This is a genomic window from Streptomyces sp. NPDC088730 (assembly GCF_044751215.1).
Taxonomy (GTDB): domain Bacteria; phylum Actinomycetota; class Actinomycetes; order Streptomycetales; family Streptomycetaceae; genus Streptomyces.
This window is the reverse complement of record NZ_JBIVLK010000011.1, coordinates 113,547-170,698: the sequence shown is the minus strand read 5'-3', so window position 1 is coordinate 170,698 and position 57,152 is coordinate 113,547. Positions and strand designations below refer to the sequence as shown.

51 protein-coding genes (2 of these 51 cut by a window edge) are annotated in these 57,152 nt (G+C 71.6%); 29 read left to right on the top strand and 22 right to left on the bottom strand.

Annotated features, from left to right (window positions below; translation table 11 throughout):
• From ACIP89_RS27990 to ACIP89_RS27965, 6 genes are all read right to left on the bottom strand, one after another.
• A protein-coding gene (locus tag ACIP89_RS27990; protein WP_402117364.1) for a Gfo/Idh/MocA family protein crosses the window boundary here: on the bottom strand, nt 1-235 show its 5' portion. It extends 689 nt beyond the left edge of the window; only the first 235 of its 924 coding nucleotides appear in the window; its start codon is at nt 233-235; its stop codon lies beyond the left edge, outside the window.
• Nucleotides 232-1,080, bottom strand: a complete 849-nt coding sequence (locus ACIP89_RS27985) for a carbohydrate ABC transporter permease (protein ID WP_402117363.1) — start codon at nt 1,078-1,080, stop codon at nt 232-234. Before ACIP89_RS27985 ends, ACIP89_RS27990 begins: the two co-directional genes overlap by 4 nt.
• Nucleotides 1,077-1,928: a carbohydrate ABC transporter permease gene (locus ACIP89_RS27980; RefSeq protein WP_401925359.1), complete on the bottom strand. Its 852-nt coding sequence runs from the start codon at nt 1,926-1,928 to the stop codon at nt 1,077-1,079. The genes ACIP89_RS27985 and ACIP89_RS27980 overlap by 4 nt, the downstream gene beginning before the upstream one ends.
• A gap of 212 nt (nt 1,929-2,140) precedes the next feature.
• Entirely contained in the window at nt 2,141-3,394 is a 1,254-nt protein-coding gene (locus tag ACIP89_RS27975) for an extracellular solute-binding protein (RefSeq protein ID WP_402117362.1), read from the bottom strand.
• Complete coding sequence (locus tag ACIP89_RS27970; RefSeq protein WP_402117360.1) at nt 3,391-4,761, bottom strand: sulfatase; 1,371 nt, start codon at nt 4,759-4,761, stop codon at nt 3,391-3,393. Before ACIP89_RS27970 ends, ACIP89_RS27975 begins: the two co-directional genes overlap by 4 nt.
• Nucleotides 4,758-5,801 (bottom strand): hydroxyacid dehydrogenase, encoded by a 1,044-nt coding sequence (locus ACIP89_RS27965; protein WP_401925352.1) that lies wholly within the window; start codon nt 5,799-5,801, stop codon nt 4,758-4,760. The genes ACIP89_RS27970 and ACIP89_RS27965 overlap by 4 nt, the downstream gene beginning before the upstream one ends.
• 118 nt (nt 5,802-5,919) lie before the next feature.
• Between ACIP89_RS27965 and ACIP89_RS27960 the strand changes: the two genes are divergently transcribed.
• The gene (locus ACIP89_RS27960) at nt 5,920-7,092 is read left to right on the top strand and encodes an ROK family protein (RefSeq protein ID WP_402117358.1); all 1,173 of its coding nucleotides are present in this window, start codon (nt 5,920-5,922) and stop codon (nt 7,090-7,092) included.
• 54 nt (nt 7,093-7,146) lie between these two features.
• Here ACIP89_RS27960 and ACIP89_RS27955 read toward each other — a convergent pair whose 3' ends face one another.
• Together ACIP89_RS27955 and ACIP89_RS27950 are read right to left on the bottom strand one after the other, a co-directional pair.
• A complete protein-coding gene (locus ACIP89_RS27955; protein ID WP_402117356.1) occupies nt 7,147-8,031 on the bottom strand; it encodes an oxygenase MpaB family protein in 885 nt (294 codons plus the stop codon).
• Nucleotides 8,032-8,333: 302 nt separating this feature from the next.
• Nucleotides 8,334-9,371: a LacI family DNA-binding transcriptional regulator gene (locus ACIP89_RS27950; protein ID WP_401925347.1), complete on the bottom strand. Its 1,038-nt coding sequence runs from the start codon at nt 9,369-9,371 to the stop codon at nt 8,334-8,336.
• A 263-nt stretch (nt 9,372-9,634) separates the two neighbouring features.
• Between ACIP89_RS27950 and ACIP89_RS27945 the strand changes: the two genes are divergently transcribed.
• Both ACIP89_RS27945 and ACIP89_RS27940 read left to right on the top strand, forming a co-directional pair.
• A complete protein-coding gene (locus tag ACIP89_RS27945; protein ID WP_402117354.1) occupies nt 9,635-10,972 on the top strand; it encodes a M14 family metallocarboxypeptidase in 1,338 nt (445 codons plus the stop codon).
• Nucleotides 10,973-11,046: 74 nt separating this feature from the next.
• A complete protein-coding gene (locus tag ACIP89_RS27940) occupies nt 11,047-12,795 on the top strand; it encodes a BCCT family transporter (RefSeq protein ID WP_401925344.1) in 1,749 nt (582 codons plus the stop codon).
• A 35-nt stretch (nt 12,796-12,830) separates the two neighbouring features.
• On the opposite strand, the gene ACIP89_RS27935 is transcribed toward ACIP89_RS27940, so the two are convergent.
• Entirely contained in the window at nt 12,831-13,754 is a 924-nt protein-coding gene (locus tag ACIP89_RS27935) for an FAD-dependent oxidoreductase (protein WP_401925342.1), read from the bottom strand.
• Nucleotides 13,755-13,881: 127 nt separating this feature from the next.
• Between ACIP89_RS27935 and ACIP89_RS27930 the strand changes: the two genes are divergently transcribed.
• The 4 genes from ACIP89_RS27930 to ACIP89_RS27915 all read left to right on the top strand — a co-directional run bounded on the left by ACIP89_RS27930 (nt 13,882) and on the right by ACIP89_RS27915 (nt 19,184).
• Nucleotides 13,882-15,519, top strand: a complete 1,638-nt coding sequence (locus ACIP89_RS27930) for an ABC-F family ATP-binding cassette domain-containing protein (protein WP_401925340.1) — start codon at nt 13,882-13,884, stop codon at nt 15,517-15,519.
• 220 nt (nt 15,520-15,739) lie between these two features.
• Nucleotides 15,740-17,218 (top strand): chlorohydrolase family protein, encoded by a 1,479-nt coding sequence (locus ACIP89_RS27925; RefSeq protein WP_402117352.1) that lies wholly within the window; start codon nt 15,740-15,742, stop codon nt 17,216-17,218.
• Nucleotides 17,215-17,889 carry a GntR family transcriptional regulator gene (locus ACIP89_RS27920; protein ID WP_401925335.1) on the top strand — a complete coding sequence of 225 codons (675 nt, stop codon included), beginning with the start codon at nt 17,215-17,217 and terminating at the stop codon, nt 17,887-17,889. Before ACIP89_RS27925 ends, ACIP89_RS27920 begins: the two co-directional genes overlap by 4 nt.
• A gap of 83 nt (nt 17,890-17,972) precedes the next feature.
• Complete coding sequence (locus ACIP89_RS27915) at nt 17,973-19,184, top strand: amidohydrolase family protein (RefSeq protein ID WP_401925333.1); 1,212 nt, start codon at nt 17,973-17,975, stop codon at nt 19,182-19,184.
• Nucleotides 19,185-19,259: 75 nt separating this feature from the next.
• Here the strand turns inward: ACIP89_RS27915 and ACIP89_RS27910 are convergent, their stop codons facing one another.
• From ACIP89_RS27910 to ACIP89_RS27880, 7 genes are all read right to left on the bottom strand, one after another.
• Nucleotides 19,260-20,309: an ABC transporter ATP-binding protein gene (locus ACIP89_RS27910; RefSeq protein ID WP_402117350.1), complete on the bottom strand. Its 1,050-nt coding sequence runs from the start codon at nt 20,307-20,309 to the stop codon at nt 19,260-19,262.
• On the bottom strand, nt 20,306-21,376 hold the full coding sequence (locus tag ACIP89_RS27905) for an ABC transporter ATP-binding protein (protein WP_402117348.1): 1,071 nt from the start codon (nt 21,374-21,376) through the stop codon (nt 20,306-20,308). Before ACIP89_RS27905 ends, ACIP89_RS27910 begins: the two co-directional genes overlap by 4 nt.
• A complete protein-coding gene (locus tag ACIP89_RS27900; protein ID WP_401925326.1) occupies nt 21,373-22,293 on the bottom strand; it encodes an ABC transporter permease in 921 nt (306 codons plus the stop codon). Before ACIP89_RS27900 ends, ACIP89_RS27905 begins: the two co-directional genes overlap by 4 nt.
• Nucleotides 22,290-23,264, bottom strand: a complete 975-nt coding sequence (locus ACIP89_RS27895; protein WP_402117346.1) for an ABC transporter permease — start codon at nt 23,262-23,264, stop codon at nt 22,290-22,292. The genes ACIP89_RS27900 and ACIP89_RS27895 overlap by 4 nt, the downstream gene beginning before the upstream one ends.
• Nucleotides 23,261-24,871 (bottom strand): ABC transporter substrate-binding protein, encoded by a 1,611-nt coding sequence (locus ACIP89_RS27890; RefSeq protein ID WP_402117345.1) that lies wholly within the window; start codon nt 24,869-24,871, stop codon nt 23,261-23,263. The genes ACIP89_RS27895 and ACIP89_RS27890 overlap by 4 nt, the downstream gene beginning before the upstream one ends.
• A 415-nt stretch (nt 24,872-25,286) precedes the next feature.
• Nucleotides 25,287-27,743 (bottom strand): Tex family protein, encoded by a 2,457-nt coding sequence (locus ACIP89_RS27885; protein ID WP_402117344.1) that lies wholly within the window; start codon nt 27,741-27,743, stop codon nt 25,287-25,289.
• 156 nt (nt 27,744-27,899) lie between these two features.
• Nucleotides 27,900-28,757: a hypothetical protein gene (locus ACIP89_RS27880; RefSeq protein WP_402117343.1), complete on the bottom strand. Its 858-nt coding sequence runs from the start codon at nt 28,755-28,757 to the stop codon at nt 27,900-27,902.
• Nucleotides 28,758-28,891: 134 nt separating this feature from the next.
• Between ACIP89_RS27880 and ACIP89_RS27875 the strand changes: the two genes are divergently transcribed.
• On the top strand, nt 28,892-29,881 hold the full coding sequence (locus ACIP89_RS27875) for a GlxA family transcriptional regulator (protein ID WP_401925318.1): 990 nt from the start codon (nt 28,892-28,894) through the stop codon (nt 29,879-29,881).
• A gap of 19 nt (nt 29,882-29,900) precedes the next feature.
• The gene (locus ACIP89_RS27870) at nt 29,901-30,536 is read left to right on the top strand and encodes a DJ-1/PfpI family protein (protein WP_402117341.1); all 636 of its coding nucleotides are present in this window, start codon (nt 29,901-29,903) and stop codon (nt 30,534-30,536) included.
• A 24-nt stretch (nt 30,537-30,560) separates the two neighbouring features.
• On the opposite strand, the gene ACIP89_RS27865 is transcribed toward ACIP89_RS27870, so the two are convergent.
• Entirely contained in the window at nt 30,561-31,319 is a 759-nt protein-coding gene (locus tag ACIP89_RS27865; RefSeq protein WP_401925314.1) for an enoyl-CoA hydratase/isomerase family protein, read from the bottom strand.
• Nucleotides 31,320-31,399: 80 nt separating this feature from the next.
• On the opposite strand from ACIP89_RS27865, the gene ACIP89_RS27860 reads away from it, so the two are divergent.
• Nucleotides 31,400-32,026 (top strand): HdeD family acid-resistance protein, encoded by a 627-nt coding sequence (locus tag ACIP89_RS27860; RefSeq protein ID WP_401927686.1) that lies wholly within the window; start codon nt 31,400-31,402, stop codon nt 32,024-32,026.
• Between the two features lie 134 nt (nt 32,027-32,160).
• The gene (locus tag ACIP89_RS27855) at nt 32,161-32,616 is read left to right on the top strand and encodes an ATP-binding protein (RefSeq protein WP_401925310.1); all 456 of its coding nucleotides are present in this window, start codon (nt 32,161-32,163) and stop codon (nt 32,614-32,616) included.
• Nucleotides 32,617-32,658: 42 nt separating this feature from the next.
• On the opposite strand, the gene idi is transcribed toward ACIP89_RS27855, so the two are convergent.
• The 4 genes from idi to galE all read right to left on the bottom strand — a co-directional run bounded on the left by idi (nt 32,659) and on the right by galE (nt 36,105).
• Nucleotides 32,659-33,252, bottom strand: a complete 594-nt coding sequence (gene idi, locus ACIP89_RS27850) for an isopentenyl-diphosphate Delta-isomerase (protein WP_401925308.1) — start codon at nt 33,250-33,252, stop codon at nt 32,659-32,661.
• Nucleotides 33,253-33,382: 130 nt separating this feature from the next.
• The gene (locus tag ACIP89_RS27845; protein WP_402117339.1) at nt 33,383-33,910 is read right to left on the bottom strand and encodes a GNAT family N-acetyltransferase; all 528 of its coding nucleotides are present in this window, start codon (nt 33,908-33,910) and stop codon (nt 33,383-33,385) included.
• A 100-nt stretch (nt 33,911-34,010) separates the two neighbouring features.
• A complete protein-coding gene (locus tag ACIP89_RS27840) occupies nt 34,011-34,952 on the bottom strand; it encodes a cation diffusion facilitator family transporter (protein WP_401925303.1) in 942 nt (313 codons plus the stop codon).
• Nucleotides 34,953-35,121: 169 nt separating this feature from the next.
• Nucleotides 35,122-36,105 carry a UDP-glucose 4-epimerase GalE gene (gene galE, locus ACIP89_RS27835; protein ID WP_402117337.1) on the bottom strand — a complete coding sequence of 328 codons (984 nt, stop codon included), beginning with the start codon at nt 36,103-36,105 and terminating at the stop codon, nt 35,122-35,124.
• 262 nt (nt 36,106-36,367) lie between these two features.
• Here galE and ACIP89_RS27830 point away from each other — a divergent pair, with 262 nt between their 5' ends.
• The 18 genes from ACIP89_RS27830 to ACIP89_RS27745 all read left to right on the top strand — a co-directional run bounded on the left by ACIP89_RS27830 (nt 36,368) and on the right by ACIP89_RS27745 (nt 56,597).
• Nucleotides 36,368-38,200, top strand: a complete 1,833-nt coding sequence (locus ACIP89_RS27830) for a DUF5941 domain-containing protein (protein WP_402117427.1) — start codon at nt 36,368-36,370, stop codon at nt 38,198-38,200.
• A complete protein-coding gene (locus tag ACIP89_RS27825) occupies nt 38,197-38,934 on the top strand; it encodes a sugar phosphate nucleotidyltransferase (protein ID WP_402117336.1) in 738 nt (245 codons plus the stop codon). Before ACIP89_RS27830 ends, ACIP89_RS27825 begins: the two co-directional genes overlap by 4 nt.
• Nucleotides 38,922-39,983: an iron-containing alcohol dehydrogenase family protein gene (locus ACIP89_RS27820; RefSeq protein WP_401925297.1), complete on the top strand. Its 1,062-nt coding sequence runs from the start codon at nt 38,922-38,924 to the stop codon at nt 39,981-39,983. Before ACIP89_RS27825 ends, ACIP89_RS27820 begins: the two co-directional genes overlap by 13 nt.
• Nucleotides 39,961-40,740: a CDP-alcohol phosphatidyltransferase family protein gene (locus ACIP89_RS27815; RefSeq protein WP_401927692.1), complete on the top strand. Its 780-nt coding sequence runs from the start codon at nt 39,961-39,963 to the stop codon at nt 40,738-40,740. The genes ACIP89_RS27820 and ACIP89_RS27815 overlap by 23 nt, the downstream gene beginning before the upstream one ends.
• Nucleotides 40,741-40,748: 8 nt before the next feature.
• Nucleotides 40,749-41,621, top strand: coding sequence for a glycosyltransferase family 2 protein (locus tag ACIP89_RS27810; RefSeq protein ID WP_037777467.1), 873 nt, complete (start codon nt 40,749-40,751; stop codon nt 41,619-41,621).
• 106 nt (nt 41,622-41,727) lie between these two features.
• Entirely contained in the window at nt 41,728-42,657 is a 930-nt protein-coding gene (locus ACIP89_RS27805; RefSeq protein WP_401925292.1) for an ABC transporter permease, read from the top strand.
• Entirely contained in the window at nt 42,650-43,435 is a 786-nt protein-coding gene (locus ACIP89_RS27800; RefSeq protein ID WP_123530546.1) for an ABC transporter ATP-binding protein, read from the top strand. Before ACIP89_RS27805 ends, ACIP89_RS27800 begins: the two co-directional genes overlap by 8 nt.
• A gap of 445 nt (nt 43,436-43,880) precedes the next feature.
• On the top strand, nt 43,881-44,801 hold the full coding sequence (gene hpnC, locus ACIP89_RS27795) for a squalene synthase HpnC (protein WP_402117334.1): 921 nt from the start codon (nt 43,881-43,883) through the stop codon (nt 44,799-44,801).
• 29 nt (nt 44,802-44,830) lie between these two features.
• Entirely contained in the window at nt 44,831-45,751 is a 921-nt protein-coding gene (gene hpnD, locus ACIP89_RS27790; protein ID WP_401927698.1) for a presqualene diphosphate synthase HpnD, read from the top strand.
• 119 nt (nt 45,752-45,870) lie between these two features.
• The gene (gene hpnE, locus ACIP89_RS27785; RefSeq protein WP_401925283.1) at nt 45,871-47,259 is read left to right on the top strand and encodes a hydroxysqualene dehydroxylase HpnE; all 1,389 of its coding nucleotides are present in this window, start codon (nt 45,871-45,873) and stop codon (nt 47,257-47,259) included.
• Entirely contained in the window at nt 47,256-48,359 is a 1,104-nt protein-coding gene (locus tag ACIP89_RS27780) for a polyprenyl synthetase family protein (protein WP_401927703.1), read from the top strand. Before hpnE ends, ACIP89_RS27780 begins: the two co-directional genes overlap by 4 nt.
• Before the next feature lie 107 nt (nt 48,360-48,466).
• On the top strand, nt 48,467-50,470 hold the full coding sequence (gene shc, locus ACIP89_RS27775) for a squalene--hopene cyclase (protein ID WP_401925279.1): 2,004 nt from the start codon (nt 48,467-48,469) through the stop codon (nt 50,468-50,470).
• Nucleotides 50,470-51,129 carry a 1-hydroxy-2-methyl-2-butenyl 4-diphosphate reductase gene (locus ACIP89_RS27770; RefSeq protein ID WP_402117333.1) on the top strand — a complete coding sequence of 220 codons (660 nt, stop codon included), beginning with the start codon at nt 50,470-50,472 and terminating at the stop codon, nt 51,127-51,129. The genes shc and ACIP89_RS27770 overlap by 1 nt, the downstream gene beginning before the upstream one ends.
• Nucleotides 51,130-51,134: 5 nt before the next feature.
• Nucleotides 51,135-52,154: an adenosyl-hopene transferase HpnH gene (gene hpnH, locus ACIP89_RS27765; protein WP_327340083.1), complete on the top strand. Its 1,020-nt coding sequence runs from the start codon at nt 51,135-51,137 to the stop codon at nt 52,152-52,154.
• Between the two features lie 218 nt (nt 52,155-52,372).
• Nucleotides 52,373-54,310 carry a 1-deoxy-D-xylulose-5-phosphate synthase gene (gene dxs / locus ACIP89_RS27760; RefSeq protein WP_402117332.1) on the top strand — a complete coding sequence of 646 codons (1,938 nt, stop codon included), beginning with the start codon at nt 52,373-52,375 and terminating at the stop codon, nt 54,308-54,310.
• Nucleotides 54,307-55,701, top strand: a complete 1,395-nt coding sequence (locus tag ACIP89_RS27755) for an aspartate aminotransferase family protein (protein WP_402117330.1) — start codon at nt 54,307-54,309, stop codon at nt 55,699-55,701. The genes dxs and ACIP89_RS27755 overlap by 4 nt, the downstream gene beginning before the upstream one ends.
• A gap of 67 nt (nt 55,702-55,768) precedes the next feature.
• Nucleotides 55,769-56,377: a helix-turn-helix domain-containing protein gene (locus tag ACIP89_RS27750; RefSeq protein ID WP_401925270.1), complete on the top strand. Its 609-nt coding sequence runs from the start codon at nt 55,769-55,771 to the stop codon at nt 56,375-56,377.
• Between the two features lie 43 nt (nt 56,378-56,420).
• The gene (locus ACIP89_RS27745; protein WP_401925268.1) at nt 56,421-56,597 is read left to right on the top strand and encodes a DUF6126 family protein; all 177 of its coding nucleotides are present in this window, start codon (nt 56,421-56,423) and stop codon (nt 56,595-56,597) included.
• Between the two features lie 25 nt (nt 56,598-56,622).
• Here the strand turns inward: ACIP89_RS27745 and ACIP89_RS27740 are convergent, their stop codons facing one another.
• A protein-coding gene (locus ACIP89_RS27740) for a tyrosine-protein phosphatase (RefSeq protein WP_402117328.1) crosses the window boundary here: on the bottom strand, nt 56,623-57,152 show its 3' portion. Its footprint extends 283 nt past the window's final position; only the last 530 of its 813 coding nucleotides appear in the window; the start codon falls outside the window, past its right edge; it ends in the stop codon at nt 56,623-56,625.

The window sequence follows — 57,152 nt, the reverse complement described above, 5'->3', positions numbered from 1 at the left end:
GGCTGGAGCACAGCGGAACTCCCAGCTCCGTCACCTCGCGGGCCAGGGCGTCGACGCGGTCCCGGCCGAGCGGGAAGTCCGCGGCCGGCACGCCCTTCCACGCCGCCGTCACGGTGGCGCCGGGCACGGTGCCGGTGACCCCGTCCCCGAACAGCCGGGTGAAGGACGGTGCGTGCGGCGAGTCGACGCCGATGAGCCCGAGCCGCAGGGGCGCGGGCGCCGGTGCGGGCGTCATCCCTTCACCCCGGAGGAGACGACACCGGCGACGATGTGCCGCTGGAGCACGACGAAGATCACCAGGCAGGGAAGGAAGCTGATGCACGCGGCGGACATGATGCCCGCCGTCGACACCGTCTCGGTGTGCAGGGTGGCGAGTCCGACGGTCAGGGTGCGTGCCTCGTCGGTCTGGCCCACGACCAACGGCCACAGCAGGTCGTTCCAGTGCCACAGGAAGACGAAGATGGCGAGCGTCGCGAGCACGGGCCGGATCAGCGGCAGCACGATCCGGCTGAAGGTGCGCCACTCGCCCGCCCCGTCGATGCGCGCCGCGTCGAACAGCTCGTCGGGCAGGTCGCGGACGAACTGCCGGATGAGGAAGACGGCCTGCGCGTTGGCCAGGGTGGGCATGATCAGTCCCCAGAGCGTGTTCACCCCGTCCAGGCGCGCGACGAGGATGAACGTCGGGATGAGGGTGGCCTGCATCGGCACCATCAGGGTGGCGACGATCGCCCACAGCAGGGCGTTGCGTCCGGGGAACCGCTTGCGCACCAGGGCGTAGGCGGCCATGGAGGACGTGAGCAGGATGACCACGACCGAGACGGCGGAGTAGGCGAGGGAGTTGAGCAGCCAGCGGGGGAAGTCGCCCACCTCGAAGACGCGGGTGATGTTGTCGAACGTCAGCGAGTCGGGGAACGCCTGCGGAAGGGTGGGGGCGTCCTCCGGCGACAGCGCGAGGACGATCACGGCGAGCAGGGGGCCGACGGTGAACAGCGAGATCAGGGTGAGCGCGAGGGCCGGCAGCCACCTGCGGGGCGGGCGGGCGTCCGGGCGCAGGCCGAGCGCGGTGGACGGCGTGGTCACGTGGTCTCCTTTTCGTCGATGAACCGTCGCTGCACGAGGGACAGGACGAGCACGATGGCGAAGAGGACCATGCCGATCGCCGAGGCGTAGCCGAAGTCGAGGAACTTGAAGCCCTCGTCGTAGAGGAAGTAGATGAGGCTGCTGCTGGCCCGGTTGGGGCCGCCGCCGGTCATCACGTAGATGGTGTCGAACACCTGGAAGCCGGTGATCGTCTCGATCACGAGGACGAAGAACAGCACCGGCCTGAGCAGCGGCAGCGTCACGTACCGGAACGCCTGCCGGCTGTTCGCCCCGTCCAGGCGCGCCGCCTCGTGCACCTCGGCGGGCAGCGCCTTGAGCCCGGCGAGGAAGACGAGCATCGAGTAGCCGAACCCCTTCCACACCGAGACCAGGGCGAGGCAGGACAGCACGAGCAGTTGGTCACCGGAGAGGAACGGTACCGGCCCGATTCCCCCGAGTCCGCCGAGGGCCGCGTTGAGCGGCCCGTCACTGGCGAAGATCCAGGACCAGATGATGCCGGCCATCACGAACGAGCTCAGATACGGCAGGAAGAGCAGGGCTCGGAACGTCCCCTGGAAGCGCACCAGTTTGTTCAGGAGCAGTGCGCCAGCCAGGGAGACCACGATGATGAGCGGGACGAAGATCAGCACATAGGTCGCCGTCACCCCGAGGCTCTTCCAGAAGAGCGGATCCGAGGACAGCCGGGTGTAGTTCTCGGCCCCGAGCCACGACACGTCCCCGTTGAGGCGGTAGCGCGTGAGGCTCATGGCGCCGGCGCCCGCGATGGGCAGGAATTTGAACACGGCGAAGATGACGACGGTCGGCAGGACGAACAGGAGGCCCGTCATCGCCTCCCGGCGCTTGAGCCGGCGGCGGGCCGCATGGCCGCCCGGAGACGGAGACGGAGACGGAGACGGGGCCGGGGGTGTCGGGGGAGGTATCGTGCCGCTCTTCGGGACATGGCTCGGGGTGTGCACGGACATGGCGACCTATCGGTGTGGAGAGACGGACCGGGGGAGTCCGGTACCGGGCGGGGACCGGACTCGCTGCGCTGGCTGCGTCAGGACCGGGAGAGCAGCTCCCGCGCTTCCTTCGCTGCCTTGTCCAGGGCCTCCTCCGGCGAGAGATCACCGCCGAGCGCGGCCTGGATGCCGGGTGCCAGGGACGCCATCACCTGGCGCGCGGCGGGCGAGGACTCACCGGGGTTGGCGAACCGGAGCGCTTCGTTCAGTACCTGGTAGTCGGGTCCCGTGCTCGGCGCCTCGACGTCGGTGCGGGTGGGGAAGCTGCCCGCGGCGGCGTTGAGCGACTTCTGCGTGGCGGGCGAGCTCAGGTAGGCGAGCACGTCGTAGGCGGCGTCCCGGTTCTCGTCCTTGCTGATGGAGGTCAGGGAGAGCAGGCCCGGGTTGCCATAGGTCGCGCGGACCTTGCCCTGGAGGGGCAGGCCGAGCGACACGTTCTTCGCGCCCAGTGCCGCCCGCATCTGGTCGAGTTCCGGCAGGGACGTGACGGGCCGCATGGCGACCTTGGAGGCGGCGATGGGGGCGCCCTGCACGGCGGGGCCCTCGGTGGCGGCGTCGGCCGGCAGGCCGCCCGCCTTCTTCAGGTCGACGAGGAACTGGAGGGCGGAGACGCCCGCCGCGGAGTCGAAGGCGACATCCTTGCCGTCACCGCTGAAGACCCGGCCGCCGGCCTGCCAGAGCAGCGGGTAGAAGGAGAGGTTCAGCGTCTGCTCCGGGCTGCCGGCGTAATCCATCACGGCGACGCCCTTCTTGGCGAGCACCGGTGCGGCCTTGCGCACGTCGTCCCAGGTCTTCGGGAGTCCGAGCCCGGCGTCGGCGAATATCTTCGTGTTGTACGCGGTGCTGTTGATGTTCTGGAAGATCGGTACGCCGTACAGCTCGCCGTCGATGGTGGCGGCCTTGAGGGTCGCGGGGAAGAAGGCCTTGCGCTCCTTGGCGACGGCGTCGTCGACGGGCAGCAGCCCCCGCACCTTGTTGTAGGTGGCGGCCTGGTCGGGCGTGATCAGCACGATGTCCGGACCGGTCCCGGCGGCGAGCGCGGCGGAGATCTGTGCGTCGCGCTTGTCGAAGGTCTGGAGTTCGATGTTCAGATCGATGCCGGGGTGCGTCTTCTCGAACGCGGACTCCGTCCGTTCCCAGAACTTCTTGCTCGCGGCCTCGTCCTTGATGACCGGGTACATCCACACCGTGACGTGCGACTTGCCGTCGTCGGCACCCGACGCCGAGCAGGCGGAGGCGGTCAGGGTGGCCGCGGCGGCGACGGCCACGCAGCGAAGCAGTCTCGTGCTCATGCTCGTTCTCTCTTTCGTTGTGCGGCGCCGGCCAGCGCGGCGAGGGCGTCCACGTGGCGGCCCAGTAGGGGAGGGGCGGTCAGGAGCGGGTCGTCGACGTCGCGCATCCACTGCGACAGCGCGCGGGCGAGTTCTTCGCGGACGCCGGCGCAGGCGGGGTCCTCCGCACGGTTGTCCCGCTCGTGGGGATCGCGCACGAGGTCGTACAGCTCGACGGTCGGGCTGGTCTCCACCGTGGGCCCCCGCAGATCGGCGGGGAGGCTGCGGCGCACCCAGGACTGGGTGGGGTCCATGGCACGCGGGGCGTTGGCGAAGTTGACGACCAGCTTGTGCGAGGCGGAGCGGACCGAGCGCTTGGGGTCGTAGTAGATGTGGTGGGTGAGCTGGCCGAAGGTGTGGGTCCGTGCGGCCGTACCGCTCTCCACGACCGGAACCAGGCTGCTGCCAGGCAGTCCGGCGGGGGCCGGCAGGCCCACGAGCCCGAGCAGCGTGGGCAGTACGTCGACGTGGCTGACCATCTGCGTGACGCGGCGCCCGGCCCATCGCACGCGGCCGGGAGCGCGTACGAGGAGGGCGACCTCCAGGCCCGGGTCGTAGAGGGTGCACTTCGCGCCGGGCAGCGCGAGTCCGTGGTCGGTGGTGAACACCACGACGGTGTCGTCGCTCAGACCGAGCGCGTCGAGGCGGGCCAGTACCCGGCCGACGCCCTCGTCCATGTGGCGTACGGCGCCCTGGAGTTCGGAGATCTCCTCGCGGGCTCCCGCGTCGTCCCGGAGGTAGGCGGGGACGGTGACCCCGAGGGAGCTGTCCGGGCTCACGGTGTCGCCGAGGAAGCCCATCACGCCGGGGCGGTCGTCGCGGGCCGGTGTGCGGTGCGGCTCGTGGAAGCCGACCTGGAGGTAGAACGGAGCGTCCGCGGCGGCCGCCCGGCCGAGGGCTTCGGCGGTCCGCTCGACGACCGTGTCCCGGTCGCCGCCGGAACGCACCCGGTCGAACCCCAGCCGCTCGGCGACGACGTCGTCCGCCAGCACCCTGGACTCGTGGTGCACGCCGATCAGTTCGGTGCTGTATCCGGCCGCCGACAGCCTGCCCGCGAGGTGGGACGAGGGATCGGTGAGGTCCCAGCCGAAGGGGTCGTGGGTGAGGCCGAGCACGCCGTTGGTCTGCGGATAGGTGCCGGTGAACAGCGAGGCCCGCGCGGGGCTGCAGTGCGGGGCGGTCGCGAACGCCGACTCGAACAGTGCCGATTCGGCGGCGAGGGCGTCCAGATGAGGGCTGACCACGGTGGGGACCCCGTACGCTCCGAGGAAGCGCCCCAGATCGTGGCAGTGGATCAGCAGGATGTTGCGTGCGCCGGTCCGGGTCATCCCATCCTCGCCAGGTCCTCGCGCGTCAGCGCGTGCTCCAGGGGCCGTCCGGCCAGGAAGCGGCCGATCTCCTCCGTGACGATCTGCCCGGCGCGCCGCCGTGAGTCCGAGGTGGCGCCCGCGATGTGCGGTGTCAGCAGCGCGTTCGGCAGGCCGCGCCAGCGGTCGTCGACGGGCAGCGGCTCACTGGTGAACACATCGAGCGCGGCGTCGATCCGGCCCGAGGCGACCTCCGCGAACAGCGCGTCCATGTCCACCACGGAGGGCCGTGCGGTGTTGACGAACAGCGCCCCGTCCCGCATCGCCGCGATCTCCCGGGCGCCGATCATCCCGTGGGTCTCCGGGGTCGCGGGGGCGTGCACGGCGATGACGTCACTGGTGGCCAGCAGGTCGGTCAGCCCGGTACGGAGCTCGGTGAGCGGGTCGCCGGACGGGATGTACGGGTCGTGGACACGGACGTCGGCGCCGAGCGCCCGGCACATGCGGATGTAGTGACGGCCGGTGCGCGAGGCACCGACCACGCCGATGCGCGCCCCGCTGATCTCGCGCCCGCGCCGGGTCTCCCTGGCCGCGTCCCAGTCCAGGCCGGAACGCAGGGCGTGATCGTGGCGGTGGGTGCGGCGCAGCAGGGAGAGCGTCAGCCCGAGGGAGAGCTCCGCCACGGCGGGAGCCATCGCCGCTCCCGCCTGGGACACGGGCAGGCCGGCCGCCCAGAAGTCGTCGCTCACCAGCCAGTGGATCGAGGACGCCGCGTGCATGACGAACCGCAGATCGGGGGCGAGCGCGAGGCGGGCGGCGTCGAGCCGGGGGAACCCCCAGGCGGTCACGAGTACGTCGACGCCGTCGAGCGCCCGGCCGAACGCGCCGGGCGTGTGCAGTGCGAGCGGCTCGCTCTCGGTGATCTCGCCGAGAGCCGCCAGCGCGCCGAGCGTCGGCGGCGGGAAGAACGCTGCCCGTTCCCCGGGCGCGACGCTCAGGTGAATCCGGATGGGCGAGCCCTGGGGATGTCGCCCCTGACCCGTTCCGAGGTGCTCATTCATGGTGTGGAAGCTAATCAGCGTACTTACTTCTGTCAATGACCGAATAAATTACACTGGGCCTCGCAACAGACCCCAGAGGGGTGCCCGTCCGCCGGACCGCCAGGAGGAAACGCCAGTCATGAAGCCACGCGCCGGGAGCAAAGCCCTGATCCGGGAGATCAACGAAGCCCTGGTTCTCGACGTCGTGCGGGTGCGCCGCCCGGTCGCCAGGGCGCGGATCGCGACCGAGACGGGACTGAGCCCGGCCACCGTCACCGGGATCACGGCCCGGCTGCTGGGCGCCGGGCTGCTCACCGAGGCCGAGGCCGGACGCAGCACCGGAGGCCGGCCCGCCCGGCTGCTCGATCTGAGCAGCGACGGGGTGCTGGCGGCCGGGGTCAGGCTGTCGAGCACCGAGGCCTATGTGGTGCTGGTCAACATGCGCGGGGACGTCGTCGCCTCGCATCAGGAGCAGCTCACCTCCACACGGCCGGAGGACGCCGCGGAGACCATCGCCCGCGCCGTGCGCTTCACGACCGGGAGCAGGGCCTCGGCCACGCTCGTCGGCGTCGGGGTCGCCGTGTCGGGCGTCGTCGACCAGCAGAGCGGAATCGTGCGCCACAGCGGCTCGATGGGCTGGGAGAACGTCGCCTTCCGGCGCCGGCTGGCGTCCCTGATGGACACCCCGGTCGTCCTCGACAGCTACGTCAACTCGGTGGCCTCCGGGCTGCTGCTCTTCGACGGGGGGCTCGGCGGCCGCAACCTCGTGATCTTCAGCGTCGGGGAGAGCCTGGGTGCCTCCGTGGTGGTGAACGGCAGCATCCACCGCGGCTTCAACGGGACCGCGGGCGGCTTCGCCCACTCCAGCGTCGGCACCGGCAGCGCGCGTCCCTGTCACTGCGGGGCCGAGGACTGTCTGGAGACCTGGTCCAGCCGCTGGGGAATCGAGCGCGAGCTGGAGAGGCGCGGGGTGGCGCCGGGCAGTCTCGCCGGAGGCGATGACGTCATCGAGAGCGCGGCGGACCGGCTCGGCGCCGCCGCGGCCAACGCCGCCAAGATGTTCGGCCCCGAGGGCGTCGTCATGGCGTTCACGCCGGAGATGAACATCCCGGCGCTCACGGCCCGCACGGAACAGGTCTTCCGCGGCCACTACGCCCACAACGCCACGCCGCACCCCACGCTGGAGCTCACCGCGACCGGCCCGTTCGACCACGCGTCCGGCGCCGCCCACACCGTGCTCGCCCAGCTCTTCACCGCCAGCACATCCGACGCCGCGGCCGGCGACTCCCTGAGCGCGGCGGCGGTCGGCTGACCCGGGCGGACCGGCGCCACCGGGGTACGGCGGCCGGCCGCCGGCCGGGACGGCTCAGGCGGCGGCCGTCTCGTCCGGCAGCGGCTCCAGGGGCCGGCCGCCCGCCCAGTGCGGCCCGAGGTCGTCCAGCCGCCAGCCGAACGGATAGGAGCGCGGCTGCGGACGTGAGGGCAGCCGGCGGGGTCGCGCCGGGAGGAGGCGGACGCAGCGCGAGCGTACCCGCAGCGATCCGGCGGCCGCGGACCGGACCCAGCGGGGCTGCGCCCGGAACCCCAGGGCGCGCAGCAGGGGTTCGTCCAGCAGGGCGAGCGAGAAGCGTGCGATCAGCGGACGCAGCGGGCGCGGGTACCAGGCGGCCATGGTCCGGAACGTGGCGTTGGCGACCCGCCGGTTCGCCGGGTCGTACGCGAACATCCGCTCCTCGTAGGAGTCCAGCAGCCGCTCGAACCCCTCGTAGGTGTCCGGTGCGCCCTCGATGCCCATCATCGCGGCCATCTTCCGGCCCACCTCGGTCAGCGCCTGCGTCTCCACCCGGCACAGGGGCCGCCAGCCGAACCGGTCGATCCAGCGCTTCGGCCCGACGACCGTGGTCGCCAGGACGTACAGGAAGTCCTCGTTGGGTATCCGGTACTTCCCGTGGATCCGGTTGAGGTGCCGGGCCGCCGCCCGCCCGCGCTCCGAGTCGAAGCCGTCGGCGGCCATCTCGTACCCGATCAGCACCGTGTCGTCGTACCGCTTCTGTCCGGCCCGTTCGAACTCCTGGGTCCGGTCCAGGAGCACGGAGATCCGGGGGACACCGTAGTCCCGGAGGAAGGCGACGCTCACCCCCTGCCGGTAGTCCCAGGGGAACTCGTACTGAGAGATCAGCCGAAGGATCTCGGCGTAGTCGCGCGCCGGATCCATCCGGCGTATCTCGCGCAGGCGGCTGTATCGGCCCATGGTGCGCCCTCCTGTCCGTGTACCGGTTCCCTGCGGGACCGCTCCGGTGTGGTGCCTGGGTGTGATGCTCCAACTCGCCGCATCCCCAAGGGATGTGAGGGGTCATCTGCTCTGGGAGTCAAAGTTACAAATACTATCGACTTGTTTCACGAGTCCCGTCAACAGTGCCGACGGGCGGCGCGCAAAGGGGTGCGGGAGCGGGCGCCGCGGCGGTTCCGGGGCATGGCGGTGCCGGTGCCGTCGGTGCGGCCGCGGTGGCGAGGGGGTGTGCCGGGTGAGGGCGGCCTGCCGGGAGGCCCGGATCAGGCGGAAGCGCGCCGGATCAGCTGGGTCGGCATGATGACGGAGCCGGCGTCCCCGGAGTCGTCGTCGAGTCGGTCCATCAGGATCTTGACCATCAACCTGCCCATGCTGACCACGTCCTGACGGACCGTCGTCAGCGGGGGATCGGTCGTCTCCGCGACCGACTCCAGGTCGTCGAAGCCGACCAGCGCCACATCCTGCGGTACCCGGCGGCCGTGCTCGCGCAGCACCCGCAGGGCGCCGGAGGCCATCAGGTCGTTGGCGGCGAAGACGCCGTCCAGGTCCGGCCGCCTCGCCAGCAGCCCGGCCATGGCGCGGGCGCCGCCTTCCGCCGTGAAGTCGCCGTCCGCGACCAGCGCGGGATCGCCGTCCGGCAGCACGTCGAAGTAGCCGTCGATGCGGTCCAGGGCCGAGGTCTGGTCGCGCGGGCCCGCGATGTGCGCGATGTGCCGGCGGCCGAGCGAGACCAGATGGCGTACCGCCTCGCGGGCGCCGCCCCGGTTGTCGCAGTCGACGTAGGGGACCGCGGTGCCGGAGGCGCCCGGCCGTCCGGGGCGCCCGCCGTAGACCGTCGGCACCCGGAACCGGCTTATGACCGCCGACAGTCCGTCGTCCGTGTGCAGTGAGAACGCCAGCACACCGTCCACATGGCCACCGGCCAGATAGCGGGTGACCCGGTCGAAATCCCCGCTCCCCTCCACCAGGAGAAGCACCAACTGGGCGTCATAGGTGATGAGTTCGCGGCTTATGCCACGGATGTGCTGGGAGAAGAAGGGGTCGGAGAAGATCCGGACCTCGGGTTCGTCGATGATCACGGCGACCGCCCCGTTGCGCCGGGTCACCAGCGTCCGGGCGGCGTGGTTCGGTACGTAGCCGAGCTCGTCGACCGCCTTGCGCACCTGGTCCACCAGCGGCTGCCGCACCCCCGCACCGCCGTTGACCACCCGGGAGGCCGTTGCCCGGGACACCCCGGCGCGGGCCGCCACGGCTTCCAGTGTGGGGCGTGCGTGAGAGGCATCGGGGGTGGAACGGGGCAAGGGACGCTCCTCGGAGGCGCGGGATGGGGCGGGGTCCGGCCGGGTCCCGGCCGAACGGCACGAACCCCGCCAGCCTACGACCTGGCGGGGTTCGGCGGCCGGGGTGTCCCCGTGCGTGGACGCCGGCCCGGGAGCCGGACCGGCCCCGGGCGCCTGTCCTCCGGGTGCCGGCCGGGTACCTGTCGCGCGAGACCGGAGCCCCGTCGTGCCGGTGTCGGCCGGAAGCCTGTCGCGCGGGCGCCCCCGCACGGTACCTTCCGGCCATGCCGAGACGTGCGCGGGGTGGCTGGACGCCGGACGGCCGCAGCCGGCGGGCAGGCCGTCGCCGGATCCGCGGCCTTGTGCACGCGGCCGTCGCCACCGCGTCGGCCGGCGCGCTGCTCACGGGCTCCGCCGAGGCCGCGCGGACCCCGCCGCGTACCGGATTCGAAGCCGCCCACGGGGCGCGCTGGACCTCTCCGGCCGAGGAGCGCTCGCTGCTCGCGTCCCTCGGCCGACGCGGCGGCCGGGTCGCCGTGGAGCGGATCGGCACGACGGAGCAGGGCCGCCCGCTGCGGCTCGTCCGGATCGGCGTCCGGCGTCCGGGCGTACTCACCGTGCTCCTCGTGTGCAGCCAGCACGGCAACGAACCGGCGGCCCGCGAGGCCTGTCTGACGACGGTCCGCGACCTGGGGTACGCCAGGGACGGGGCCACCCGTGACCTGCTCTCCCGCACCGAGATCCTCGTCATTCCCACCGCCAACCCCGACGGCGGTGCCGCCGGTACCCGGGGCGACTCGGACGACGTGGACATCAACCGCGACCACATCGCGCTGCGCACCGCCGAGGCCCGCGCCATCGCGGCGGTGCTCCGGGACCACGCGCCCGATGTCGTCTACGACCTGCACGAGTACGGCGCCGCCCCGCCGTACTACGACAAGGACCTGACCGTCCTGTGGCCCCGCAATCCCAATGTCGACGACCGGGTGCGCGACGAGTCGAAGCTCCTGGCCGCACGGTATGTGCGGCCGGCCGCCCGGTCCGCCGGACACGACAGCGGGCTCTACGGCGTCTGGACGGACCCGGTCACCGGCCGGCCGGTCAAGCAGACGGCGGGCGACGGGCAGGAACGCATCCTGCGCAACGCGGCGGGTCTCAAACACGCGGTGGGCCTGCTCGTCGAATCCCGGGTGGACCCGCTCACCGACGCCGAGCGGGACGACCCCGCGGTCAACAACCGGCGCAGAGTGCACGCCCAACTGGCCGCGCTCAAAGGGCTGTTCGCCTATGCCGAGGAACGGTCCGGCGAGATCGCCGCCGCCACCGCCGGCTCCCGGGCGGCCGGAACGGCCGATCGGGGCCCGGTCCTGCTGGGCGGGGCCGACAACGACGCCCCGGGGCCCGGCGACGTCCTCGCGCGGCCACCCTGCGGATACCGGCTCACGGCGGACGGCTTCGCCGCGGTCGGGGACGAACTCGCCCTGCACGGCGTCACCTCCCGGCCCGACGGTGACGGTGTGTACGTACCACTGGGCCAGCCGGCCCGCAGACTGATCCCACTCCTGCTGGACGCACGTGCGCCATACCACCTCATAAACGGTCAAGCCGATACCGCTTGTTGATCCCGGAAGATGTACGCCGCGTGTGGTACTGCCTACGGAGAGCGAAACTTCAGCTTCCGTGAAAGGTGCCTTTCGTGTCGCAGGACGATCAGAGAACGGGCGGCAGGGGGGATCTGTCGGTGACGGCGGATCTGCCCGGCGACCCGACCCAGGGCCGGCGCCCCACGACCGACCGAGTGGTGTTCGGCGTCACCGCCGTCCTCACCCTCGCCTTCGTGGTCTGGGGGGCCACCGCCACCGACTCGCTGGAGGACGTCTCCAGCACGCTGCTCAACGGCCTCATGCACAACGGCGGTTGGGCCTTCATGCTGGCCGCATCCGGGTTCGTGGTCTTCGCACTCTGGCTCGCCATCAGCCGCTACGGAAAGATCACCCTCGGCCAGGAGGGCGAGGAGCCGGAATTCCGGACCGTGTCCTGGGTCGCCATGATGTTCAGCGCCGGGATGGGTATCGGCCTGATGTTCTACGGAGTGAGCGAGCCCCTGGCGCACTTCGTCCACCATCCGCCCGGCACCCATCCCGCGGACGCCGCGGAGGCGATGCAGACGGCGATGGCCACCACCCTCTTCCACTGGACGCTCCATCCCTGGGCGATCTACGCGGTGGTCGGTCTCGCCATCGCGTACAGCACCTTCCGGCGCCGCAGGCGGCAGACCATCAGTGCCGTCTTCGAACCCCTCATCGGCGCCCGGCACGCCCACGGCGCCGTCGGCAGGCTGATCGACATCCTCGCCATCTTCGCCACGCTCTTCGGCTCGGCCGCCTCGCTCGGCCTCGGCGCACTCCAGATCGGCAGTGGATTCCACGAGCTGAACTGGAAGGAGAAGACCGGTACCGGGCTGCTCGTCCTGATCATCGCCGTACTGACCGCGGCCTTCGTCGCCTCGGCGATCTCGGGCGTGGAGAAGGGCATCCAGTGGCTGTCCAACATCAATATGGTGCTCGCCCTGATCCTCGCCGTGTTCGTGTTCATCGCGGGCCCCACCATCATCGTGCTCGACCTGCTGCCCACCTCGATCGCCGCCTACATCGGTGACCTGCCCCAGCTCGCCGGACGCACGGAGGCGACGGGGGAGGGGGAGGTCGCCGACTGGCTCAGCAGCTGGACCGTCTTCTACTGGGCCTGGTGGATCTCCTGGACCCCGTTCGTCGGCATGTTCATCGCCAGGATCAGCCGCGGCCGGACCATCCGCCAGTTCATCGGCGGGGTCATCCTGGTCCCCAGCACGGTCAGCCTGATCTGGTTCGCGATCTTCGGCGGCACCGCCATCAAGCTCCAGGAGGCGGGCAAGCTCGATGGCGCCGACACCCAGGAGGCCCAGCTCTTCGGCGTACTCCAGCAGTTCCCCATCCCCACGGTGATGAGTCTGCTCGTGATGATCCTGGTCGGCATCTTCTTCGTGTCGGGCGCCGACGCCGCGTCCATCGTGATGGGCACCCTGTCCCAGAAGGGCATCCTCGAACCGGCCAAGTGGGTCGTCGTCTTCTGGGGCGTCACCACCGGTGCGGTGGCGGCGGTCATGCTGCTGATCGGCAACGGCACGGGCGACGCGCTGGCCGGTCTGCAGAACCTGACCATCCTGGTGGCCGCGCCCTTCACCATCGTCATGATCGGGATGTGCGTGGCCCTGATGCGGGACCTGCGCGAGGACCCGCTCATCGTGCGACGCGAGTTCGGGGTGGAGGCGGTCGAGTCCGCCGTCATCGAGGGCCACGCGAAGTACGACGGCGACTTCGAGATCCGGATCGGTCCCGGCGACAGCCAGATCACCACCGAACGCGAGAGCGACAGGCCCGGCGGTTCGAGCCCGGCCGCCGACTGAGCCGGGCCGCCCGGCGGCTCCGTACGCCCGCCTCTTCAGTCCACCAGACGGGCCGCCGCCTCCGCGCAGCCCAGGGCCACGGTCACCCCCGCGCCGCCGTGCCCGTAGTTGTGCACCAGGCGCCCGCCGCCGGGCAGCGGCTCGGCCTCGATGCGGACCCCCGCGTCCCGGGCCGGCCGCAGCCCCACCCGGTGCCCGATGATCCGCGCACCGGCGATCTCCGGCCGGACCCGGGCACACCGTGCCACGATCTCCCCGGCCACGCGGGGATCGGGCACGGTGCGCCAGTCGTCCGTGCCGGCGGTGCCGCCGAGCACCAGCCGGCCCGGCTGCGGGAAGAAGTACGTCGTCACGTCGGAGGCCGGGTCCGCCTCGGTGAACCACTCCTCGATCCCCGGGTTCTCCACCATGACCAGCTGACCGCGCACCGGCCGCATACCGGTATCGGGGACCAGCTCACGGGCGCCGAGCCCCGTGCAGTTGACCACCGTCGCCGCCTCGGCGGCGGCCTCGTCGAAGGAGCTGACCGTACGCCGCTCGATAGAACCCCCGGCGGCCCTGACCTGTTCCTCCAGCCAGTCGAGGTGCACCGGCATGTCGATCAGCGGCAGCCGGCAGCGCAGCCCCTCCGCGCTCTCCACCACGTCCTTCAGCTCCCCGGCCCACGCTCCGAGCGCCGCGAGCCGCTCGCCCCGGTGCAAGCCGCTGACCAGCCGAACCCCGGTCTCCGCGGGCCGGGCGGCCAGCTCCTCGTACCGGTTCAGCGAGGCCAGCGACCAGTCCCCGACCCGGTCCTGGGGTTCGATCCGGTACGGCCACCACAGGGCCCCCGCCACCGCGGAGGTCGTGGTCGCGGCGGGCTGCCGGGACCAGACCCGCACCCGGTGACCACGTCCGGCCAGCACCACCGCTGTGGTCAGGCCGCTGACCCCACCGCCCACCACGATCACTTCCGACACTGCCGCACCGCCGCTCGTCTCTGCCCGGTCCACCCGATTCAGGGGAAGGACCCTAGCCGAGGCGAACGGGCCTGGCGATGCTCCGGGCGACCGGCGCCCCCGGTCGCCGATTAGGATCGACCTCCTGATGACTGCCACCCTCGTCGCCAAGGACCTCGCCGCCGGACACGGCGACCGCACTCTCTTCGCCGAACTCGACCTCGTGGTCGCTCCCGGCGATGTGATCGGTCTCGTCGGAGTCAACGGCGCCGGAAAATCGTCGCTCCTGCGGCTGCTCGCCGGGCTCGACCAGCCCGAGGAGGGGGAGCTGCGGCTCTCCCCGCCCACCGCTACCGTCGGCCACCTCCCGCAGGAACCGGAGCGGCGCCCGGACGAGACGGTGCGGGAGTTCCTGGCCCGGCGGACGGGCGTGGCCGAGGCCCAGTCGACGATGGACGCCGCCACCCAGGCCCTCGTCGACGGGACGCCCGGCTCCGACGACGCGTACTCCGAGTCGCTGGAGCGCTGGCTCGCCCTCGGCGGCGCCGACCTGGACGAACGGGCCGAGGAGGTCGCCGCGGAGCTTGGGCTGACCGTCGGTCTCGACCTGCCGATGACCACGCTCTCCGGAGGCCAGGCGGCCCGGGTGGGCCTCGCCTCGCTGCTGCTCTCCCGCTACGACGTCTTCCTGCTCGACGAACCCACCAACGACCTCGACCTCGACGGCCTGGAGCGGCTTGAGCGGTACGTCTCCGGGCTCCGCGCGGGCACGGTCGTCATCAGCCACGACCGCGAGTTCCTGATGCGCACGGTCACCAAGGTCCTCGAACTCGACCTCGCACAGCAGCAGATCAACCTCTACGGCGGTGGCTACGCCGCCTACCTGGAGGAGCGCGAGCGGGCCCGCAGGCACGCCCGGGAGGAGTTCGAGGAGTTCGCGGACAAGCGCTCCGCGCTGGAAGGCCGGGCCCTCATGCAGCGCTCCTGGATGGACAAGGGCGTCAGGAACGCGCGCCGCAAGGCGGGCGACTCCGACAAGATGGCCCGCAAGTTCCGGAGCGAGTCGAGCGAGAAGCAGGCCGCCAAGGCCCGCCAGACCCAGCGCATGATCGAGCGGCTCGACGTCGTGGAGGAGCCGCGCAAGGAGTGGGAGCTGCGCATGGAGATCGCCTCCGCGCCCCGCTCCGGCTCCGTCGTGGCGACCCTGCGCGAGGCGCGGGTCACACTCGGGGACTTCGCGTTCGGCCCGGTCTCGCTCCAGATCGACTGGGCGGACCGGATCGCCATCACCGGTGCCAACGGAGCCGGGAAGTCGACCCTGCTCGCCGCTCTGCTCGGCCGCCTTCCGCTGGACTCCGGGCACGCGAGCCTGGGCTCAGGCGTGGTGGTGGGGGAGGTGGACCAGGCGCGGAAGCTGTTCCACGGCACGGAATCGCTGCTGGAGGCGTTCTGCGCGGCCGTCCCCGACACGGAACCGGCCGAGGTCCGCACGCTCCTCGCTAAATTCGGCCTGCGCGCCGATCATGTGATGCGCCCCGCGACCACCCTCTCCCCGGGCGAGCGGACGCGTTCCGCGCTCGCCCTGCTCCAGGGCCGGGGCGTCAACCTCCTCGTCCTGGACGAGCCCACGAACCACCTCGACCTGCCGGCGATCGAGCAGCTGGAGTCGGCGCTCGACTCGTACAAGGGGACGCTGCTGCTGGTCACGCACGACCGCCGGATGCTGGAGGCGGTCCGCACGACGCGCCGCGTCGAGGTGGCGGCGGGACGGCTGACGGAGAGCTGAGACCGAGAGCCCGGTCCGCCCTGTTGGTATGCCAAATGCGGTGAGTGTGAATCCGCCCTGTGTCGATTGAGGCCTGAATTCCGACTTACTTCTCATAACTCCTGAAGTTACGGTCACTTGGTATGCCAAGTGCTACTGTCGCCTTGTTCCGGCCGGGGAGCCGCCGTTCCCGTGGCCCGGCCGGAACGCGACCGGTATACCCGCTTCCGCAGGAGGTCCCGTGCGAACCCGCTGGCGTGCCACCCACGTCCTCGCCCACCGCGACGGCGGCCACGCGCTCCTGCGGGACGGCGAGATCGTGTGGGAGGGCGACACGATCAGCTACGTCGGACGCGGCTACGACGGCCCCGTCGATGCCGAACTGGACCTGGGCGAGGCCCTGGTGATGCCCGGACTCATCGACCTCGACGCGCTCACCGACATCGACCACCTCGTCCTGGACTCCTGGGCGCCGCCCGCCCGCGCCGCCGGACTCCTCTGGTCGCAGGAGTACTTCGACCACCGCCGGCGCGACGTCTTCACCCCGGCGGAACGGGCCACCGTCCGCGAGTACGCCCTGGTCCAGCTGGCCCTGCACGGCATCACCACGTACATGCCCATCGCCTCGGAGGTCCACAGCGCCTGGGCCGAGCCCTACGAGGAACTCGTCACCATGGCCGAGACCTCCCGGCGCATCGGACTGCGCGGCTACCTGGGCCCCGCCTACCGCTCCGGCGTCAACGTGGCCCGCCCCGACGGCGGCCGCCACGTCGCCTTCGACGAGGAGCGGGGCCGTGCCGGGCTGCGGGACGCCGAGCGCTTCCTCGACCACACCGCCCGGCTGGGCGACCCGCTCGTCAACGGGGTGCTGCTGCCCTGCCGCATCGAGACGCTCACCGAGGACCTGCTGCGCGAGACCGCCGCGCTCGCCCGCCGCCGCGACGTCCCCGTACGGCTGCACTGCCTGCAGGGCCTGCACGAACGCGACCTCGTACGGAAGACGCACCACGCCACCCCGCTGGAACTGCTGGCCCGCACGGGCCTCCTGGACACCCGGCTGCTCGTGCCGCACGGCGTCTTCACCGACCGCCATCCCTCCGTCCACGGCGAGGACCGGGGCGATCTGGCCACCCTCGCCGGGGCCGGCGTCTCCGTCATCCACTGCCCGCAGACCTCGCTGCGCTACGGCCAGGTGCTGCACTCCTTCGGCGCCTACCGGCGCGCGGGCATCAACCTCTGCCTGGGCACCGACTCCTTCCCGCCCGACCTGATCCGGGGCATGGACACGGGCGTCCACCTCGCGAAGACCGCCGACGGGCGGGCGGACGCCGCACCCGCCGAGCACTACGTCGAGGCGGCCACCCTCGGCGGTGCCCGCGCGCTGGGCCGCGACGACCTCGGCCGGCTGGAGCGCGGTGCGCAGGCCGATCTGGTCGCGTTCCGGCTCGACGACATCCGCGACGGCGTCCAGGACGACCCCGTCCGCACCTTCCTGCTCAACGGCACCGCCCGGCAGGCCACCCACTCCGTCGTGGCGGGGCGCCCCGTCATGACCGACGGCCGGATCCCCGGCACCGACCTGGCCGACCTGCGCCGCCGCGCACAGGAACTCTTCGAGAGGATGCGTGAGGGCTACGCCGAGCGCGACGCGCACCGCCGGGGCGCCGACGCGCTGTTCCCGCCGACCTTCCCGCCGTTCGAGGAGACGACATCACGATGACGACGACCGAATCGCCCGACGCCAGTGAGTCCCACGCCGACCACGCCGAGCACACGATCCGGGCCGGCATCCTGTCCGGCACCTACCCGCCCGGTGCCCGGCTGCGGGAACGCGAGCTGTCGGAGGCCCTGGGCTTCTCCCGTATCCCCGTCCGCGAGGCGCTCACCCGGCTGACCGGCGAAGGCCTCGTCGTGATCTCCCCGCGGCGCGGGGCGTCCGTGCGCAACCTCTCGCTGCGCGATGTCGCGGAACTCTTCGACCTGCGCCTGAGCCTGGAGGTGTTCGCCGCCCGCAGGGCCGCGGAGGCCTGCGCGGCCGGACGTGGCGGCGACCGGCTGCGCGCCCTCATGGAGGAGGCCGAGGACGCCACCCGGCGCGGCGACGCCCACGAGATCCCCGCCGCCAACACCGCCCTGCACGCCGAGATCGTCGCGATGACCGGGAACCGGCTGCTCCAGGACGCGCTCCAGCCCTCGCTCGGCCTGGTGCAGTGGCTGTTCACCCTCACCGGCGGCCTCGACCCGAGCGTCCAGTGCGCCGAGCACCAGGACATCTGCGCCGCGATCTACGCGGGCAAGCCCGACCTGGCCGACGCCCTCGCCTACGCGCACATCGAGCGCGGCCGGGGCCCGTCCCTGGCGAAGCTGGCCGAGGTGCTGCCGGCCGAGTGACCCGCCCGGCCGGCGCCGTCCGGTCCGGGCCCCGACCCACCCCGACCGCCGGCACCCGGCGGCCAACCGAGGAGATGCACCACATGCTGATCACAGACGTCCGTCCCTGGGGCGGCGAGCCCCGCGACATCGAGATCAAGGACGGCGTGATCGCGGCGATCACCCCGCACGACCCCGCCCGCGCCGTCACGGGTGACACCGTGGCCGGCCGGGGACGGCTCGCGCTGCCCTCGTTCTCGGACGTCCACTGCCACCTCGACTCCACCCGCATCGGGCTGCCCTTCCGCCCCCACACGGGCAAGCCCGGCGTCTGGGGCATGACGATGAACGACCGCGCGCACTGGCGCGAGGACGAGTGGACCGTCGCCCAGCGGGCCACGTACACGCTGGGCCGGATGATCGAGCGCGGCACGACCCGGGTGCGCAGCTACGCGCAGATCGACGCGGACTGCGGACTGGAGCGCTTCGAGGGTGTCCTCGCGGCCAAGGAGGCGCACGCCGGCCGGTGCGAGGTCGAGATCATGGCCTTCCCGCAGGCGGGCCTCTTCAAGGAGAAGGGCGTGCCGGAGCTGATGGACCAGGCGCTTGCCTCGGGCGCCGCCGTGGTCGGCGGCATCGACCCGTGCACCCTGGACCGCGACCCCGTCCGCCACCTCGACGTCGTCTTCGGTCTGGCCGAGCGCCACCAGGCGCCGATCGACATCCACCTCCACGAGCCCGGCGCACTCGGCGTGTTCAGCGTCGACCTCATCCTGGAGCGGGTGCGCGCGCTGGGCATGGCGGGGCAGGTCACGCTCTCGCACGCGTACGAACTCGGCACCGTGGACGAGGCGACGACGCGGCGCCTCACCGAGGAGTTCGCGGAGCTGGACATCGCGATGGCGACCATCGCCCCGGCCCAGCAGCAGCACGCCCTTCCGCTGGCCGGGCTGACCGCCGCCGGGGTGCGGGTCGGCCTGGGCGAGGACGGCCAGCGCGACTTCTGGTCCCCGTACGGCAACGGCGACATGCTGGACCGCACCTGGCAGCTCGCCTTCACCAACCGCTACCGGGCCGACGAGCTGATCGAGCACTGCGTGGCAGTCGCCACCCGGGGCGGCCACTCGATCCTCCAGGGCGGCCCGGAGCGCCTGGCGTCCGTCGCGGACCGGCCGGGCGTCGCCGTGGGCGACCCCGCCGACCTGCTGCTGGTCGAGGGCGAGACCGTCGCCTCCGCCGTGATGGACCGCAGCGACGACCGTACGGTCCTGCACGCGGGCCGCGTCGTCGCCGACGGCCTGGAGCTCGTCGGCTGACCCGCCCGGACCCAGACGAAGGAGCCCGTCCACCACGCGGTGGACGGGCTCCTTCGTTTCCCGCGGCGGGCAGTGTTACGCGACCGCCCGCGCGGCGTCCGGCACGGTGCCGTCGTCCGCCACCAGGTGGCACGCCACCTGCCGGGGGGCCGGCGAGTCCGCCGCCACCGGCAGGGTCCGCAGCTCGGGCGGATCGGTCCGGCACCGCTCGGTGGCCAGCGGGCACCGCGTGTGGAAGTGGCAGCCGGGCGGCGGGTCCAGCGGGCTGGGCAGATCGCCGCCGAGCACGATCCGGCTGCGGCCGCGCTGTTCGGCCGGATCGGGCACCGGCGCCGCGGAGAGCAGCGCCTGCGTGTACGGGTGCTTCGGTGCGGCGAACAGCTCGGCGGTAGGGGCCTGTTCGACGATCCGGCCCAGGTACATCACCGCGATGCGGTCCGCCAGGTACTCCACGGCCGCGAGGTCGTGGGTGATGAACAGGCAGCCGAAGCCCCGGTCGCGCTGGAGGTCCGCGAGCAGGTTGAGGACGGACGCCTGCACGGACACGTCGAGTGCGGAGGTCGGCTCGTCGGCCACCAGCAGGTCGGGGGCGACCGACAGCGCGCGGGCGATCGACACCCGCTGGCGCTGCCCACCGGACAGCTCGTGGGGGTTGCGGTCCGCGATCTCGGGCCGCAGGCCCACCTGCGCGAGGAGCTCGTCCACCCGGCGCGAGGCCTCGGCGCGATTCGCCAGACCGTGCAGCCGCAGCGGCTCCGCGATGATCTGACGGATCGTCATCCTGGGGTTGAGGGAGGACGAGGGGTCCTGGAAGACGAGGTGGAAATCCTTGCGCAGCGGACGCAGTTCACGCGCGGAGAGCGTCGTGATGTCCCTGCCGTTGATCTCCACGCTGCCACCGGTCGGCCGGTCCAGGCGCACCACGCACCGCCCCACCGTCGACTTGCCGCTGCCCGACTCCCCGACGAGGCCGACGACCTCGCCGGGCATGATCGTCAACGACACCCCGTCCACCGCCTTCACGGAGCCGCCGGATCCGTCGAAGTGCCGCTTCAGGTCGTGCACGGCCAGCACCGGAGTGCTGGAGCCCGCGGTGCGGGCGGGTGGGACGAGGCTGGCGCTCATCGGTCGGTTCCCTTGCTCGCGGCGGGACGGGACGGGGCGGAACCGGCCGCACCGGCCGGGTGGTGACAGGCGATCAGATGGGTGCCTGCGGACCGGCTCAGCGGCGGGCGGTCCGTCAGGCAGCCCGCGTCCGCGAAGGCGCAGCGCGGGGCGAAACCGCACCCCGCGGGCCGCTCGCGCAGATCGGGCACCAGGCCGGGGATCTCGTTGAGCCGGTCCCGCCCGTTCGCGCCCCGGCTGCCGGGACGCAGTACCGCTCCGAGCAGGCCCCGGGTGTAAGGGTGCTGCGGGGAGGCGAACAGCTCGTCCACCGAGGCCTGTTCGACCGGTCGGCCCGCGTACATCACCAGGACCCGGTCGGCGGTGTCCGCGACGACCCCGAGGTCGTGCGTGATCAGCACGATCGCGGTACCGAGCCGGTCCCGGAGCGAGCGGAGCACATCGAGGATGCCCGCCTGCACGGTCACGTCGAGGGCGGTGGTCGGCTCGTCGGCGATCAGCACCGCGGGGTCGCACGCGACGGCGATCGCGATCATCACGCGCTGCCGCATCCCGCCGGAGAGCTGGTGCGGATACTCGTCGACCCGCTTGCGCGGGGCGGGGATGCCGACGATGCCGAGCAGTTCGACGGCCCGCTCCCTGGCCTCGCCCCGGCCGAGCCCCTGGTGGCGCCGGAGCACCTCGGTAATCTGCCGGCCGATGGTGAGCACCGGGTTGAGCGAGGTCATCGGCTCCTGGAAGATCATCGACAGCCGGCGGCCACGCAGCGAGCGCAGCTTCTTCTCCGGTGCGCCGACCAGCTCCTGGCCGTCCAGGGTGATGGACCCGCCGATCCGGGCGGTCGGCGGGAGCAGCCCCATCACGGCCATGGAGGTGACAGACTTGCCGCAGCCGGACTCGCCGACGACGGCCAGCACCTCACCGGGTGCCAGTTCGTAGGAGACACCGTCCACGGCGTGCACGGTGCGCTCCGCGCCGTGGAAGGAGACCGTGAGATCGCGGACCCGCAGGACCGGCTCCGCGCCCCGCGCGGCGGCGGTCGCGGTGGACGTTTCGACTTCGGTCACCGGGAACCTCCGCGGGGGTCGAGGATGTCGCGCACGCCGTCACCGAGCAGGTTGAACGCCAGAGTGGCGAGCACGATGACGAGACCGGGGAAGACCGCCATCCAGGGCGCGTCCGCGATGAACGGCTGGGCGCTGGAGAGCATCACGCCGAGCGACGGCGAGGGCGGCTGCACCCCGAGACCGAGGAAGCTGAGCACCGCCTCGCCGATGATCGCGGACGGGATGCCCACCGTGGCCTGCACGATGAGGGTCGAGGTGGCGTTCGGGAGGATGTGGCGGAACAGGATGACGCCGTCGCCGCCGCCGTTGGCCGTCGCGGCCCCGACGTAGTCCAGGTGCTTGAGCCGCAGGGTCTCCGCACGGGTGACGCGCACGATGCCCGGGATCTGCGAGATGCCGATCGCGATGGTCGCGTTCTCCAGGGACGGGCCCATCACCGCGGCGAGTCCCACGGCCAGCACCAGGAACGGGAAGGCCAGCATGGTGTCGGTCAGCCGGGAGACCGCCGTGTCGGCGAACTTCCCGTAGTAGCCGGCCACCAGCCCGAGCGGGACGGCGACGACGAAGGCCAGCAGCACGGCCACCACGCCGACCTGCATAGAAGCGGTGACACCGACCAGTACCCGGGACAGCTGGTCGCGGCCCAGGTCGTCGGTGCCCAGCCAGTGCGACCAGCTGGGCTCCCGCAGCGCCGCGTCGAAGTCCGGCAGCGCCGGGTCGTACGGGGCGATGAGCGGGGCGACCAGGGCGACGAGGACGAACACCGCGGAGAGCACCGCGCCCACGAGCGCCAGCCGGTTGCGCCGCAGCCGGCGCAGCGAGGTGGCGAACCGCGCCGCACGGGCGGGCGGCCGGGACGCGGAAGGTGCCGTGGCGGCCGGCGCGGGCGCCGCCGCCGTCGACGGGGAGGGGGTCATCGGGAACCTCCGAGCCGGATGCGCGGGTCGACGACCGAGTACAGGAAGTCGACCAGCAGATTGATCAGGATGTAGGCGGCCGAGGTGAACAGCACGACGCCCTGCACCATGGCGTAGTCACGGGTGAAGACCGCGTCGATGGTCAGCTTGCCGAAGCCGGGCAGCACGAAGACCTGTTCGGTGACGACGGCCCCGGAGATCAGGTGGCCGAGCTGCAGGCCCAGCACGGTGATCACGGTGACGAGCGAGTTGCGCAGCCCGTGCCGGCCGATCACCGCGGCCGGGGACAGTCCCTTGGCGCGTGCGGTGCGCACGTAGTCGGAGGACATCGCGTCGATCATCGCGGCCCTGGTCTGGCGCATCACCACCGCGGCGAGGCCGGAGCCGAGCACGATGGCGGGCAGCACCAGGCGCCGCAGGTTCTCCAGCGGGTCGGCGCTGAACGGGACGAAGCCGGAGGCCGCGAACACCGGCATGGCGATGGCGAACACCAGCACCAGCACGATGCCCAGCCAGAAGGCGGGGATCGACATGCCGAGCAGGGCGATGCCGTTGGCCAGCCACTCCTCCGGCTTGCCGCGCCGCACGGCGGCCATCACCCCGGCCCCGATGCCGACGACCACGGCCATCAGCAGGGACAGCGCGGCCAGTTCCAGCGTGATGGGCAGGGCCTGGGTGATGGAGTCGAGCACCGGCAGCCCGGTGCGGGCCGAGGTGCCGAAGTCGCCCGTGGCCGCGTTGCTGACGTAACGCCAGTACTGGACGGCGATGTTGTCGTCGAGCCCGTACTCGGAGCGGATCGCGGCCAGCACCTCTGGGGAGGTCTGTTCACCGGCGAGCGCCTGAGCGGTGTCGCCGGGCATCGCGCGGACCCCGAGGAACACGGTGATGCTGACGAGCACCATCGTCACCAGCGACTGGCCGATACGGCGGCTCACGTACGACGTGAGCAGTCTGCGGAGGGTGGTCACCGGCTCCCCTTCGTGTATCCGGCTTCCTTGACCCTGATCAGGCCGTCACCGGAGAGCTTGATGCCGCTCACGTCCTGCGAGGCGGAGACGTAGCTGATGTTGCGGTAGAGGTAGATGACCCCGTGCTGCTTGTTGATCGCGGCGGTGAGCTCGCGGTAGATGTCGCGGCGCTTCGCGACGTCGGAGGTGCTGCGCCCCGCCACGATCAGCCGGTCGATCGTCGGGTCGGAGAGCTTTCCCTGGTTGTTGCTGCCCGTCGTGCCGACGAGGCTGTCGATGTTGCCCGCGGGGTCGGGCTGACCGCCCCAGCCGCCGGTCCTCGCCTGGAAGTCGCCCGCCAGGGTCCGGGTCAGCCCGGTCGCGAACTCGGTGGGGCGGAGCTTGACGTCGAAGCCGGCGTCGGCGGCCATGGCCTGCACGACCTGGCCGAGGCGGCTGTCCTCCGGGGTGGTGTTGATCATCAGCTCCAGCGGCACCGGCGTCTTCACCCCGGCCGCCTTCAGCAGCCGTTCGGCCTTCGCCACGTCCCGTCCGGGGCAGGTGACCGGGGAGCTGAGGGGCGTCCCCGGCGGCACCGGGCCGCAGGCCGGTTCGTACATGCCCTGGAAGACCAGCTTGTTGATCAGCGCCCGGTCCAGCGACAGGTCGAAGGCCTCCCGGACCCGCACATCGCGGCCGAAGGGGCTGTCGACGGGGCTGGGGTCCTTGTCGATGCCGTGCGAGTTGGCCACGTTCAGGGTCAGCGCCATGTAGCCGAGCGACGGGGTGTTCAGGAGCTGGAGCCCCTTCTCACCCATCGAGTTGCGGACTTCGACCGGGCCCATCTGGTCACCTATCTGGACGTCACCGGAGCGGATGTTCGCCATCCGGATGCTGCCGTCGGTGATCGTCTTGTAGATGACGCCATCGAGGTGGACCTTGTCCGCGTCGTAGTAGAGCGGGTCCTTCTTCAGCTCGATCCGGTCCCCGACGACCCGCTTGACGTACTTGAACGGGCCGACGCAGGACGGATGGGTGGCGAAGTCGGCGCCGTATTTCTCGATCGCCTTCGGGGACATGATCAGCCCGGCGGTGTTGGCCAGCCGGCCCAGCAGCGGTACGTCGGGGTGGCTCAGGGAGAGCCGCACGGTGTACGGGCCGGTCACGGTGACCTGCTGCACGGAGTCGATCTCGGAGGCACGGCCGGAGCCCCGCAGATGCAGATGGCGGTCGAGCGAGGTCTTCACCGCGGCGGCGTCCAGCCGGGCGCCGTCACTGAACCTGGCGCCCTTGCGGACGGTGAAGGTGAAGGTGCGGCCGCCGTCGGTGATCTTCGGCAGGGCCGCGGCGAGTTGCGGGACGAACTTGTTGTCCTGGTCCACGTCGTAGAGCTGTTCGCACATGGACGTGAACACGGTGCGGGCGACCAGCGTCGTGGTCAGGCTCGGGTCGAGCCTGTCGGGATCGGACTTCAGCCCGATCGTGACCGTGCCGCCGTCGCGCACCGGACGCATATCGGTCAGGCGCGGCTGGGCGGCGGTCTCCTTGCCGGGCGGCGAGAGCGAGCTGCATGCGGTGGTGATCGCCAGCAGTGCGGCCACCGACAGAGCGGCCGGAATTCGACGCATGGGATCAAGCCTCCTTGGGGACGGCAGGGGGGCAGGACGGCGCAACGAGTGCCCATGTGGGTGCACGTGGGCACTCGTTGCGCCGAACGGTATACCAGCGAGCCTCCCGGTCACCGAAGAGTCCACGACCACGTTTGCCTGTTTTGCAGGGGAATTTGGCGTACGAATCGGGCAAGTCGGCCGACAGAAATTTTCTACGGAATCGCCACTTGAGACCGACTTGGTATACCGACAGGGAAGTGGTCTGCCGGAGTGCGAGACGGCCGACGGATGCGAGGGTGACGTCAGTCCTGGCCGGTGTGTGCGGACCAGCGGCCGGAAACTGCCCCTGGGCATGCGAAAGGGCGGGGTGGGGAGAAGGCCGCCTCCGGCGAACCTCTCCCCACCCCGCCCCGATGCCCCGGGCGGGCTGCCGCTACCGCTTCTTGCCGCCCTGCTTCGGGTCCAGCAGCCCGGCCCGCCGAAGCGCGTCGGCCATCGCCCCGTTGGCCGCGGCCGGAGCCGGCCGGCCGCCGCCACTGCCACCGCCGCCACCGCGCCGGTCACGTCCCTGGCCGCCCTGACCGCCCTGGCCCTGACCGCCCTGGCCCTGCCGCTGGCGCGGCGGGCGGCTGCCCCGCTCGCCGCCCGAGCCGGCCGGGGCGCCCGGACCGCCCGAACGGCCGGCACCGGAACCGGCCCGCGCACCAGCACCCTCGCCGGCCTCGTCGTCCAGCCGCAGCGTCAACGAGATCCGCTTGCGCGGGATGTCGACCTCCATGACCTTGACCTTGACGACGTCACCCGGCTTCACGACGTCACGCGGGTCCTTGACGAACGTCCTCGACATCGCGGACACGTGCACCAGACCGTCCTGGTGCACCCCGACGTCCACGAACGCGCCGAACGCCGCGACGTTGGTCACGACCCCCTCCAGCACCATCCCGGACGCCAGGTCGCCGATCTTCTCGACGCCCTCCTTGAAGGTGGCCGTCTTGAACGCCGGACGGGGGTCGCGCCCCGGCTTCTCCAGCTCCTTCAGGATGTCGGTGACGGTCGGCAGTCCGAACTTCTCGTCCACGAAGTCATCGGCCCGCAGCGAGCGCAGCACGCCCGTGTTGCCGACCAGGGACGCGACGTCGCCGCCCGTCCGCTTCACCATCGCCCGGACCACCGGGTACGCCTCCGGGTGCACGCTGGATGCGTCCAGCGGGTCGTCACCCCGGATCCGCAGGAAGCCCGCACACTGCTCGTACGCCTTCGGGCCGAGCCTGGCCACGTCCTTGAGCCCCTTGCGGGAGCGGAACGGGCCATGGGTGTCGCGGTGCGCCACGATGTTCTCCGCGAGCCCGGAACCGATGCCGGAGACCCGCGAAAGCAGCGGCGCCGAAGCGGTGTTGACGTCCACCCCGACCCCGTTCACGCAGTCCTCCACGACCGCGTCGAGCGAGCGCGACAGCTTCACCTCCGACAGGTCGTGCTGGTACTGCCCGACCCCGATCGACTTCGGGTCGATCTTCACCAGCTCCGCCAGCGGGTCCTGGAGGCGCCGCGCGATCGAGACGGCGCCACGCAACGAGACGTCCATGTCCGGGAGTTCCTGCGAGGCGAAGGCGGACGCCGAGTACACGGAGGCGCCGGCCTCCGAGACCATCACCTTGGTGAGCTTCAACTCCGGGTGCTTCTCGCACAGTTCACCGGCGAGCTTGTCCGTCTCGCGCGAGGCCGTGCCGTTGCCGATCGCGATCAGATCGACATCGTGCGCCTTCGCCAGCTGCTCCAGCTTCGCCAGCGACTGGTCCCACTTGTTGGCGGGCACGTGCGGGTGGATGACATCGGTCGCGACGACCTTGCCGGTCGCGTCGACGACGGCGACCTTCACCCCGGTACGGAACCCCGGGTCGAGCCCGAGCGTGGCCCGCGTCCCGGCCGGCGCGGCGAGCAGCAGATCGCGCAGGTTCGACGCGAAGACGCGTACCGCCTCGTCCTCCGCCGCCGTGCGCAGCCGCAGCCGCAGATCGATCCCGAGGTGGACCAGGATCCGGGTGCGCCAGGCCCAGCGCACCGTGTCGGCCAGCCACTTGTCCCCGGGGCGGCCGCGGTCGTTCACCCCGAAGCGCCGGGCGACCATGTTCTCGTACGACGAGGGGCCGGGCGTCTCCGAGGGCTCCTCCGGCTCCAGGACGAGGTCGAGGACGTCCTCCTTCTCGCCCCTGAGCATCGCCAGCACCCGGTGCGAGGGCAGCGCGGTGAACGGCTCGGTGAAGTCGAAGTAGTCCGCGAACTTGGCGCCCGCCTCCTCCTTGCCGTCCCGCACCTTCGCCACCAGCCGGCCCCGCGTCCACATGCGCTCGCGCAGCTCGCCGGTGAGGTCGGCGTCCTCGGAGAACCGTTCGGCGAGGATGGCCCGCGCCCCCTCCAGCGCCGCCGCCGGGTCCGCGACGCCCCTGTCCGCGTCGACGAACGGCGAGGCCGCGACGAGCGGATCCACCGAGGGATCGTCCAGCAGGCCGGAGGCGAGCGGTTCGAGCCCGGCCTCCCGGGCGATCTGCGCCTTCGTGCGCCGCTTCGGCTTGAACGGCAGATAGATGTCCTCAAGGCGCGCCTTCGTGTCGGCGGCCCGGATCCGCGCCTCCAGCGCGCTGTCGAGCTTGCCCTGCTCCCGTACGGATTCCAGGACCGCGGCGCGGCGGTCCTCCAGCTCCCGCAGATACCGCAGCCGCTCCTCAAGCGTGCGCAGCTGCGCGTCGTCGAGCATCTCGGTCGCTTCCTTGCGGTAGCGCGCGATGAACGGCACGGTCGATCCGCCGTCGAGCAGCTCGACGGCCGCCTTCACCTGTCGCTCCCGTACGCCGAGCTCCTCGGCGATCCTGCCTTCGATGGACGTCGTCACGGTTCTACCGACTCGCCTTCTCGTACTGGCTGTGCTGGTCGGGCCCCGGGGTCCGCGGTTCGGACCGGTCCCGGGCCACTCGCCTGCATTCTGCCGGGTGGCCGGGCGCCGTGTCGCCCGGCCACCCCACATACCGGCGGCCGCCGGCCCGGCCGGCTACCCCCTGAGATCCGCCGGGAACGCGCCCGCCGCCATCGCCTTCTTGAGAATCCCGCCTCCCAGCTCGGTCAGCCGGGCCACGCCCGCGCCGCCGAGGTGCTCGTACGGCGCGAGGTCCATCCGGTCTGTGGTCTCTTCGAGCCCGGTCCGGAGCGCGGTGCCGGCCTCCGTCAACTCGCCCTCCGCGGTGAGCAGTCCACGCGTCCGCAGCCGTTCGGAGGCGTCCTCCCAGTCGCCGCGGTGCCAGCCGCGGGTGGCCAGCACCCAGCGCGGTGCCATGCCCTTGCCGGTGGCGGTGTGGCTGACCAGGGCCTCGACCGGGTCGAGCCCGGCGGCGAGGAGGGCCGCGAGGTGGGCGTCACCGCGGTGCTCGCGCAGCAATGTCGCCGCGTGCCAGTACGCCAGGTGCGGCTGCTCCGGCACCGGGAGGTCGGCGTGCGCCGCGTAGAGCGGCCGGGCGTGTCGCGTGCAGCCCTCGGCGGCGCGCAGGGCCAGCTGAGCGGCCTCCGCCAGCTCGGGGGAGGCGATGGTCTCCTCGCCCAGGAGCCGCCGCAGCGTCGAGTCGGCGGCGCGCAGCCGCGCCGCGAGAACGGCCTCCGGCGATGCCGTCTCCCAGACGGCGGGGACGTGCGCGGAGACGAGTTCGTGGTTGAAGTTGTAGAAGGTCGCGGTGACCGTGCCAGGACCGACGGCGCCCATGGCGGCCGCCCGGGAGGCGAAGTACGCGGCGGGGGCGTCGGTGACCCCGATCGCCCCGAGCTCCCTGCCGAGGTCGGGGGAGAAGTAGAGCGAGGAGTGGACCGGGTTGAGGACGTTGTGGCAGCGGCGTCCGGCACGGGGAGGCAGAGTACTCATGCCCGCACGTTACCGACTGGTCGGTACGTGCCGGAACCCCGGGGCGCCGGTGACCTGTGCCGCGGCCCGGCATGGCAGGAAAGGTGGGCTGCTCGTCATTGCGGCCATCCGGGAGGCGGCCCAGGATGGCGGACATGAAGCAGCGATCCGTACTCGTCGTGCTCTTCGACGGCGTCCAGAGCCTCGATGTCAGCGGCCCGATGGAGGTTTTCGCCGGAGCCGCCCGGTTCCCGGAGGTCTCGTACGAACTGCGCACCGCTTCGCTGGACGGCGCACCGGTCCGCTCGTCGAGCGGCCTCACGCTCGTCCCCGACAGCGGGCTCGCGGACGCCCGGCCCGCCCACACTCTGCTCGTCCCCGGCGGGCAGGGCACCCGAGCCCCGGAACCCGCCCTCGTCGACTGGCTGCGCGACCGTGCCCCGCACGCGGAACGGCTGGTCTCCGTCTGCTCCGGCGCCCTGCTGCTCGCCGCGGCCGGACAACTGGACGGGCACCGGGTGACGACGCACTGGACGGTCTGCGACCACCTCGCCCGCACCCATCCGGCCGTCGAGGTCGACCCGGATCCGATCTTCGTGCGGGACGGCAGGCTGGCCACCTCGGCCGGGGTCACCGCGGGCATCGACCTCGCCCTCGCGCTCGTCGAGGAGGACCACGGCCGGGACGTGGCGCTCACCGTCGCCCGGCATCTGGTGGTCTTCCTGCGCAGGCCGGGGAACCAGGCCCAGTTCAGCGCCCAGCTGACCGCCCAGACGGCCCGCCGCGAACCGCTGCGCGAGGTCCAGCACTGGATCACCGAACACCCCGGCGACGACCTGTCCGTGGAGGCCCTCGCCGCCCGCGCCCGGCTCTCGCCGCGTCACTTCGCCCGCGCGTTCCAGGCCGAGACCGGCATGACACCCGGCCGGTACGTCGACCGCGTCCGCCTCGAAGCGGCCCGCAGGCTGCTGGAGGACAGCTCGGACGGGGTCGCCGGCATCTCGCGGAGGTGCGGATACGGCACACCGGAGGCGATGCGCCGCGCGTTCGTCAAGGCGCTGGGCACCGCACCCGCCGAGTACCGCAGGCGGTTCGCTCCCCGGCCGCCGGCCGGACCCACCCGACCCGTCCCCATCGGTCTCTGACCGGAAGGCAGGCAGCCCCATGCAGATCGCCATCGTCCTCTTCGACCGCTTCACCGCGCTCGACGCCGTCGGACCGTACGAGATCCTGTCCCGTGCGCCCGGCGCCGAGACCGTCTTCGTCGCCGGGCGCACCGGGCCCGTGCGCAACGAATCCGGCAGCCTGTCACTGGTCGCGGACCGCACGCTGGACGAGGTGCCGGCGCCCGATCTGGTGATCGTCCCCGGCGGTCCGGGGCAGAGCGCCCGGATGGCCGACGAGGCACTGCTCGGCTGGCTGCGCACCGCCGACGCCACCAGCACCTGGACGACTTCCGTGTGCACCGGCTCACTGCTGCTCGCGGCCGCCGGACTCCTGGAGGGGCGGCGGGCCACCTCGCACTGGCTCGCCCTCGACACGCTGAAGGAGTACGGCGCGGAGCCGGCCGGCGAACGCGTCGTCACCGACGGCAAGTACGTCACCGCCGCCGGAGTCTCCTCCGGCGTCGATATGGGACTCACCCTGCTCGGCCGCATCGCGGGCGACCGGTACGCCCAGTCGGTCCAGCTGCTGACCGAGTACGATCCGCAGCCGCCCTACGACGCGGGATCCCCGGAGAAGGCGCCGGCCGAACTCGTCGAGGAGTGGCGTGCCAAGAGCCGCCACATCCTTCGGTAGTGACCCCGTGGCGGCGCGGAACGGTCACGCCCCGGACGGCCAGGTGAACCGGGGCGCACGCCGTTCCAGGAAGGCGGCGACCCCCTCCGCGGTGTCGCCGCTGCGGCGCGCCTGGTCCGCCCAGTGGGCGTCCCGGTCCTCGCGCCCCGCGGCGAACTCCTTCGCCGCCGCCTGGGTCAGCCCCGACCGGGACACCAGCACCCGGGCGTAGGCCTCGACCCGCCCGTCCAGCTCGCCGGCCGGCAGCACCTCGTCGACCAGACCGGTCCGCAGCGCCCGGTCCGCACCGATCAGCTCGCCGGAGAACAGCAGGTGCTTCGCCGTCGCGGGGCCCGTCAGGGCGACCAGCCGGCGGGTCGACGACGCGGGATAGACGATCCCGAGCTTGGCCGGGGTGACGCCGAACGACGCGCCCTCCTCCGCGAACCGCAGATCGCAGGCCGCCGCCAGCTGGCTTCCCCCGCCCACGCAGTAGCCGCGCACCGAGGCGAGCGTCGGCCGGGGGAAGGCGGCCAGCGCCTCCTCCGCCGCCACCGCGAGCTCCTGCGGCGTGCCCGCGGGATCGCGCAGGGAGGAGATGTCGGCTCCGGCGCAGAAGGTCTCCCCGGCACCCGTCAGCACCAGGACCCGCGCCGAGGCGTCGGCGGCCAGCTCGGCCAGCAGGACGGGCACAGACCGCCACATCGCGGCCGTCATCGCGTTGCGCTTGGCGGGGTTGCTGATGACGAGAGTGGCGACGCCGTCCGCGACGGCGAGCTCCAGCCGGGGTTCCGTACGGTCCATGCGCCGGATGCTATCCGTACCGTTCGAACCTATGATCAAGAAGGGGTCCCGCAGCAGGTACGCACCTCTAGGAGCTTCCGGTGGCCGGTCCCGCGAAAGAAGGCAGGAAGCTCAGCCGCAGTTTCGGCGGCCTGGCCCTGCTCGGAGCAGTTCTCGTCGTCGCCGGTCTGGTGGGTCTCGTCTACACCGGCGTCGCGACGCTCACCTCGATGATCCTCTTCGGCTGGCTGCTGCTGGTCGGCGGCCTGGTCGGGCTGCTCCACGCGATCCAGTCGCGCGGCACCAGCTACTTCTGGCTGGGCGTGGTGGTCGCCGCCCTGAACATCGCCGCCGGCGTCGTGGTCATCCGCCATCCGCACGGCACGGCCGAGGCGCTGACGATGTTCGCCGCGCTGCTCTTCCTGACCGGTGGGGTGTTCCGCCTCGTCGGCAGTGTCGTGGTGCGCGGCCCGCAGTTCGGCTGGACCCTGCTGCAGGGCGCCTTCGGGCTGCTGCTGGGCCTGCTGGTCCTCTTCGACTGGCCGCACAGCAGCCTCTACGTGCTCGGCTGCTTCTTCTCGCTCGCGCTGCTCTTCGACGGGCTCGGGCTCATCGCGATCGGCGTGGGCGGCCGCCGGATCGTCTCGATGGTCTCGGACCAGCTGGGGCCGGACCAGGCAGGGCAGGCGCAGCCTCCGGGAAACGAGCAGAAGCGGTCCGACAGCTGATATGCCCAAAGCTGTCCGGTCAAAAGCTGTCGATAGAAGTCGACTTCTTCGCAGTGGTACGGACCGGACCGACTACGCCCCGCACTCTGTACTCGACGTGCAGTCACCATCGAGTGGAGAGCGGGTACCGGTCTATGGAGAGCCGCGGGAGTGCCCCCGCCGGGCCCGTGTCGTACGAAGGGGTCTGGCGGTTCACCGCCCCGGCCGCGGATGTCTCCGTACCCCGGGCCAGGCACGCCGTACGCGATCTGCTGGAGCGCCAGGGCGTGCCCCTGGACGACGACATCGTCCAGGGGCTGCTGCTCATCGTCTCCGAGCTGGTCACCAATGCCGTGAAACACGCGGCACTGCTCTCCCCGGAGCTGGCCGTGGAGGTGGCCGTGGGCGCCGACTGGGTACGGGTGTCCGTCGAGGACAACCACCCGTACCGCCCGACTGCGCTGGAGACCGACTACGCGCAGACGGGCGGACGCGGACTGCTGCTGGTACGGGAGATCACCAGGGAGGCCGGCGGTGCCTGCGATGTGGAGCACACCGCGGGCGGCGGAAAGGTCATCTGGGTGGCGCTGCCGCTCACCGCACGCCTCTGACCGGCCTCTCGTTCCCGCCGGCCGCTCCGCGGTCGTCCCCGACTACCAGCCGGCCGCCGGGCCGGTCAGTTCACGGATCGCGGGACGGGCAGCGTCCAGCACGGTCATGAACCACGCCGAGAAAGGCGCCGCCGCATGCCGTTCGGCCAGCTCCCCGGCCGACACGAAAGCCGTCTCGCCCACCTCCTCCGGATCCGGCCGCAGCCGCTCCTGCGCCATGCCCACGAAGAGGTGGTTGAACTCCTGCTCCACCAGGCCGGAGGCGGGGTCAGGGTGGTTGTAGCGGACGGTGCCCGCCTCGGCCAGCAGCGAGGGCGAGACGCCCAGCTCCTCGTACGTCCGCCGGGCGGCGGCGGCGAAGGGCGCCTCGCCCGGATACGGGTGTCCGCAACAGGTGTTCGACCAGACGCCGGGGGAGTGGTACTTCCCCGGCGCGCGCCGCTGCAACAGCATCCGGCCCTGCTCGTCGAAGAGGAACACCGAGAAGGCGCGGTGCAGTTGGCCGGGTGCCTGGTGGGCAGCGAGCTTCTCCGCCGTGCCGATGGTGGTGCCGTTCTCGTCGACCAGTTCGAGCATGATCGCTTCTGCTGCGCCGTTCGACGAGCTGTTCGCCGCGGTGGCTGGTGTGGTCGGCATACCCATCCTTCGCTGTGGTCCCGGCCCCGTGCGCCGGTCCCGTCGAGTCTGCGCAAGTCTGCCGTACAAAAGAGGCTTGTCTGCACTTCGGGCCCTGGCATGTCCGGTCCGACGGTGCCGGACCCGCACGTCAGACCCCGAACGCCGCCGGATAGTGGATCGTGCCCCGGGGAACCGGCCCGGAATCATCGAGGACCAGCGCCATCATCGCCTCGTCCGGCACCTCGAAGCCCGGCCGGATGCCGTACCGCGAGGCGGGCACGAAGCCGAACCTCGGGTAGTACTCGGGATGCCCGAGCACCAGGACCAGCGACTCCGCCCGCGCCCGCGCCGCGTCGAGCGCGGCCCGCACCACGGCCTGCCCGGCGCCCCGGCGCTGCCACTCGGGCGCCGTGGCCACCGGGGCGAGTGCCAGCGCCGGAGCGTCCCCGACCAGGCAGCGGGTCAGCAGGGCATGGGCGGCCACGGATCCGTCGGCCGCCTCCGCGACGAGGGAGAGGCCGGGCAGCCAGGCCGCCGGGTCCTCGCGCAGGGCGTCGACCAGATCGGCCTCTGCCCGCGTCTCGAACGCGGCGGCGTTCACCGCGTGCACGGCGGCGGTGTCCGAGGGCATCTCGGGGCGGGTCGCCCAGAGCCGCCCGTGATCGGTGCGGTGCAAGGTGAGGAACCTTTGATCGAGAGTGGATTCCACCGTACATCGGTGATTCCGGCGGCCGCCGCCCGGCTCCCGCCCGTTCGGGCCCGGCGCTTTCAGGTGCTCATCGGCACAGCTTCGCCTCGTGCTCCGCGTGTCCGCTCGGCTCCAGCTGGAAGGTGCAGTGCTCGACGTCGAAGTGGTCGCCGAGACAGCCCTGGAGCTCGTGCAGGAGCTTCTCGTGCCCGATCGAGTCGAGCAGCTCCTGGTGCACCACCACGTGGGCGGAGAGCACCGGCATGCCGGAGGTGATCGTCCAGGCGTGGAGGTCGTGGACGTCCAGCACCCCGGGCAGCGCCGTGATGTGGTCGCGCACCTCACCCATGTCGACGCCCTTGGGCGCCGACTCCAGCAGGACGTTCAGCGTCTCCCTGAGCAGCTTCACCGTACGCGGGACGATCATGAGGCCGATGAGCAGCGAGGCGATCGGGTCGGCGGCCTGCCAGCCGGTGGCCAGGATGACGCCCGCCGAGATCAGCACGGTCACCGAACCGAGGGTGTCCGCGAGCACCTCCAGATAGGCGCCCCGGACATTGAGACTGTCCTTCTGCCCGCGCATCAGCAGCGACAGCGACACCATGTTCGCCACCAGGCCGACCAGGGCGAAGGCGATCGTCAGCCCGCCCCTGGTCTCCGCCGGGCTGACGAAGCGCTCCACCGCCTCGAACAGGAGGTAGCCGCCGACCCCGAGCAGCAGCAGGCAGTTGGCCAGTGCGGCGAGGATCTCGGCGCGGGCGTAGCCGAAGGTGCGGTTGGGGCCGGCCGGTCTGTTGGCGAAGTGGATCGCCAGCAGCGCCATGCCCAGACCGAGTGCGTCGGTCGCCATGTGGGCCGCGTCGGCGATCAGCGCCAGGGAACCGGAGACCAGCCCGCCGACGATCTCCATGACCGTCACGGTGAGCGTGATGCCCAGCGCGATCCGCAGCCGCCCCTGGTACGCGGCGGCCGCCGTGCCGGTCGGTGCGGGGCCGCCGTGCGTGTGTCCGTGGTCGTGCCCAGCCCCCATGGGGACGCCTCCCGGTCGTCGCGCGGACCCGGAGCCGTCTCGCCCCGGGCAATGCCAGTGAACTACGGGCGGGGGGTATCGGGCAACACGGCAGTGAACACCGTTGCCAACTACTCTGACCTGCGGAAATGCTTGCAGGTCAGAGCCGCGGACGGCCCGGCGGCGCGGCTCACGGAGTGGCCGGGGCGGGGTGGTGCAGCAGCCAGCCCCGCCAGGCCGACTCGACCATCTCGCGGACCCCGCGCCGGGCCGCCCAGCCCAGTTCCGCGGAGATCCGGTCGCAGGAGGCGACCGCCTTCGAGGCGTCCCCGGGCCGCCGGGGTCCGAAGGCGGGCTCCCGGTCGAGACCGGTGACCTCCGCCACCAGGGCGGCCAGCTCGCGCACCGAGACGCCCTCGCCGCGACCGATGTTGACGGTCAGGTCTCCGGGGCCCTCCTGGGCGGTGAGCCGCCGGGCGACGGCCAGGTGCGCGTCGGCCAGGTCGGCCACGTGGATGTAGTCGCGGACGCAGGTGCCGTCCGGCGTCGCGTAGTCGTCCCCGAAGACCAGCGGGGCCTCGCCCCGGGTCAGCCGGTCGAAGAACATCGGGATGACGTTGAAGACGCCGGTGTCGGAGAGCTCCGGCGCGGCCGCGCCCGCCACGTTGAAGTAGCGCAGGCAGCCGGTGGACAGCCCGTGCGCCCGCCCGGCGGCCCGCACCAGCCACTCCCCGGCGAGCTTCGTCTCCCCGTACGGGTTGATCGGCACGCAGGGGGCCTCCTCCGTGATCAGCTCCGCCTCCGGTACGCCGTACACCGCGGCGGACGAGGAGAACAGGAAGCTCCGCACCCCGGCGGCCACGACGGCCTCCAGCAGGACGGTCAGCGCGCCGATGTTCTCCCGGTAGTACCGGAGCGGCTTCTCGACGGACTCGCCGACCTGCTTCTTCGCCGCGAGATGGACCACACCGCTCACCCCGTGCTCCGCCAGCACCCGGTCCAGCAGCGCGCGGTCTGACGTCGAGCCCCGGACCAGCGGGACCTCGGCCGGCAGCCGGTCCGGGTTACCGGACGAGAGGTCGTCCAGAACGACCACCCGCTCACCGGCCCCCTTCATGGCCCGCGCCACATGTGATCCGATATATCCCGCTCCGCCTGTGATCAGCCATGTCATGCGCGCCACCCTAACGACCCGTTCCGCGCTCTCCCGCGCACCGGCCCGGCAGGGCCGCCCACCGCGTTTTGTCAGTCGAGGCCGCCATCGACGATGATGATCGCGGGCGGCGCCGCATCATCCCGGCCCGCCCGGAACGGAGCATAAACGGGCAGTGAACTCCCGCTTCCGTTCATCCGATAGCCTCTGCCGACATGTCGCCGGCCCGCATCGGGGCCGTACCGTCGCGCCGACCCGTGTCAGCACCAAGGAGTGAGTTCGTCTGTCGACCGCCATTCTCACAGGTGCTCCGGTGCCCGGATCGTCCATCGAGGACGATCTGCGGTCACTGGGCTTCGACGTACAGGCCGCCGCCGATGTCAGTGAGGCCGCGCGGCTGCTGTCCGTCGTCCCCGCCGACAGCCGGGTCGCGCTCGTCGACCCCCGCTTCGTCGGCCATCTCCACGCCCTGCGGCTCGGACTGACCGACCCCCGCTACCCCGCCGTCACCGTGCCCGGCGCGCTCACCGTGCAGGCCGAGGCGCGTGCCGCCCTGACCCAGGCCATGAGCAGCACCGGCGAGGCGGTCGGGGCCGGCGCCTCCACCGACCCGCCCGGCGACACCGTCACGGCCACCGACCGCACCGTGCCCGGCCGGCTCGCCGTCGCGATGGACACCGAGGGCACCGCGGTGCGGCGACCGGAGCTCGGCTCGCTCGTCGCGGCCGTCCCGGCCGACGAGGCCGGCCGCGCCGCCGCGCTCGCCTCGGTCGCCGCCGTCGACGACGAGGCGGTCCGGCTGCGCAGCGCGGTGAAGGCCCGTGACGGCTTCTTCACGACGTACTGCATCAGCCCGTACTCGCGCTACCTCGCCCGCTGGTGCTCGCGCCGCGGATTCACCCCGAACCAGGTCACGACCGCGTCCCTGCTGACCGCCCTGATCGCGGCCGGCTGCGCGGCCACGGGCACCCGCGGCGGATACGTCGCCGCCGGACTGCTGCTCCTCTTCTCCTTCGTGCTGGACTGCACCGACGGACAGCTGGCCCGCTACTCGCTCCAGCACTCGACGCTGGGCGCCTGGCTCGACGCCACCTTCGACCGCGCCAAGGAGTACGCCTACTACGCGGGCCTCGCGCTCGGCGCGGCCCGCGGCGGCGACGACGTCTGGGTACTCGCGCTCGGCGCGATGGTGCTCCAGTCCTGCCGGCACGTCATCGACTTCTCGTTCAACGAGGCCAACCACGACGCGGTGGCGAACTCCAGCCCCACGGCCGCTCTCTCCGACAAGCTCGACAGCGTCTCGTGGACGGTCTGGCTGCGCCGGATGATCGTGCTCCCGATCGGTGAGCGCTGGGCGATGATCGCTGTGCTGACCGCGTTCACCACGCCCCGGATCGTCTTCTACACGCTGCTCGTCGGCTGCGCCTTCGCGGCCTGCTACACCACGGCCGGCCGGCTGCTGCGCTCGCTGACCCGCAAGGCCCGGCGCACCCCCCGGGCCGCGCAGGCGCTCGCGGACCTCGCGGACTCAGGCCCGTTCGCCCAGCTGGTAGCGGCGCTCAGCCCCCGGATCCCGGGCGTCTGGACCGCCCCGGTGCTGGCGGTCGTCGGCGCCGGCGCGCTGATCGCGGCCGCGCTCCAGCAGCCGTTCGGCAGCACGCAGATGATCGTCGCCGCGGTCTTCTACACGGTCTGCTCCGGCATGGCTGTCGCCCGGCCGCTCCTGGGCGCACTCGACTGGCTCCTGCCCCCGGTCTTCCGGGCCGCCGAGTACTGCACGATCCTCGCGCTGGCCGCCCGCAGTGACGTCGACGGGGCGCTTCCCGCGGCCTTCGGGCTCGTATCGGCGGTCGCCTACCATCACTACGACACGGTCTACCGCATCCGAGGCGGCACCGGCGCGCCGCCCCAGTGGCTGGTGCGCGCGATCGGCGGGCACGAGGGCCGGGTCCTGGCCGTGACCGTACTCGCGGCCGTGCTCACCGGAGCCTCGGGCTTCACCGTGGCACTCACCGCTCTCGCGGTGGCCGTGGCCCTGGTCGTGCTGGTGGAGTCCATCCGCTTCTGGGTCTCCTCCGGGGCGCCCGCCGTTCACGACGAAGGAGAACCCGCATGATCGGCCTCGTACTGGCAGCGGGTGCGGGACGGCGCCTGCGCCCCTACACCGACACGCTCCCCAAGGCCCTGGTGCCGGTGGACGGCGAGAAGACCGTCCTCGATCTCACGCTGGCCAACTTCGCGGAGATCGGCCTCACCGAGGTCGCGATCGTCGTCGGCTACCGCAAGGAAGCCGTCTACGACCGCAAGGAGGAGCTGGAGGCGAAGTACGGCCTCAAGATCGCCCTCGTCGACAACGACAAGGCCGAGGAGTGGAACAACGCCTACTCCCTGTGGTGCGCCCGCGAGGTCCTCAAGCGCGGCGTGATCCTCGCCAACGGCGACACCGTGCACCCGGTGTCCGTGGAGCGGACGCTGCTGGACGCACGCGGCAAGGGCCAGAAGATCATCCTCGCCCTCGACACGGTGAAGAACCTCGCCGACGAGGAGATGAAGGTCGTCGCGGAGGAGGGCAGGGGCGTACAGCGGATCACCAAGCTGATGGACCCGGCCACCGCCACCGGCGAGTACATCGGTGTCACCCTCATCGAGGCCGAGGCGGCCGCGGAGCTGGCCGACGCGCTGAAGGCGACCTTCGAGCGCGACCCGGACCTGTACTACGAGGACGGCTACCAGGAGCTCGTCGACCGGGGCTTCACCGTCGACGTCGCGCCCATCGGCGAGGTCACCTGGGTCGAGATCGACAACCACGACGACCTCGCGAAGGGCCGGGAGATCGCGTGCCAGTACTGACCCGGCTCATCCCCTCCCCGGTCTTCGTCGACATCAGCCGGGGCGCGATGGACGACCTGGCCGGCCTCCTCGCGGACCAGCGGATCTCCGCCTCCGGCAAGCTCGCGATCGCGATCAGCGGCGGCTCGGGGCAGGCCCTGCGGGAGAAGCTCGCACCGGCCCTGCCGGGCGCCGACTGGTACTGCGTGCCGGGCGGCAGCATCGACGCCGCCGTACAGCTGGCCGACGACATCAAGGGCAAGCGGTACGACGCGGTGGTCGGTCTCGGCGGCGGCAAGATCATCGACGTGGCGAAGTACGCCGCGGCCCGGGTCGGCCTGCCGCTGGTCTCCGTCGCCACGAACCTCGCCCACGACGGCCTCTGCTCACCCGTCGCGACCCTGGACAACGACAACGGACGCGGCTCCTACGGCGTCCCGATGCCGATCGCCATGGTCATCGACCTCTCGGTGATCCGTGAGGCCCCGGACCGCTTCGTGCGCTCCGGCATCGGCGACGCGGTCTCCAACATCTCCGCGATCGCCGACTGGGAGCTCTCGCACCAGGTCAACGACGAGCAGATCGACGGACTGGCCGCGGCCATGGCCCGTACCGCCGGTGAGGCGGTACTGCGCCACCCGGGCACCGTCGCCGACGACGAGTTCCTCACCGTCCTCGCGGAGTCGCTGGTGCTCTCCGGCATCGCCATCTCGATCAGCGGCGACACCCGCCCTTCGTCCGGCGCCTGCCACGAGATCAGTCACGCCTTCGACCTGCTCTTCCCCAAGCGGGCCGCGAGCCACGGCGAGCAGGTCGGCCTCGGCGCCGCCTTCGCCATGCACCTGCGCGGCGCCCGTGAGGAGTCCGGGCTCTTCGCGGAGGTCCTGCGCCGGCACGGCCTTCCGGTCCTGCCCACGGAGATCGGCTTCACCGCCGACGAGTTCGTCCAGGCCGTCGACTACGCCCCGCAGACCCGTCCGGGACGCTTCACGGTCCTGGAACACCTCAGCCTGTCCACCGACCAGATCAGGGACGCGTACGCCGACTATGCCAAGACCATCAGTAGCTGAACTTCGTCCGGTCGTTCACCCCCCGGGCGTCAAGGACCGGCGCAGCGGCGAACACTGGGCGGGCCGGATATACATGCGCGAGGTCTCGCTGCGTGTGGACCGGTACCTGGTGAACACCAGGGTCACGCCCAACCAGCTGACGTACCTGATGACCATCGCGGGCGTGCTCGCCGCTCCGGCCCTGCTCGTTCCGGGCATCCCCGGCGCGCTGCTCGGCGTGGTCATGGTCCAGCTCTACCTGCTGCTCGACTGCGTCGACGGCGAGCTGGCCCGCTGGAAGAAGCAGTTCTCGCTGGGCGGGGTCTACCTGGACCGGGTGGGCGCCTACCTCTGCGACGCCGCCGTGCTGGTCGGCTTCGGCCTGCGCGCCGCCGACCTGTGGGGCCACGGACGGATCGACTGGCTCTGGGCCTTCCTCGGGACGCTCGCTGCCCTGGGCGCCATCCTGATCAAGGCCGAGACCGACCTGGTCGGGGTCGCACGCCACCAGGGCGGGCTGCCGCCGGTCAAGGAGGCGGCGTCCGAGCCGCGCTCCTCCGGCATGGCGTTCGCCCGCCGGGCGGCCGGTGCGCTCAAGTTCCACCGGCTGATCCTGTGCGTGGAGGCCTCGCTGGTGATCCTGGTCGCGGCCGTCCTGGACGCGGTCCGGGACGACCTCTTCTTCAGCCGCCTCGCGGTCGCGGTGCTGGCCGGCATCGCCCTGCTGCAGACCCTCCTCCACCTCGTGTCGGTCCTGGCATCGAGCAGGCTGAAGTGAGCACCCCCATGAAACTCGGCGCGGTCATCATCACGATGGGCAACCGCCCGGCCGAGCTGCGTGCCCTGCTCGATTCGGTCGCCGCGCAGAAGGGCGACCGGATCGAGGTGGTCGTCGTCGGCAACGGTTCCCCCGTGCCGGACGTCCCCGCGGGCGTGCGCACCGTCGAGCTGCCCGAGAACCTGGGCATCCCCGGCGGCCGCAACGTCGGCATCGAGGCCTTCGGGCCGTCCGGCGCCGACGTGGACGCCCTGCTGTTCCTGGACGACGACGGACTGCTGCCGCTCACCGACACCGCCGAGCTGTGCAGGCAGGCGTTCGAGGCCGATCCCAAGCTCGGCATCATCAGTTTCCGGATCGCCGACCCGGACACCGGCGAGACCCAGCGCCGCCACGTGCCGAGGCTCCGGGCGGCCGACCCGCTGCGCTCGTCCCGGGTCACGACGTTCCTCGGCGGCGCCAACGCCGTACGCACCCGGGTCATCGCGGAGGTCGGCCCGCTGCCGGGCGACTTCTTCTACGCGCACGAGGAGACCGATCTGGCCTGGCGGGCGCTGGACGCCGGCTGGCTGATCGACTACCGCGCCGACATGGTGCTGAACCACCCCACCACCGCCCCGTCCCGGCACGCCGTCTACCACCGCATGGTGGCCCGCAACCGGGTCTGGCTGGCCCGCCGCAACCTGCCCGCGCCCCTGGTCCCCGTGTACCTCGGCGTGTGGCTGCTGCTGACCCTGCTCCGCAAGCCGTCCGGCCCGGCGCTCAAGGCCTGGTTCGGCGGTTTCCGGGAAGGCTGGTCGAAGCCCTGCGGGCCGCGACGCCCCATGAAGTGGCGTACGGTGTGGCGGCTGACGCGACTAGGCCGCCCTCCGGTCATCTGAGAGGCTCGCCTCTGGGAGCATGAGGCGTATTTTTCTATTCGGGACCTGTCCGCCCTGAGCCGCGCCCGCGACTGGCTGCGCATTTTGAATACGAGAGTCTTATCTGGTGAGTGACACAACCCATGACGGTGCGGTCGCGCTGAGCACCCCGCCATCGGCAGACGACGGCCTGAGCCCGGCCGAGCTGGCCGCGAAGTACGGTCTGACGGTGAGCGGAGCCAGGCCGGGGCTCTTCGAGTACGTCCGCCAGCTCCGCGGGCGACGCCACTTCATCATGGCGTTCTCCCGGGCGAAGCTGACCGCCCAGTACAGCCAGGCGAAGCTGGGCCAGCTGTGGCAGGTGGCGACTCCGCTCCTGAACGCCGCGGTCTACTTCATCATCTTCGGACTGATCCTCGGCACGAAGCGGGGGATTCCGCAGGACGTCTTCATCCCGTTCCTGGTGACCGGGGTGTTCGTCTTCACCTTCACCCAGAGCTCCGTGATGGCGGGCGTCCGGGCCATCGCCGGCAACCTCGGCCTGGTCCGCGCGCTGCACTTCCCCCGTGCCTCGCTGCCCATCTCCTTCTCCCTCCAGCAGCTCCAGCAGCTGCTGTACTCGATGATCGTGCTGGTCGCGGTGACCGTCGCGTTCGGCAGCTACCCGCGGCTCTCGTGGCTGCTGGTGGTTCCCGCTCTGGTGATGCAGTTCTTCTTCAACACCGGCCTGGCGCTGATCATGGCGAGGCTCGGTGCCAAGACGCCCGACCTGGCGCAGCTGATGCCGTTCATCATGCGAACCTGGATGTACGCGTCGGGCGTCATGTTCTCCATCCCGGTGATGCTCGCGGACAAGCCGTCCTGGATCGCTGATGTGCTGCAGTACAACCCCGCGGCCATCTACATGGACCTGGTCCGGTTCGCGATGATCGACGGCTACGGCTCCGAGAACCTGCCGTCGCACGTCTGGCTGGTCGGGGTCGCCTGGGCGCTCCTGGTGGGCATCGCGGGATTCGTGTACTTCTGGAAGGCAGAGGAACGGTACGGCCGTGGCTGAGGACAACACCGGGGGGCGCGTCCCCACCGTGATCGCCGACGATGTGCACATCGTGTACCGCGTCAACGGCGGCGGCGGTGGCAAGGGCGGCGCCACCGCGGCACTGAGCCGGATACTGCGCCGCGGCAAGGGCGAGGAGCGGGGGATCCGCAAGGTGCACGCCGTGCGCGGCGTGTCCTTCACCTCCTACCGGGGCGAGGCGATCGGTCTCATCGGGACCAACGGCTCCGGCAAATCGACCTTGCTGCGGGCCATCGCGGGGCTGCTGCCGACCGAGCGCGGCAAGGTCTACACCGACGGCCAGCCCTCGCTGCTCGGGGTCAACGCGGCCCTGATGAGCGATCTGACCGGCGAGCGCAACGTCGTCCTGGGCGGACTGGCCATGGGGATGAGCCGCGAGGAGATCCGGGAGCGCTACCAGGACATCGTCGACTTCTCCGGCATCAACGAGAAGGGCGACTTCATCACCCTGCCGATGCGGACGTACTCCTCCGGCATGGCGGCCCGGCTGCGGTTCTCGATCGCGGCCGCCAAGAACCACGACGTCCTGATGATCGACGAGGCGCTGGCGACCGGTGACCGCAAGTTCCAGATCCGCTCCGAGGCGCGTATCCGTGAGCTCCGCAAGGAGGCCGGCACCGTCTTCCTGGTCAGTCACAGCAACAAGTCGATCAGGGACACCTGCGACCGGGTGCTGTGGCTGGAGAAGGGCGAACTGCTGATGGACGGCCCGACCGAAGAGGTGCTGAAGGCGTACGAGCGGGAGACCGGCAAGTAGCGCCTTCCCGCCCCGGACACGCACCGCGGCCCCCGCCGGATCTCTCCGGCGGGGGCCGCGGTGCGTGTCCGGGCAGCGGACCCGACGCCGCACGTCCACGGCTCGTCGTACGTGCCCCGGCAAGATCTCCTCCCGCCGGATGACGTCAATTCGGTGGCGCGCGGGGAAAGTTGGCACGGCACGGCGCGCACTCCACAGGTGTCCCGCACCCCGGCGTATCGATGAGCGTTGTACAACGTAAGCTGTACCGGTGCTGATTCGTTGCAAGTGGGGCGATACCGCCTGAGTGGAAGGCCCACGGGGGTCCTCCGCACTGGGAAGGGCGGGCGGCGTGTCCGGAATGGGTTGTTTTGGGTCGGCAGTGTAGAACGGGAGATGTGACGGCTATGACGGATAATCTCCAGCTCCGAGGTGCTCACGCCGTCCCCGCGCAGGGCGGTACGCAGTGACGCGAGCCCACCGGACGCGGCCTGATCCCCCCGTACCCGGAACCCTCGACAAGGCCGCCGACGAGAATTTCCCGGTGGCTCCGTTCTTCCTGCCGCGCGCCTGGCGCGACGATCTGATGGCCGTCTACGGCTACGCCCGGCTCGTCGACGACATCGGTGACGGCGACCTCGCCCCCGGCGGCGCCGACGCCCGCCACCTCGGTCTCGACCCGGCACAGAGCGAGGACCGGCTCGCCATGCTCGACGCGCTGGAGACCGACCTGCGCAGGATCTTCGCCACCACGGGCGAGACCCCGCACCACCCCCTCATGCAGGCACTCCGCCCCACCGTGCGCCGCCGCGCGCTCACCCCCGAACCCTTCCTCGGCCTCATCGAGGCCAACCGGCAGGACCAGAAGATCCGCCGCTACGGGACGTACGAGGAGCTGCTCGCCTACTGCGAGCTCTCCGCCAACCCCGTCGGCCGCCTGGTCCTCCAGCTCACCGGGACCGCGAGCCCGGAACGCATCCGCCGCTCCGACGCCGTCTGCACCGCACTGCAGATCGTCGAGCACCTCCAGGACGTCACCGAGGACCTCGGCCGGGACCGGATCTACCTGCCGGCCGACGACATGGCAAGGTTCCATGTGGCCGAATCCGATCTGGCGGCCCCCACCGGGGGCGCGGCGGTGCGGGCACTGGTCGCGTACGAGGCGGAACGCGCCGGGGATCTGCTGAATGAAGGCACCCCCCTGGTGGGTAGCGTCCACGGCAGGCTCAAGCTGCTTCTCGCCGGGTTCGTCGGCGGGGGGCGTGCCGCCCTCACCGCGATCGCGGCCGCCGGGTTCGATGTACTGCCCGGACCGCCCAAGCCCACCAAGCCCAGCCTGCTGCGCGAGGTGGGAGTTGTCTTGCGAAGAGCGCGTAGAGAGGGGTGAGCCGGACCGTGGAGGGACAGACGACGTACATGTCGGCACCGGTACAGGCCGCATACAGTTACTGCGAGGCGGTCACCGGACAGCAGGCGCGGAACTTCGCGTACGGCATCAGGCTGCTGCCGGCCGAGAAGCGACAGGCCATGTCGGCGCTGTACGCCTTCTCCCGTCGTGTCGACGACATCGGTGACGGTGAGCTGGAGCCGGAGACCAAGCGGGTCCGCCTGGAGGGCACCCGCACACTCCTGGACCGGGTACGGGACGGCGCGGTGGACGAGGACGACACCGATCCGGTGGCCGTCGCGCTCGCGGATGCCGCCCGCAGGTTCCCGCTGCCGCTGGAGGGGCTCGACGAGCTCATCGACGGTGTGCTGATGGACGTGCGCGGCGTGGCCTACGAGACCTGGGACGACCTCAAGATCTACTGCCGGTGCGTCGCGGGCGCCATCGGCCGGCTCAGCCTGGGCGTCTTCGGTACGGAGCCGGGCGCGCCCGGCTCGGAACGCGCCGCGGAGTACGCCGACACGCTCGGCCTCGCACTCCAGCTGACCAACATCCTGCGCGACGTCCGCGAGGACGCGGGCAACGGGCGCACCTATCTGCCCGCCGACGACCTCGCCAAGTTCGGCTGCTCCGAGGGCTTCCACCGGGCCACCCCGCCGCCCGGCTCGGACTTCGCCGGACTCATCCACTTCGAGGTCCGGCGCGCCCGCGCCCTGTTCGCCGAGGGGTACCGGCTGCTGCCGATGCTGGACCGGCGCAGCGGTGCCTGCGTGGCGGCGATGGCCGGCATCTACCGCAGACTCCTGGACCGGATCGAGCGCGACCCGGAGGCGGTGCTGCGCGGCCGGGTCTCGCTGCCGGGCCACGAGAAGGCGTACGTGGCGGTGCGCGGCCTGTCCGGTCTGGACGCCCGTTACATTTCGCGCCGGACCGCCAGGGGGCGTGTCTGAATGCGCCGCACGGACATCTCGCGCACCATGAGCACCATGGATGATCAGTGCGGGCGGCGGGCAACCCTCGGTCGTACCGCTGCGTCCCTGACGGGAAAGACCTGGCGAGAGGGGGATTCATGACGGACGACAGGCTGCGCTCCTCCCGGGCGGTGGTGATCGGCGGCGGGCTCGCCGGCATCACCTCGGCCCTGCGCCTGGCCGACGCCGGGCTTGACGTGACCCTGCTCGAAGGCCGGCCCCGGCTCGGCGGCCTCGCCTTCTCCTTCCGGCGCGGCGAACTGACGGTCGACAACGGCCAGCATGTCTACCTGCGCTGCTGCACCGCGTACCGCTGGTTCCTCGACCGGGTCGAGGGCGCCCGTCTGGCCCCGCTGCAAAACCGTTTGGACGTGCCCGTTCTCGATGTCGGACGGCCCGCGGGGCCCCGGCTCGGACGGCTGCGCCGCAACGGACTGCCGGTCCCCTTCCACCTCGCCGCCGGACTCGCCGGATACCCGCACCTCTCGCTCACCGAACGGGCGGGCGTCGGGCGCGCCGCGCTGGCCCTGGGCCGGCTCGACCCGGACGATCCGGCGCTGGACGACATCGACTTCGGCAGCTGGCTCGCCCGGCACGGCCAGTCGCCGCGCACCGTCGAGGCCCTCTGGGACCTGGTCGGCGTCGCCACGCTCAACGCCACCGCGCCGAACTCCTCACTCGCGCTCGCCGCGAAGGTCTTCAAGACCGGCCTCCTCTCCGAGCCCGGCGCCGCCGACATCGGCTGGGCGAGTGTGCCGCTCGGCGACATCCACGACACGCTGAGCCGCAAGGCCCTGGACGCCGCCGGCGTCCGCACCGAGCTCCGGACGAAGGCCTCCGCGCTCACCCGTACCGACGACGGACGCTGGGTGGTCGAGACCGGGGCCGAGCGGATCGAGGCGGACACCGTCGTGCTGGCCGTGCCGCAGCGCGAGACCCACGACCTGCTGCCCGAAGGCGCGCTCGACGCTCCGGAGAAGCTGCTGGAGATCGGCAGCTCACCCATCCTCAACGTGCACGTGGTCTACGACCGCAAGGTGCTGCGGCGCCCCTTCTTCACCGCGCTCGGCTCGCCGGTCCAGTGGGTCTTCGACCGCACCGAGGCCTCCGGCCTCACCGGAGCCGGGCAGTACCTCGCGGTCTCCCAGTCGGCGGCCGGCGAGGAGATCGACCTGCCCGTCTCCGAACTGCGCGCACGCTACCTGCCCGAGCTGGAGCGGCTGCTGCCGGCCGCACGCGGTGCCGGGATCAGGGACTTCTTCGTCACCCGGGAGCGGACGGCGACCTTCGCGCCCGCCCCCGGAGTCGGCCGGCTGCGGCCGGGGGCCCGTACCCGGGTCCCCGGCCTCTTCCTGGCCGGCGCATGGACCGCCACCGGCTGGCCCGCCACGATGGAGGGCGCCGTCCGCAGCGGTGCCGGCGCAGCGGACGCCGCACTCCTGGCACTCGGCCGCCCCCACGAACATCCGCTGCAGGAGGCGGCATGAGCAGTACCACCGGAACAAGAGGAGAGTCAGTGACCCCGGCGAATCCGGCTTCCGACACCGTGGCGGACACCACGGACGTCACCGCGCTTCTGGAGCGCGGACGGGCCCTTTCCACGCCGGTGCTCCGGGCCGCCGTCGACCGGCTCGCACCGCCCATGGACACCGTGGCCGCCTACCACTTCGGCTGGATCGACGCCGCGGGCAGGCCCTCCGACGGCGACGGCGGCAAGGCCGTGCGCCCGGCGCTGGCCCTGCTGTCCGCGGAAGCGGCCGGTGCCGCCGCCGAGGCCGGCGTGCCCGGCGCCGTGGCCGTCGAACTCGTGCACAACTTCTCGCTGCTGCACGACGACCTGATGGACGGCGACGAGCAGCGGCGCCACCGCGACACGGTGTGGAAGGTGCACGGCCCCGCCCAGGCGATCCTGGTCGGCGACGCCCTCTTCGCGCTGGCCAACGAGATCCTGCTGGAGCTCGGGACGGTCGAGGCGGGCCGTGCGGCCCGGCGGCTGACCTCGGCCACCCGCAAGCTCATCGACGGGCAGGCCCAGGACATCTCCTACGAGCACCGCGAGCGGGTCACCGTCGAGGAGTGCCTGGAGATGGAGGGCAACAAGACGGGCGCCCTGCTCGCCTGCGCCTGCTCCATCGGCGCGGTGCTCGGCGGCGCCGACGACCGTACCGCCGACGTCCTGGAGGCGTACGGCTACCACCTCGGCCTCGCCTTCCAGGCGGTCGACGACCTGCTCGGGATCTGGGGCGACCCGGAGTCCACGGGCAAGCAGACGTGGAGCGATCTGCGTCAGCGCAAGAAGTCCCTGCCGGTCGTCGCCGCGCTCGCCGCGGGCGGACCGGCCTCGGAGCGCCTGGGCGAGCTGCTCGCCGCCGACGCGAAGAGCAGCGACTTCGACAGCTTCTCCGAAGAGGAGTTCGCCGCCCGTGCGGCGCTCATCGAGGAGGCGGGCGGCCGCGACTGGACCGCTCAGGAGGCGCGTCGTCAGCATGCGGTCGCCATCGAGGCGCTGCACGGTGTCGACATGCCGGAAACCGTGCGGGCGCAGCTCACGGCGCTCGCTGACTTCGTCGTCGTACGAAAGAGATGATCGCCATCTGTTCCATATGACTCGCAGTCGCCGGCCGGTGCCCGTCACGGGCGCCGGCCGACGGAGACCCCAGCACAGCAGAGGAACAACTGCACGAAGGGGAAGCCATGACAGCGACGACCGACGGAAGCACCGGGGCTGTGGATCCCCGCGCAGCCTCGGCCAGTAGACCGACAACCGAATCAACCATCGCCGCGGACGACGTACTGGCCGCCGCGCGGCGGGCCGCGGAGCGCTCGGTGGAGCACCTCCTCGGCCAGCAGGACGAGCAGGGCTGGTGGAAGGGCGACCTCGCCACCAACGTCACCATGGACGCCGAGGACCTCCTGCTGCGCCAGTTCCTCGGAATCCAGGATTCCGCCACGGTACAGGCGGCCGGCCGCTTCATCCGCGGCGAGCAGCTCGGTGACGGCACCTGGGCCACGTTCCACGGCGGACCGGGGGACCTCTCCGCCACCATCGAAGCGTACGTGGCCCTGCGGCTGGCCGGGGACCGGCCGGACGACCCGCACATGCTCCGCGCCTCGGGGTGGGTCAGGGAACAGGGCGGGATCGCGGCGAGCCGGGTGTTCACCCGGATCTGGCTGGCCCTGTTCGGCTGGTGGAAATGGGACGACCTGCCGGAACTCCCGCCCGAGCTGATGTTCTTCCCGAAGTGGGTCCCGCTCAATATCTACGACTTCGGCTGCTGGGCCCGCCAGACCATCGTGCCGCTCACGGTCGTCTCCGCGAAGCGGCCGGTCCGGCCCGCCCCCTTCGCCCTGGACGAGCTGCACACCGACCCCGGCGAACCGAACCCACCCAGGCGCCCCGCACCGGCGGCCAGTTGGGACGGTGTCTTCCAGCGCCTCGACAAGGCGCTGCACCTCTATCACCGGATCGCCCCGCGCCGGGTGCGCCGCCTCGCGATGAACGCGGCCGCCCGCTGGATCATCGAACGCCAGGAGAACGACGGCTGCTGGGGCGGTATCCAGCCGCCCGCCGTCTACTCCGTCATCGCGCTGCACCTGCTGGGCTACGACCTCGACCACCCGGTGATGCGGGCCGGACTCGCCTCGCTCGACCGGTTCGCGGTCTGGCGCGAGGACGGCGCCCGCATGATCGAAGCCTGCCAGTCCCCGGTCTGGGACACCTGCCTCGCCACCATCGCGCTCGCCGACGCGGGCCTGCGCCCCGACCATCCGGCGCTCGTGAAGGCGGCCGACTGGATGCTCGACGAGGAGATCGACCGGCCGGGCGACTGGTCGGTGCGCAGGCCCCAACTCCCGCCGGGAGGCTGGGCTTTCGAGTTCCACAACGACAACTACCCGGATATCGACGACACCGCGGAAGTGGTGCTCGCGCTGCGCCGGGTCCGGCACCCGGATCCGGCACGGGTCGAGGCGGCCATCGCCAGGGGGGTGCGCTGGAACGTCGGCATGCAGTCCCGCAACGGCGCCTGGGGAGCGTTCGACGCCGACAACACCAGCCCGTTCCCCAACCGGCTGCCGTTCTGCGACTTCGGCGAGGTCATCGACCCGCCGTCCGCGGACGTCACCGGCCACGTGGTGGAGATGCTCGCCATCGAGGGCCACGCCGCGCACCCCGTCACCCGGCGCGGAATCGAGTGGCTGCTCTCCGAACAGGAGGCCGCCGGAGGCTGGTTCGGCCGATGGGGGGTCAACTACGTATACGGAACAGGGTCCGTGGTGCCCGCCCTGGTCGCCGCCGGACTGCCTGCCGCGCATCCCTCGATCCGGCGCGCGGCCGACTGGCTGGAGTCCGTCCAGAACGACGACGGCGGCTGGGGCGAGGACCTGCGCTCCTACAAGGAGGACAAGTGGATCGGCCACGGCGCCTCGACCGCGTCCCAGACCGCCTGGGCGCTGCTCGCGCTCCTGGCCGCGGAGCGGCGGGACACCGCGGCAGTGGCCCGCGGCGTCGCCTGGCTCACCGAGACCCAGCAGGCCGACGGATCCTGGGACGAGCCGTACTTCACCGGTACCGGCTTCCCCTGGGACTTCTCCATCAACTACCACCTCTACCGGCAGGTGTTCCCGCTGACCGCACTCGGGCGGTACGTGCACGGCGACCCCTTCGCCGGCCGCACGGCCCTCCGTGAGGGGGTCTGATGGGTGAACCCGCGGGGCCGCCCGGCCCCGCCGCCCCGCTGCTGATCGCCTGTGCGCTCGGCATCGAACACCTCGCCCTGCGCACCGGCAGGAGCAGGGCGGACAGGGCGCCGGGACCCGTGACCGTGATCCGTACGGGCATGGGACCCGAGGCGGCCGAATCCGCCGTGGCGCGGGCGCTCGGCGAGAGCCGGGCGTTCGGCGCCGCGGTCATCGCCTCGGGGTTCTGTGCCGGGCTGACGCCCGGCATGCACCCCGGAGACCTGGTGGTGGCCGACGAGACCCGGCTCGCCGGGGAGTCGGCCGCCTGCACCGGCACCGAGCTGCTTGCCGAGGCACTGGCCAGAGCAGTACCGGGACGCACCGTCCACACCGGTCCGCTGACCGGCTCCGACCATGTCGTACGCGGGCATGAGCGGGCCGAGCTGCGGACCACCGGAGCGATCGCGGTGGACATGGAGTCCGCCGCCACTCTGCGCACCGCCCTGCGCGCCGGGCCACGCCCGGTTGCGGCCGTACGGGTGGTCGTGGACGCTCCACAGCATGAGCTCGTCCGCATCGGCACGGTCCGCGGTGGAATATCGGCATTCCGCGTTCTCCGTGCCGTCCTACCGGCTTTCTATGAATGGCACCGATCTTTGCTGCTCCCCAGGAGGTGAGCTAGATGGCCATGCCACTCCGTCAGACCATCAAGATTGCGACGTACCTTGCTGAACAGAAGCTTCGCAAGCGGGAGAAGTTCCCGCTGATTGTCGAGCTGGAGCCACTGTTCGCCTGCAATCTCGCCTGCGAAGGCTGCGGGAAGATTCAGCATCCGGCCGGAGTTCTCAAGCAGCGGATGCCGGTGGCCCAGGCCGTCGGCGCGGTGCTCGAATCCGGCGCCCCGATGGTCTCCATCGCGGGCGGTGAGCCGCTGATGCATCCGCAGATCGACGAAATCGTCCGGCAGCTGGTGGCGAAGAAAAAATACGTCTTCCTCTGCACCAACGCGATGTTGATGCGGAAGAAGATGGAGAAGTTCACGCCGTCGCCCTACTTCGCGTTCGCCGTGCACATCGACGGGCTGCGGGAACGGCACGACGAATCGGTTGCCAAGGAAGGAGTCTTCGACGAGGCGGTGGCCGCGATCAAGGAGGCCAAGCGCCGAGGTTTCCGGGTCACCACCAATTCCACCTTCTTCAACACCGACACCCCGCAGACCGTCATCGAGGTCCTGAATTACCTCAATGACGAGCTGAAGGTCGACGAGATGATGATCTCGCCCGCCTACGCATACGAGAAGGCGCCCGACCAGGAACACTTCCTGGGAGTCGAGCAGACCCGCGAGCTGTTCAAGAAGTCCTTCGCGGGCGGCAACCGGGCCAGGTGGCGGCTGAACCACTCGCCGCTCTTCCTGGACTTCCTGGAGGGCAAGGCCGACTTCGCGTGCACGGCCTGGGCCATTCCCAACTACTCGCTCTTCGGCTGGCAGCGGCCCTGCTACCTGATGAGCGACGGCTATGTGCCGACGTACCGGGAACTCATCGAGGAGACCGACTGGGACAAGTACGGCCGGGGCAAGGACCCGCGCTGCGCCAACTGCATGGCGCACTGCGGCTACGAGCCGACCGCCGTACTGGCCACCATGGGATCGCTGAAGGAATCCCTGCGTGCCGCGCGGGAGACCATCGGCGGCAACCGGTGAGGTGAGGGCCATCGGAGAACCAGTGGTACTGGCTCTCCGCGAGCCGCCGGCCCGGCCGCTCGCGACGCGCCGCCGTGCGTGGCGCGTCCAGGCCGGGCCGGCGGCGTCCGGCCGGGACGTACCGGTCCCGGTCCAGCCGATGACGAGGACCGGGACGCCACGACCGGGGGTCCCCGCCGTCACCGTGAGCTGAGACAGGATTAGAGAGGGGGCCCGGCATGACGCTTCTGCGGAGCATCCGGGGGCCGCACGATCTCAAGACGCTCAACGAACCACAGCTCGGTGAACTGGCCGAGGACATCAGGAAGTTCCTGATCGAGGCGGTGGCCAGGACCGGCGGACACCTGGGGCCCAACCTCGGCGTCGTGGAGCTGTCCATCGCCCTGCACCGGGTGTTCGACTCACCCGCGGACCGCGTTCTGTGGGACACCGGCCACCAGAGCTACGTACACAAACTCCTCACCGGGCGGCAGGACTTCTCCAAGCTGCGCGGCAAGGGCGGCCTCTCCGGCTATCCCTCCCGCGAGGAGTCCGAGCACGACGTCATCGAGAACAGCCACGCCTCCACGGTGCTCGGCTGGGCCGACGGCCTCGCCAAGGCCAACCAGGTACTGGGCCGCCCCGACCACGTCGTCGCGGTCATCGGTGACGGGGCGCTCACCGGCGGCATGGCCTGGGAGGCGCTGAACAACATCGCCGCCGCCAGGGACCGGCCACTGATCATCGTCGTCAACGACAACGAGCGCTCCTACGCCCCGACGATCGGCGGCCTCGCCAACCACCTGGCGACCCTGCGCACCACCGACGGCTACGAACGCTTCCTCTCCTGGGGCAAGGGCGTCCTCCAGCAGACCCCCGTCATCGGACAGCCGCTCTACGAGTCGCTGCACGGTGCCAAGAAGGGGTTCAAGGACGCCTTCGCCCCGCAGGGCATGTTCGAGGACCTCGGCCTCAAGTACGTCGGACCCATCGACGGCCACGACACCGCCGCCGTCGAGTCCGCCCTGCAACGGGCGAAACGGTTCCACGGCCCGGTACTCGTGCACTGCCTCACCGAGAAGGGCCGCGGCTATCAGCCCGCCCTCCGGGACGAGGCCGACCGCTTCCACACCGTCGGCGCGATGGACCCGCTGACCTGCGCCCCGCTCACCCCGGCGGCCGGCCCGTCCTGGACCTCGGTGTTCGGGGACGAGATCGCCGCGATCGGGGTGGAGCGGCCCGACGTCGTCGCCATCACGGCCGCGATGCTGGACCCGGTGGGGCTGACGAAGTTCGCAGAGGCCTTCCCCGGCCGGGTCTGGGACGTGGGCATCGCGGAACAGCACGCGGCGGTCTCCGCGGCGGGACTGGCCACCGGCGGCCTGCACCCCGTCGTCGCCGTCTACGCCACCTTCCTCAACCGCGCCTTCGACCAGCTGCTGATGGACGTCGCGCTGCACAGGTGCGGGGTGACCTTCGTCCTGGACCGGGCCGGTGTCACCGGGCCCGACGGCGCCTCCCACAACGGCATGTGGGACATGTCGATGCTCCAGGTCGTACCGGGACTGCGGATCGCGGCACCGCGCGACGCCGGCCAGCTGCGGGCCCAGCTGCGCGAGGCCGTCGACGTCGATGACGCCCCGACCGTGATCCGGTTCCCCAAGGAGTCGGTGGGGGAGCCGGTCCCCGCCATCGGCCGGACCGGCGCCATGGACGTACTGCACCGCGACGAGGACGCGGACGTGCTGCTGGTAGCGGTCGGCGTCATGGCCCCCGTCTGCCTGCGGGCCGCCGACCTGCTCGCGGGCGCCGGCATCCGCTGCACCGTGATCGACCCCCGCTGGGTCAAGCCGGTCGACGGGCAGCTGGCCCCGCTCGCCGCACAGCACCGGCTGGTCGCCGTCGTCGAGGACAACAGCCGGGCCGGCGGCGTCGGCTCGGCGGTCGGGCAGGCCCTGCGGGACGCCGGCGTCGACGTACCGCTGCGCACGTTCGGCATTCCCGAGCAGTTCCTCGCCCACGGCAAGCGCGCCGAGGTGCTGGCCGACATCGGACTCACACCGGTCGAGATCGCCGGCCGGATCAGCGCGACCCTGGCCGTGCGGCCGAAGGCCGTCGACGACGGTCACCACGAGCGCGACGCCCTGGACAACGGGCACAAGGAGAGCGGGGCATGAAGGACGACGGGCCCAAGGGCTTCGATCTGGCGCGGCTCCTCGCGGAGCGCGGCGCCGAGCGCTACGAGCTGCACACGAAGTACCTCAACCACCAGCTCCCGCGCATGCTGCGCACCATCGGCTTCGACAAGGTCTACGAACGGGCCGAGGGCGCGCACTTCTGGGACGCGGAGGGCAACGACTACCTGGACATGCTGGCCGGATTCGGCGTGATGGGGCTCGGCCGGCACCACCCGGTCGTCCGCAAGGCGGTGCACGACGTCCTGGACGCCTCGCTCGCCGACCTCACCCGCTTCGACTGCCAGCCACTGCCCGGTCTGCTGGCGGAGAAGCTGCTCACGCACAGCCCGCACCTGGACCGGGTGTTCTTCGGCAACAGCGGTACTGAGGCCGTCGAGACGGCACTCAAGTTCGCCCGGTACGCGACCGGGAAGCCGAGGATCCTGTACTGCGCGCACGCCTTCCACGGACTGACCACCGGATCGCTCTCGGTCAACGGCGAGGACGGCTTCCGGGACGGCTTCGCCCCCCTGCTGCCCGACACCGCCATCGGGCTCGGTGACCTGGACGCGCTGCGGCGCGAGCTGAAGCGCGGCGACGTGGCCGGACTGGTCGTCGAGCCGATCCAGGGCAAGGGCGTGCACGCCTCGCCGCCCGGCTTCCTGCGCGCCGCCCAGGAGCTGCTGCGCAAGCACAAGGCCCTGCTCATCGCCGACGAGGTGCAGACCGGTCTGGGCCGGACCGGAGACTTCTACGCGTACCAGCACGAGGAAGGCGTCGAACCCGATCTGGTCTGCGTCGCGAAGGCGCTCTCCGGCGGCTATGTGCCGGTCGGGGCCACGCTCGGCAAGGACTGGATCTTCAAGCGCGTCTACTCCTCGATGGACCGGGTGCTGGTGCACTCGGCCAGCTTCGGCTCCAACGCCCAGGCCATGGCCGCCGGACTCGCGGTCCTCGCGGTGATGGAGGACGAGGGGACCGTGGCCAACGCCCGCCGCACCGGTGATCTGCTGCGCGAGAGGCTGGCCGCGCTGGTCGACCGCTACGAGCTGCTGCACGAGGTGCGCGGACGCGGGCTGATGATCGGCATCGAGTTCGGCCGGCCGTCCTCGCTGAAGCTGCGCAGCGGCTGGACCATGCTCCAGGCGGCCCGCAAGGGGCTCTTCGCGCAGATGGTGGTCGTGCCGCTGCTCCAGAAGCACCGGATCCTCACGCAGGTGTCCGGCGACCACCTCGAAGTGATCAAGCTGATTCCGCCGCTCGTCATCGACGAGGCGGACGTGGACCGGTTCGTGGCCGCGTTCACAGCGGTGATGGACGACGCGCACGACGGCGGGCTGATGTGGGACTTCGGCCGGACCCTGGTGAAGCAGGCCGTGGCCAACCGCTGACCAGGAGACCTTTTGCCTGGGAGGCAAGAAATTTGCCTCCCAGGAAAGATCCTGGCCCAATGGACATATGAATCCTGCAGAAGCAGGGGCGGCCGACGAGCTGCCCGGTGTCGCGCCACGCCTGCGCGACCTGCGCCGCGGCCGCGGGCTCACCCTGGAGACCGCCGCCCAGCGCGCCGGGCTCTCGCCCGCCCATCTGTCCCGGCTCGAAACGGGCCGCCGCCAGCCCTCGCTGCCGATGCTGCTCGGACTCGCCAGGATCTACGGTACGACGGTCTCCGAGCTGCTCGGCGAGATTCCCCCGGAACGTGACGCGATCGTCCGTGCCCGGAAGTTCGAGGGGGCGGAGGCCGACGGCTGGATGTACCAGCGGGCCGGCGGGTCCGGCCGGGCGATGCAGGCGCTGCGCGTCCGGGTGCCGTACGGCGCGCAGGGCGACCTGGTGCGCGTCCACCCCGGTGAGGAATGGCTCTACGTCCTGGCCGGGAATCTCCGGGTGACCCTCGGGGACACCGTGCACGACCTCGGCCCCGGCGACAGCGCGCACTTCGACTCGCTCACCCCGCACCGGATCGCGGCGCCGGAGCGCGAGGGCGCCGAGCTGCTCTTCGTTCACACCCTGCTGCAGAGCCCCGCCGCCGAGCTGTGCCTCGGCAGCGGGATCCACCGTCGCTGAGACGCCGTCCCGCCGGCCCGACCGGTCACCAGAGAGGACCGTCATGTCCGATTCCGAGAACTACGACCCGCTGACCCCGGCCAGGCGCAAGGAGCCCGACTCCCAGGAGCGCAAGATGCCGCGCGGGCTCGTCATCAGGCTGTTCGCCTACCTGGTGGCCGGGCACGTCGTCGCGGGCTTCCTCTACCTGCTGTTCGCGGTGGGTATGCACAACCAGTAGCCGGCGGCGCCCCCTCCGGGGTCCGTCAGGAGTCTTCGAGGAGCCGCTCGCGCAGCCGCTCCCGCGTACTGGGCGTGATCTTCAGCCCCTCGGAGAGGTAGCGGTCCGTGTCGCCCCAGGTCTCGTCGATGGTGGCGAAGGCCGCCGCGAGGTATTCGCTGTGGGCTCCGAAGAGCGGGCTGAGGAGCTCCATCACCTCGGGCGACATTCCGGCCGCGGAGGTGTCGCTGCGGCGCACCCGGTAGCGGCGGTGGGTGTCGTTGGACTTGAGGTAGTCGGCCTCGATCGTCTCGCGCCCGACGCCCACCGCGAGCAGCGAGATCGCGATGGAGAGCCCGGCCCGGTCCTTGCCCGCCGCGCAGTGCATCAGGGCCGGGACGCTGTCCTCGGCCAGGGCGTGCAGCACCTGGCTGTGCTCCGCGGTGCGGTCCAGGATGATCGAGCGGTAGGAGGCGACCATGCGGTCGGTCCCCTTGCCGCCGCCGAGGATTCCGCGCAGCTCGTCCATGTCGCCGTCGCGCACCATCCGCCAGAACTCGCTGCCGTCCGCCGGGT

What these genes read in the sequence shown, in the direction of transcription:
- ACIP89_RS27770 (WP_402117333.1), top strand. Translation starts at nt 50,470, where the DNA reads ATGGGTGAACCCGCGGGGCCGCCCGGCCCCGCCGCCCCGCTGCTGATC.
- hpnH (WP_327340083.1), top strand. Translation starts at nt 51,135, where the DNA reads ATGGCCATGCCACTCCGTCAGACCATCAAGATTGCGACGTACCTTGCT.
- ACIP89_RS27815 (WP_401927692.1), top strand. Translation starts at nt 39,961, where the DNA reads ATGCCAAGACCATCAGTAGCTGAACTTCGTCCGGTCGTTCACCCCCCG.
- shc (WP_401925279.1), top strand. Translation starts at nt 48,467, where the DNA reads ATGACAGCGACGACCGACGGAAGCACCGGGGCTGTGGATCCCCGCGCA.
- ACIP89_RS27865 (WP_401925314.1), bottom strand. Translation starts at nt 31,319, where the DNA reads ATGGACCGTACGGAACCCCGGCTGGAGCTCGCCGTCGCGGACGGCGTC.
- ACIP89_RS27825 (WP_402117336.1), top strand. Translation starts at nt 38,197, where the DNA reads ATGATCGGCCTCGTACTGGCAGCGGGTGCGGGACGGCGCCTGCGCCCC.
- ACIP89_RS27780 (WP_401927703.1), top strand. Translation starts at nt 47,256, where the DNA reads ATGAGCAGTACCACCGGAACAAGAGGAGAGTCAGTGACCCCGGCGAAT.
- galE (WP_402117337.1), bottom strand. Translation starts at nt 36,105, where the DNA reads ATGACATGGCTGATCACAGGCGGAGCGGGATATATCGGATCACATGTG.
- hpnE (WP_401925283.1), top strand. Translation starts at nt 45,871, where the DNA reads ATGACGGACGACAGGCTGCGCTCCTCCCGGGCGGTGGTGATCGGCGGC.
- ACIP89_RS27840 (WP_401925303.1), bottom strand. Translation starts at nt 34,952, where the DNA reads ATGGGGGCTGGGCACGACCACGGACACACGCACGGCGGCCCCGCACCG.
- ACIP89_RS27965 (WP_401925352.1), bottom strand. Translation starts at nt 5,801, where the DNA reads ATGAATGAGCACCTCGGAACGGGTCAGGGGCGACATCCCCAGGGCTCG.
- ACIP89_RS27750 (WP_401925270.1), top strand. Translation starts at nt 55,769, where the DNA reads ATGAATCCTGCAGAAGCAGGGGCGGCCGACGAGCTGCCCGGTGTCGCG.
- ACIP89_RS27920 (WP_401925335.1), top strand. Translation starts at nt 17,215, where the DNA reads ATGACGACGACCGAATCGCCCGACGCCAGTGAGTCCCACGCCGACCAC.
- ACIP89_RS27975 (WP_402117362.1), bottom strand. Translation starts at nt 3,394, where the DNA reads ATGAGCACGAGACTGCTTCGCTGCGTGGCCGTCGCCGCCGCGGCCACC.
- hpnD (WP_401927698.1), top strand. Translation starts at nt 44,831, where the DNA reads ATGTCGGCACCGGTACAGGCCGCATACAGTTACTGCGAGGCGGTCACC.
- idi (WP_401925308.1), bottom strand. Translation starts at nt 33,252, where the DNA reads ATGCCGACCACACCAGCCACCGCGGCGAACAGCTCGTCGAACGGCGCA.
- ACIP89_RS27955 (WP_402117356.1), bottom strand. Translation starts at nt 8,031, where the DNA reads ATGGGCCGATACAGCCGCCTGCGCGAGATACGCCGGATGGATCCGGCG.
- ACIP89_RS27855 (WP_401925310.1), top strand. Translation starts at nt 32,161, where the DNA reads ATGGAGAGCCGCGGGAGTGCCCCCGCCGGGCCCGTGTCGTACGAAGGG.
- ACIP89_RS27910 (WP_402117350.1), bottom strand. Translation starts at nt 20,309, where the DNA reads ATGAGCGCCAGCCTCGTCCCACCCGCCCGCACCGCGGGCTCCAGCACT.
- ACIP89_RS27745 (WP_401925268.1), top strand. Translation starts at nt 56,421, where the DNA reads ATGTCCGATTCCGAGAACTACGACCCGCTGACCCCGGCCAGGCGCAAG.
- ACIP89_RS27900 (WP_401925326.1), bottom strand. Translation starts at nt 22,293, where the DNA reads ATGACCCCCTCCCCGTCGACGGCGGCGGCGCCCGCGCCGGCCGCCACG.
- ACIP89_RS27755 (WP_402117330.1), top strand. Translation starts at nt 54,307, where the DNA reads ATGAAGGACGACGGGCCCAAGGGCTTCGATCTGGCGCGGCTCCTCGCG.
- ACIP89_RS27930 (WP_401925340.1), top strand. Translation starts at nt 13,882, where the DNA reads ATGACTGCCACCCTCGTCGCCAAGGACCTCGCCGCCGGACACGGCGAC.
- ACIP89_RS27810 (WP_037777467.1), top strand. Translation starts at nt 40,749, where the DNA reads ATGAAACTCGGCGCGGTCATCATCACGATGGGCAACCGCCCGGCCGAG.
- ACIP89_RS27915 (WP_401925333.1), top strand. Translation starts at nt 17,973, where the DNA reads ATGCTGATCACAGACGTCCGTCCCTGGGGCGGCGAGCCCCGCGACATC.
- ACIP89_RS27945 (WP_402117354.1), top strand. Translation starts at nt 9,635, where the DNA reads ATGCCGAGACGTGCGCGGGGTGGCTGGACGCCGGACGGCCGCAGCCGG.
- ACIP89_RS27870 (WP_402117341.1), top strand. Translation starts at nt 29,901, where the DNA reads ATGCAGATCGCCATCGTCCTCTTCGACCGCTTCACCGCGCTCGACGCC.
- ACIP89_RS27970 (WP_402117360.1), bottom strand. Translation starts at nt 4,761, where the DNA reads ATGACCCGGACCGGCGCACGCAACATCCTGCTGATCCACTGCCACGAT.
- ACIP89_RS27960 (WP_402117358.1), top strand. Translation starts at nt 5,920, where the DNA reads ATGAAGCCACGCGCCGGGAGCAAAGCCCTGATCCGGGAGATCAACGAA.
- ACIP89_RS27980 (WP_401925359.1), bottom strand. Translation starts at nt 1,928, where the DNA reads ATGACGGGCCTCCTGTTCGTCCTGCCGACCGTCGTCATCTTCGCCGTG.
- ACIP89_RS27875 (WP_401925318.1), top strand. Translation starts at nt 28,892, where the DNA reads ATGAAGCAGCGATCCGTACTCGTCGTGCTCTTCGACGGCGTCCAGAGC.
- ACIP89_RS27890 (WP_402117345.1), bottom strand. Translation starts at nt 24,871, where the DNA reads ATGCGTCGAATTCCGGCCGCTCTGTCGGTGGCCGCACTGCTGGCGATC.
- ACIP89_RS27880 (WP_402117343.1), bottom strand. Translation starts at nt 28,757, where the DNA reads ATGAGTACTCTGCCTCCCCGTGCCGGACGCCGCTGCCACAACGTCCTC.
- dxs (WP_402117332.1), top strand. Translation starts at nt 52,373, where the DNA reads ATGACGCTTCTGCGGAGCATCCGGGGGCCGCACGATCTCAAGACGCTC.